Genomic DNA, 57,671 nt, shown 5'->3' on the forward strand with positions numbered 1-57,671 from the left:
AAAAAGAGCGAGCCATCTGTACGATGACCTGCTCTTTTTCTTCATTTTTGGGCCTGTGCCTTATCTTAATGACATTGCCCGGGGGCGGTCTCCTGTGAAGCTTCATTTTCAAGCTTCATTTTTACGAGCGGGAATGGACGATTTCTCCTTGAACCCATACCTCCCGGATGTGCTCGGGACGGCAGAGATACATGATCCGCTGGAACAGATCGCGCTTAGAATCTCTCCCGCCAAGACCCGGAAGCTTCGCGCCCCCCGCAGCCATATCGATGATCTGCACGTCCCAGGCGCAGCCTTCGGCCAACCTGCCGATCGGGAGACTGAGGGCCTCGCCCCCGCCGGCCGTCGCCAGATAGAACGCCTCGTCGATCGTTATGCGCGATTCCGGAACGCCGCGCCGATCGGCGGGGAGCGCCGTGTCTACGCCATCCTCCAGCATTCTGGAGGAAATGACGGCTTGCCTGGCGTTATCATACAGGCTTGGCGTGTATCCAGCCGAGATGTCGGTGCCCAGCCCGATCTCTACGCCCTTGTCCATCCAGCGGGCCAGCGGCAGCACGGCGTTGGCGAAATAGGCGTTGGAGAGCGGACAATGGCCGATGGCCGTCCCCGTTCTGGCAAAGAGGTCCGCGTCTGCGTCATCGAGAAAATTGCAATGCGCCATCACGGACTTTTGGCCCAACAACCCGAAATCATGAAGCGCCGCAGCGTCATGCTTGCCGCAGCGTTTCTGTACATAATCATGAGCCCAGTCGCTCTCGCTGCAATGCGATTGAATGTGGACGTCGTATTTGGCGGCCAGTTCACCCAGCCCTTTCAGGGCTTCGTCCGTACAGCTCGGTATAAACCGCGGAGTGACGACCGGATAGACGCCCTGCTTGACGGATTTCGCAAGTTCCTTGACCTTCCGGATGAATTGTTCCGTCTCGGCGAGCGCCGTCTCCGTATCGGTATCCCGGTAGTAATCAGGATTCTGCTCCGGATCATCCATCACAACCTTGCCGACCAGCCCCCGCTGCCCCTTATTCGCGCAGATTTCGGCCAGAAGCAGACTGGCTTCCTTATGGACCGTGGCGAAATAAAGAGCCGTTGTCGTTCCGTTCGCCAGCAGCGTGCCAACCAGGTCCTGATATACGTCCGCAGCGAACTCCAGGTCGGAGAATTTCGACTCAAGCGGAAAGGTATGCGTATGAAGCCACTCATACAGCGGTACATCCAGCGCAAGACCAGCCTGGGCCCACTGCGGGGCATGAACATGCAGGTCGATAAATCCGGGGAGCAGGTACTGCCCTTCGGCCAGACGCCGTACCTGATGGGTATCCTCAATGGTTCGGTAATCGGGATCGCCGGGAGCAACGACCCTCTCGATCATCCCGTCATCGTTCACGCAGAACAGATGATCCTCAAGCACCTCAACCTCTTTGGAAGACTTGCTTGTATAAGCCGTCCCCTGAAACACGAGCGCATATGTCTTCATAATTGCAGTTCCACCACTCTTTATCAGCATTATCGTCGATGATGGTTCATCTTCTTCCTTCATGTTAAGCTTGCGCCGGATTCATGTCCACATGGGAAAAAGAAAACACCCCTTTCGGGGTGCAGAGATGCAGTGGCGCAGGGGTGCAGCTGCTCAGCTTGCAGTTGTGCCGATTACTCGATTCCTGCGATCCAGCGGTTCACCTTGTCCGGGTTGGCTTCTACCCATGCCTTGGCGGCATCCTCCGGAGACTGGCCGCCCTGGATGGCTACCATCACCTGCGCCATATCGTCAGGCGTCCACTTGAACTGATCCAGCAGCTTGTACACATCCGGCTGATCGTCTTGAAGCCCCTTGCGGACCATCGTATGGATTTGCTCGTCTCCGCCGTACACGCCCTTCGGATCATCCAGATACTTGAGATCCATCTTCGCAAACATCCAATGCGGCGTCCAGCCCGTTACGACGATCGGCTTCTTGCTGTCATAAGCCTTTTGCAGTTCCTGGGCCATGGCGGCCGAGGAGCTCTCGACCAGCGTGTAATTGTCCAGCTTGTACTCCGTCAACGCCTTGCCGGTAGCGGTCATGATGCCCGCACCGGGCTCGATGCCGATAATCTTGTGATCCAATGATCCGGCTACGGTCTTATTGCCCAGATCCTCGATCGAATCGATATCCATATAAGCAGGTACAGTCAGACCGATCTTCGTTCCTTCCAGATTGGCTCCGAGATCCTCCATATCCTTCCCGTATTTCTCCAGGTAGGAAGCATGCGTGCTTGGCAGCCAGGCGGCTACCATGGCGTCCGCGCTTCCGTCAGCGACGCCCGCGAACATCGGACCCGCGTCGACCTGAAGCATTTCCACCTTCTTGTTCAGCTTGGATTCCAGTACCTCTTTCACAACATAGGTGCTTGCAATCTCGGAATCCCAGGCCACATAAGCCAGTTTAACGCTGTTCGAGCCGCCTGAAGCGGAGCTGGAGCAGCCCGCCAGCATAACGGCGGACAGCAGAAGACCGGACATCAGGACAGCGAACAGCTTGCGGCGATTTGGTTGGTTCATGAATGAATCCTCCTATTTCTGTTTCAGTTTAAGCGCATTCTGGGTCAGACGATCCAGCAGAATGGCGAGCACGACAATCGCGATACCGGCCTCGAAGCCGGCCCCGGTATTAGCCTGCGACACGGCGCGGTACACATAGGCGCCAACGCCCTGGGCCCCGATCATCGAGGAAATGACGACCATCGACAGCGACAGCATAATCGTCTGGTTCACGCCGGCCATAATGGTTGGCAGAGCGATCGGCAGCTGCAGCTTGAACAGCTTCTGGCCCGGGGTTGAGCCGAAAGCGTCAGCCGCTTCCACAAGCTCATCCGACACCTGCCGGATGCCCAGATTGGTCAGACGGATTGTCGGCGGAATCGCAAAAATAATAGAAGCGATGACGCCGGGAACGACGCCCAGCGAGAAGAACGATACCGCAGGCAGCAAATAGACGAAGGCCGGCATCGTCTGCATGAAATCCAGCACCGGCGTTACGATATTCCGCACCGCTGTACTCTGCGCGCAGAGAATGCCGATGGGAACGCCGATCAGCACAGCCAGCACGGATGCCGTCAGCACCAGCGCCAGCGACTGCATGGACGGTCCCCACAATCCCAGATTGTCAATCAGCAGCAGGCCGATCAGCGCGAAGAGCGCCAGCCGCCATTTTCCGATCCAGTAAGCGAGCGCCGTAATCAGCAGAATGACCACAATGGCGGGCAGGAAGGTCAGTCCTGTCTCAATACCGCCGACCATCCCGCCGATGATCGAATGGATGAAGTCGAATACGGGACCGAAGTACAGTGTGAGCCAATCTTCAATCTTTTCAATAAAATTGCCGAGCGGCAGCTTGGGTATATTCATCTCGCACCTCCTTCGGGAACGGCATTGCCCGCAAGCGCGGATAGAACCGCTCCTTTGATAACGATCCCTTTCAGGCGCTCCTGCTCATCCGTCACGGCGACGGGCAGATGGGTCTCGCCCATCAGCTCGAACAGATCGTTCAGCAGCGTATCCGGGCCGACATGCGGAACCTCCCGGTGCATGACATCCGGAATCGCCTTGCCTTCCTTCAGAGCGGCCGAGGCGTCATCCGCCGTAATGATTCCCTGCAGCTTCATGTCCTTGTCCGCCACATACAGACTGGACACGCCGCTGTCCCGCATCAGTTGAAGCGCGACGCGCGGTCCGCGCTCGGGGCGGATCATTTCCGGCTGCTTCATGACATGCGCAGCGGTAAGCACCTTGGACAGATCGACGTCTTCGACGAAGCGCTCAACGTATTTGTTGGCAGGCTGAATCAAAATTTCCTCCGGCGTTCCGATTTGAACGATCACGCCGTCCTTCATCAAAGCGATCCGGTCGCCGATCCGCAGCGCCTCGTCCAGATCATGGGTGATAAAGACGATCGTCTTCTTCACCCGGTCCTGCAATTCCAGCAGCTCCTGCTGCATATCCTTGCGAATCAGCGGGTCCAGCGCGCTGAACGCTTCGTCCATCAGCAGAATGTCGGGATCATTGGCCAGACCTCTGGCCAGGCCGACCCTCTGCTGCATGCCGCCGCTGAGCTGGTCGGGACGATGATTCTCCCATCCGCCCAGACCGACAAGCTCCAGTGCCTGCCGGGCGCGCTCGCGGCGCTCTTTTTTATCCACACCTTGAACCTCAAGGCCGTATTCCGCATTGCCAAGCACCGTCCGGTGCGGGAACAGGCCAAACTTTTGAAACACCATACCGATATTCTTGCGCCGGAACTGACGAAGCTCCTCGGCATTCATCTTGACGACATCTTGTCCCCGATACAGAATCTGGCCCGCTGTCGGGTCGATCAGCCGGTTAAGCAGACGGACGAGCGTTGATTTCCCGCTGCCCGAAAGGCCCATAATAACGAAGATTTCGCCTTCCTTAATTTGAAAATCCGCCCGGTTCACGCCGACGGTCAGCTTGGCTTCCCTGGCGATCCGCTCTTTGGACCAGCCCTGGTCCAGCAGCGCGAGACCCTTGCGGACGTCCTGACCGAATATTTTGGTCAGCTGCTTCACTTCAAGTATAGTCATGGAGCGTTTCTCCCCCTTCTCCTGTCTTTGATTCCGGGTCATTCACTTGGATTAGTGTATCGTTTTGGGGGAGTTTTGGGCAAATAGTGTATACCGTTATAATTTAACGTACAGTTTTTACTTTACAAACTTTATGTAACGAATGCTCCGTTTTCCTCCCTTTTTCATCTTTCATGCTTTCTTTACTTCTTTTCCGGGTTGAGATTACAATACACTAGGAGAGATTTTGTGAAATCATAAGCTTCCTTCAGGAGGGACAGCATGTACGATATAGAAGGGCTGACGCCCGAGCAGACTGAACGCATACGCAAGACACGGGAGCGCGTCATCGACTCCATCGGCAAGAACATGGATCTCTATGGCGTTACCCTGTCCATCGGGCATTTATATGGATATATGTATTTCAAACAGGGACCCGTCACGCTGGACGAGCTGAGCCAATCGCTTGGCATGAGCAAGACATCCATGAGCACCGGCGTCCGTACGCTGCTGGATTTGAAGATGATTGAGAAGGTTTGGGGAAAAGGCACGCGCAAGGATCTCTTCGAGCCCTCATCCGACTGGTATCAGACCTTCAGCGACTACTTCTCCATCAAATGGAGAAAAGCGGTCGAGAGCAACATGAATGTCATGAACCGGACGCTTAAAGAAATTCAGGACATGAAGCATGAATACGAAGACAAGGAGCAGGTGACGGCTCTGCTGGCTAATGACGAGCAGAAGATCGTTGACGCCCTGAAATATTACCGCTGGCTGCTGAGACTGATCGAGGCGCTGGAGACGGGGAAAATTTACGAGCTTATTCCGAAAGAAGAATAGGGAAGAATCGCCTTGCATCATTCAAGAGCACGGCATTCATACGGTTGAGGTGAAGACAGTGAACTGGCATCTGAAGACCTTCGAGGAATTGTCCAATCTGGAGCTTTACCGCATTCTGAAAGCGAGAACCGATATTTTTGTCGTGGAGCAGAACTGCCCGTATCCGGAGGTGGACGGCAAAGACCCCTCCTGCCATCATCTGTTCCTGGAGGATCAGGGGGAACTGATCGCCTACCTCCGTATTCTGCCGCCCGGGCTGTCCTATCCGGAAGCCTCGGTCGGCCGCTTTATCGTGGACGCTTCGAGACGCGGAACCGGACTTGGCCGTGAGCTGCTGACGCGCGGGCTGGCTTTTATCCGGGATACTTCGGGAGAGACCGGCGTGAAAATCCAGGCCCAGGCTTATCTGCAGTCATTCTACACCTCCTTCGGGTTCATTCCGGTATCGGAAGTCTATGACGAAGACGGCATTCCGCATCTCGATATGCTGTTAAAGGAGGCATAGCCTATGGGGCGCCTGTTCATTCTCTACGGACCGTCGGCCGCCGGCAAGAGCGAGCTTCAGCGCCGCCTGCTGGAGGAAGGCTATGTCCGGATTATTACGGCGACAACCCGCCCGCCGCGCCCCGAAGAACAAGATGGCGTACACTATCGGTTCCTGGACCGGGACAGCTTCCGGAAGCGTGCCGGAGTGGGCGGGTTCGCCGAGTGGACGGAGTATAACGGCGAGCTATACGGCACGCTGCTGTCCAGCATCGGGGAGGCGCTTGCCGGTTCGCATGATGCAGTCATGATCCTGGACCTGGCGGGTGTGACTGCGCTGAAGGCCGCTTATCCGGGCAAGGTGTCGGCCGTCTACATCGGTGCCGATCCCGATTCGCTGGCCCGGAGGCTCTCGGAGCGGGGCGGTGATCCGGCCGAAAGCGCCGCCCGGCTGAAGAAAGCGCTGGAACAAGAACTGGGCGAAGCTTACCGGGCGGGGGCGGATGCCGTCATCTGGAACAGTGACGGCTCTGGTATCGACATCGCGATGGAGAAGCTGCGCGAAGCGCTGGCGGATCTGCGGGGGCAGGGCAATTGAGTTCAGGGCGTTAACGAACCTGCGTGCGAATTTAGTAAGAATGGCAGCCGCTCCGGCAGAGCGTGTGCCCGCCCGGTGGACAGACGGGTTTCCCGACCTACAGCGGTGCGGTGAGGTCGCTAACCGGGCAGGAGCTGTGGCGAGGTCGCAGATCATGCGGGAGCTGCAACGGATTCGCAGATCAGGTGGCTATCCCCCGTCTTCTCATATGATCATGGCTAACGGCAGGCGTTTGCCGATCCCCGTGTTATTGAATGTACAAATGAAGCCCCTTGCGAATGGTTGGTCGCACTTCCATTTTACCAAGGAATGGCTTCTTTTTTTGCTTTGTATTTGGCGAGATTTCGCCAAGGCCCACGGAGAGACGACCGATTGCGGACAAGCGGTAGCGGTCGTCTTTGTGTTCGGAACACAACAGCGATGGGAGCAACGTTCGTCTCGGAGCCGTTGGAATACAAACTGAACTCTTGAACACAATCAGGGGCCGTCTTTTGGGACGGCCCCCTTTTTTATAGCGCCGTAGAGCGCTTTTCCTGACTCCGGGCCGTTTTGAGCGCTTTGGTGAACATTTTGAGGGCGGACAGAATCAGGATGGCTCCAAGAACGAACTTAAGCAGACGGGAAGACACATAGCTGATGAGCAGTCCGCCGGCAAAGGTCCCGATAATCGAGCCGATACCCATCAGCAGTACCAGCTCCTTCCACTCCTTGCGCTCCGAATAGGCCCCGTGGGAGGCATGCTTCAGCATGCCCATCACCACGGTCGGAAGGCTGATCAGCACACTTGCAGTCCCCGCTGTCTTGATATCGACGCCGTAGACGAGCATCAGGGTCGGGATAATGAGTTCTCCCCCCGCGACCCCCAGCATGCTGCTGATGATTCCGATCAGGATGCCGAATATGACGCCCGCCGCCACGGCGGCCGGAAGCGGCATCGGAATGCCGCCCGGAACGATGGGAACGAAGCCTTCCGTGACAAGCAGCGTGCCGATGGAGACCAGCAGAATCAGGATGACCTTCTCCAGCGTCCGCTCGGACATTTTCTTGGAATAATTCGCTCCCGCATACGCGCCGCCCAATCCGCCCGCAATAAAAGACAGAATGACCGGCAGCGTATCCGCAAGCTCCTTAAAGGATGCATGGGGCAGCCGGAAAGCCAGGGAAGACAGCAGGGTGACAAGGCTGACGGCCAGGTTAAAGGCGACGGCCTGCCTGGTCTTGTAACGGAACATTCCCACCAGCACGGGAAGGCGGAATTCCGCGCCGCCAAGCCCGATCAAGCCTCCAAGGCAGCCGATGGGCGCACCGGTCAGCAGGGCGAGCAGCATTTTTCGGGGTTTGTCATTCACGGGGACACCACTCCTTCGGCGGAGACCTGCAAGGCTCCACTGCATGTTCGAATCCAATTTATCCAAGGATAAACGCCTTACGGCGTCCTTAGACGCTATGCGTTTACCGAGAAATAGAAGGCTGTGATAAGCGTGCTGCTTATACTCTCTTATATTTGAACAAAACATAACGAAACGTTATATTTTGATATAAAACACAACAAAACCGTATTTCAAAAAAAGTGTATCCCAGTTTATAATCAGTTACAAGAGCAAAATGAAGCGCAAATTTACGATATGCTGAAAATAATGCGAGGTGCACCCAATGACCGATCCTTTGTCCTACTCTCCCGAGGAAGTGGCCAAAATTCTGAAAATCTCCAAGGGAACCGTCTACGATCTGCTGAAACGCGGCGAGCTCCCCTCTTACCGGATCGGCAAGAAGCTTCGCGTCGCCCCCGCCGACCTGGAGGCCTATACCCGCCCCGCCTATGGCGCAGGCCAGCGGCCGACTTCGGTTCCCCCGTTGTCTATCGAGAAGCTCATTCTGGACAATCACGGCCTTATCATTTGCGGCCAGGATATTGTGCTGGACGTTCTGTCGCGCCATATCGAATCCGGCTATCCCGGCGTCCGGTCCCTGCGCTCCTATGTCGGAAGTCTGGACGGGCTGCTGGCCCTGTACCGGGGAACGGCCAACGTCGCCGCCGCCCATCTATGGGACGGGGAGACCGATGAATACAACCTCCCCTATGTGCGCAGACTGCTGCCCGGCCAGCGAAGCGTCGTCATCGGTCTCGTGTTCCGCCAGCAGGGCTTCTATGTCGCCCCCGGCAATCCGAAAGGCATTCGCTCCTGGGAGAGCTTGCTGGAACCGGGAATCACGATCGCCAACCGGGAAAAAGGCTCCGGCACCCGGATCATGCTGGACGAATGGCTGCGGGGCAAGCAGCTTGAACCGGAGCGCATCCAGGGGTACGAGCATGAGGAACTGAGCCATATCGCCGTGGCAAGTGCGGTTGCACGGGGAGTTGTGGACACGGGACTTGGCACGGAAAAGGCAGCGGAGCAAGTATCCGGGGTCGATTTTATTCCGCTTAAGAGAGAACGCTATGATCTTGTCTTCGACCGGAAGGAGATGGACAAGCCGGCGTTTCGGGCGCTGCTTGCGGTTCTCCGCTCGCCCGAATTCAAGCGTGAAGTGGCCGGCCTCGGCGGCTACGATGTAACGCCATGCGGGGAAATCGTGGGCGAGGTGTAGGAGCGGAGCATACGAGAGGCGGTACGCTGATCTTGCGGAGGAACGGAGTATGCGGGGCGCGGTACGCTCATCTTGCGGTGGAGCGGAGCATGCGGGGCGCGGTACGCTCATCTTGCGGTGGAGCGGAGCATGCCAGAGGCCGTGCACTCATCTTGCGGTGGAGCGGATCGCGCCTGAATCAGATTATGATTAGGACTCCGATCAAACAAAATGCTCTTGTCCCGCCCGGCTTGGGCGGTCAAGAGCATTTTTTATGAGGAACATTGGGATGAGCATTTGATAGCAATCGGGAGATAATTTCGAAAAAGATAAGCACCCGCACCCAAAAGTATCAGTCCTCAGATTAACTTGACTAAGGGACGGGATTAAATTCCAAAGCTAGCTCCCGGAAAAAGAGTATACCGATCCAAATAGACAGCAGAATTCGGAACGATTTTGACTGAGCTGATTTTACTGCCTTGTTCGAAGGTAAACTTCCATTTTTCAATTTTTACCTTATAGTCGTCTTCGGCCGTTACCCGCTGAACGATTCGTACAGTAAGTGTGTTATCGGTTCGAGCTACAGACTTCATATCAACGATGCTGGCCATATTGTAAGTGCCCGCCGGAAAGCTTTCATTGTAAATGTCCGTTGTAAAATTGGGGGAGACCTGAGCCAGCACTCCTTTATGGTCTCGCTCGTCATACGCCATAATCCACCGAAAGGCTAAATTCCGCTTATTCACATATTCAACGCTGCTATCCTCCATTTTAAAATCCGGATCGGAGTCCACATAAACGGTCTTATTGGCATTATTCCATTGAATGCTGGCACCCAGTCCATCTGAAATCGCCCTTATCGGAACAAAAACAGACCCGTCGATGATCTTGGGCTGCAAGCTTGTCTTCACCTGATTGCCATTCACAACGATTTTCGGCACAATGGCCGCCGCATAAGCTCCGGTACCGAAAGCGGCCGCAAGAACCATTCCGGCTAAGCCAACCTTTGTAAGTCGCTTCACTTACTCCCCTCCCCAATTCTCATTTTTGTATTAGACGAAAAAAGGGGGCAGAAGTTTCTATTATATGGAATATCCTGCATTCGCACTACACCGAGTAATCCTCAAAAGATACCGGCACGCCGTCAACCGAGGCATACGGCCCCTCCGGCCTGGCTGCAAGGAATATCCGCTCGCCCGCCGAGCTGTCCCAGGTGACCGACACGATGGCCGCTCCATCCCATTCAAAGACGGGCCGCCCCGTCTCCATCGCTTCCGCGAAGTTCTCCAGCCCGGCAATTCCCGAGGCTGCGGCTTCAGCCGCTCCCAGCGCCTCGACAACAACTCCGCCCTGCGGCTGACACAAGTTAACCTCCGTATAATCCGAACGTTCGGTCAGTCCGTATTCGCCGGACAAGTACACGGCGAAATAGACGCCGGCCGCCACTCCGTACAGCGCCCGCGGCTTCGCCAGCCATGTGCCGGGCGGCAGTACGCCAACAGGATGGAGGCTTCCATCCGGCCCCGTGAAGAGGGCGGCCGTCATGTTCCGGCGGTACAGCACCTCCATATGGCGGCTCTGGTGACGCGGATCGCCCTCATGATATCCGTCGCCGGGCGGAAAAAAATACAGCCGGTTGACGCGGCGCCCCGGCTTCACAGGAAGCGAATACGCCCAGCGAAGCTGCTCGTTATCGAATTCATCCACTCGCTCCCACAGCCCTCCTGCGGCGTAGTCCTCCGCAATATAGGCATAGGAATGAAGCTCCGGCTGAGCCGGGCCGCCCGGAACGACCTTCCGGGTGGCCTTCTTCACTTCCGCCGGCTGACTCCGGTCCAGCGCCAGCACCCGCGCCGCCTCCGGGGCTTCATAATAGAGAAAGCCGGCATATTCCGTCCTCGGCATCTCCCCCGGCAGCGCGAAATCCCCGAACTGCACATAATCGTGCAGCACATTGGCGTCGCCCGGCACGTCATGCGGCCAGCCTCTGGAATGGGCGCCGACCCAGGCACCTTTTAAATGGAACAGCGCCCGCTGGCCCCATAAGTAATCCAGCATGTCCTTCAGGCTTCTGCGTAGATCATCGTCACTCTCCGGGGCCATCTCCAGGGCGCAGGTATACGCCTGAACCCAATGCCAGAACCATGGCAGACTGCCGTATTCCGGCATGCCGCTCTCCCGGATATAGCGCAGCGTCTCCTTAAGGCAGGCTCTTCCGTCCTCCAACAGTTCCCTGTCGTCGAACAAGCTGCCGAAGATCAGCTTGGCAGCCGTATATTTCGCTTCGTGATGTCCATAGTGTTCAAGCGGTTTGCGAAAAAAAACGCTTGCGTACACATGCCCGATCGCCGAATCCAGCAGCGTCCGGACGCGCTCGCTGAGAGCATCTCCGTATCTTTTGCGGAAATAGGCCATCAGGCTGCCCATGATTTCCACCGGAAGCTCATGCGGCGGAGCCTCCGCCGGAACCGGCGCCAGCCCTAGAGGCCAGTGGCCGAACAGCTTCGTGCCGGGGACCCGGTTCTGCAGCAGCAGCGTCCGCTCCAGCACGCTTTCCGCTTGCACCGCCGCCTCGATTCGGTCGAAGGTTACGTCCAGCGAGTGATCCTTGGCCGCCGCAAACAAGTAGGACGCATAATAGAAATTGTTGCGCACATCATCATGGAACCATAACCCGCCTTCAAGCAGCGGCAGTCCTGCCGCCTCTTCCGCAATTGCAACGATTAGCTGTCTTTGACGTTCACGGGGCGTTCTCGGAACTGCAGCCTCTTTCCCCATCATTATGCCTCCGTTCCATACGGTTCATTTCTTACTCACTCGTTCATTTTACAATAAATTCGTCTTATTATAAACCTAAATATACACAACAATCCGAAAACACACCTTGATAAATGAACGTAAATGGAGTAAATTGTACTAATACGAACCATATTTTTTATAAAAAAGGAGCATGCAAAATCATGGAAAGACGCTTTGCTTCCCACCCGAATGAGGTCAAGCAGTTCGACACCGGACGTCTTCGCCAGGAGTTTCACGTGCCGGTGCTGTTCGCGGCGGATGAACTCAAGCTGGTGCTGACTCACGAGGACCGCATGATTGTCGGCGGAGCCATGCCGGTGAAGGAGCCGGTTGTGCTCGCGACCGATCTGAAGGAGCTTGGGGTCGCTTATTTTCTGGAGCGCCGCGAGCTTGGCATTATCAATGTCGGCGGCAAGGGAACCGTCGTGGCGGACGGAACCGAGTATGAGCTGAACGCCAAGGAATGCCTGTATGTCGGCGCGGGAACGAAGGATGTGCAGTTCAAAAGTGCGGACAGCGCAAGCCCGGCGAAGTTCTATCTGAATTCCGCTCCGGCCCACAAGACGTATCCGACGGTTAAGGCAACGCTGGAATCGTCCGAATTCGCGGATCTCGGCGACATCAAGAACTCCAACGAACGCTCGATTCACCGGCTTATTCATGCGAATGGCATTCAGAGCTGCCAGCTCGTCATGGGCCTGACCCAGCTGAAGCCGGGCAATATGTGGAACACGATGCCGGCCCACACCCATCCGCGCCGGATGGAAGCCTACTTCTATTTCGAGCTTCCGGAGGACGCCGTCGTCGTGCATCTGATGGGCGAGCCGAAGGAGACGCGCCATATCATCATGCGCAATGAGGAAGCCGTCATTTCTCCGAGCTGGTCGATTCACAGCGGCGTAGGCACGAGCAATTATACCTTCATCTGGAGTATGGCCGGGGACAACATCCGGTACGACGATATGGACCCTGTCTCCATGAAAGAGTTACAATAGAACCAAAATCCGCACGGAAAAAGAGAGGCAGACAGGTCATGAACCCGATCAGACGGCACGAACTAATCATGGAAGTAATGCTGAATCAGAAAGACGTTACGGTTAACGAGCTGAGCGAGAAGCTCCAGGTAACCGGGAAGACGATCCGCGAGGACCTCACCAGACTGGAGGAGCAGGGTCTGATCAGACGCGTCCACGGCGGAGCCGTGCTGGCGCAGAGCGACCAGTTCGGCATACTCCCCTCCAGAGAGCCGCTCGGCACATTCTCGGGCGAGAAAGCGGAAATCGCCGAGCGGGCGGTCCGCTACATCGAGCAGGAGGATATTATCGCGCTGGACGGAGGCAGCACTACGCTGGCCATCGCCCGGCGGCTGGACAATCTTCCCCTGACCGTGATTACCAACGACGTCCATATCATCAGCGAGCTTGTTTCCAAGGATCAGATTCGGCTTGTCGTCCCGGGAGGCTACCGTGTCCGGAATACCCTGACAGGTCCCGAGGCTGTCTCCTATGTAAGCAGTCTTAATATAAAAAAAGCATTTCTGTCGGCTACCGCCGTCCATATCGAGCACGGGCTTTCGGTGTATACGGGAGATGCCCTGGAATATAAGCAGGCGCTCGTCCAGACAGCGAACCAGGTGATCGCCGTCGTCGACCACCATAAATTCGGCCGGACCGCGCTCCGCACCTTCGCGACCTTGCAGGAAGTGGATGTGCTGATTACCGACAAGGGCCTCCCGTCCGAGACGGAGACTGTATTCCGGGCCGCCGGTATCGATATCGACTGCGGGTGAACAGAGTATACACTCATATTCAACCCGAAAAGGAGCATATAGCTTATGTCATCTTTATTCAGCCTGAAAGGCAAGACAGCACTCGTAACCGGTGCAGCCCAAGGTCTGGGCCAGGGCATTGCCCTGGCGCTTGCCGAAGCCGGCGCCGATATCGTATCCGTATCGCTGAATACCAGCGAGGAAACCGTGAAGCAGGCCGAAGCATTCGGCGTGAAAGCCCTCAGCGTTGAAGCCGACCTTGGCGATCACAGCGTCCTGCAATCCGCATTCGACCAGGCCCTTACGCTGACCGGCAAGGTCGACATCCTTGTGAACAACGCCGGGATCATCCGCCGTACGCCTGCCAAGGACCACAGTGAGAAGGACTGGTTCGACGTCATCAACCTGAACCTTAACACCGTATTCCTGCTGTCTCAGATCGCGGGCAGACATTATATCGAGAGAGGATCGGGCAAAATCATCAACATCTGCTCCATGCTCTCCTACCAAGGGGGCATCAATGTGCCGGGCTACACCGCCGCCAAGCACGGCGTAGCGGGCCTGACCAAAGCGTTCGCCAATGAATGGGCGCAGTACGGCGTGAACACCAACGCCATCGCTCCGGGCTACATGGCGACCGAGAACACCGCGCCGATCCGCGCCGACGAGAACCGTTCGAACTCCATTCTCGACCGTATTCCGGCGGGCCGCTGGGGTACGCCGGAGGACGTGAAGGGCCCTGCCGTATTCCTGGCTTCCGCCGCTTCCGACTACCTGAACGGCCATATTCTCTGCGTCGACGGCGGCTGGCTGGCCCGCTAAACAACCGTCACTCAGGCAACTACAAGAAACCGGCTCTCCTCTGGGGAAGCCGGTTTCTTGTAGTTGCCTTGGTGTTGCAGCCGCAGCCGCCGCGATCCATGCTTATTTTGCAAAAAGGTATTCAGCAGGGATTGTTATCCAGGCCAAATGCTCCAGGCATCCGTATGCCAAAGCGGCTGCGGACTGATTATCTTGCCATCGGGAGCTTGCAGCCGATGAACTGGCGGACGAATGCCGCTCTCACTTCGCGGACTCTTGCTCAGCGGCTTTCTTCAAGAACTCCAGCGCTTTATCATGATTCTTGGAGTTCGCGAATACCCCGGCGATCAGCTTCGTATCGTTATGGAGAACCGGCAGGGATGCCGCCAGCTCACTGTCCGTAAAATTGATGCCGTAGATCGACTCAATACCGTCGTCCGTATTGACCGCCTTCTCCACGATGCCGTCTCCGCTCTTGCCGCCTAACCATTCCGCAAGCCAGGAATCCTTCAGCTTCTCGATACCGTCTCCCTGTGCCAGCCAGGCAAGTGTATCCTTGTCGAGCACGACGAGATCCGGCGGATCAACCGACATCTCCGCCATCGCCTTCTGCCTGTAAGCGACTTCGGTCGCTCCTCCGTTCGAAGTCAGCGGGATAACCCGCGTCTCTACCCTCTTCCAATCCGGGAAGGACTTCAGGATCGCCGCCTCCAGCGGGGCGCCGTCTCCCTCCGGGTCATCCTCGGCCATGAAGTTGCCGAGGAACATAATATTCAGATCAACCGGAGGCAGACTGGCGAGATAGCGCTGTTTGTCCAGATGATTCTTATAGGCGATTCCGCCTCCAATCAGCACAGCCACAGCGACGATTACCAGTAAGACCTGTGTCCGGTATAATCTGAAGAAATCCTCCAGCCGCCGGGCCGTTCCGGCGAAGCGTCCATACTTCCGCAGCCGGTTATTCTCGGCCTCGAGGGTCTCCTGCTTGGCATGCGTGTCCAGAATCAGGCGGTAGGCCTGCACCTCCTTCTCGAAGGCCAGTGCTTCGGCGGTCCCGGGCGCTCCAATCGAGCGGCGGCGCTTCAGCAGCATGTCAAAACGGCGGTTCACTTCTTCCATCTGGACCTCTTCGGGAAGTCCCAGAAACTCGTAAGCTTCCTTCACCTTGTCGTTCAACAGTTCTCTCTCCTTCTTGGGCGGACAATCGAGTCTATAACTAGATCATATCATAGATTAAATGCGCTTTCCTGCTTCCTCAAGAAGGCGGCGGAAGCAGGCGTGTGTTGCGCCCCGGGCAGCTCTGCCTCCGGGACGCGAAGCAGCCCCGGCGAAGATTCCGGGGCTGCTTCTTTAGCCAACGATTCAATTCCGGGGAATCCGAATTTCCTGCCCGGCCCGGGTAACGACCACGGCAGCCTCGTCTTCCAGAGCTACGTTCAGAATCTGCTCTGGTGAATCCGACAGGAAGCCGCCGTCTCTACCTGCCGGATCGCCGTATACGGCTGAGACCAGCCAATGCACGCCCGGTTCAAGAGAAGCCGTCAGCGTCGGAATGACTGTCCGTGGTCTTAGCAGATTCGTATTGGCGTTCGGCCAGACCAGCAGCGCCTTCTCGTACCCGAGCAGCCCCCGGATTCCGCTCGCTCCACACTCGGTGGCCGCCGCGATGCCGGCGGATACGGACTGCTCTTCAATCCGGCTCTCCTGACCGAGTGCGAATCCGCCTTCCGCAACGTCCAGCGGCCGGCCCGTGTCAATCCGGTGTATCCGGATATGCCACGGAAGCCCCGCCACGACCCAGGTCCGAATCTCAACGTCAGCCCAAGGCTTCCAGACCGAATGCAGCACATTGTCGCAGATCGCCGATTCCAGATTGCGGCGTCTCACCCGGTACAGATTGTCCCCGGCTTCGCTCAGCGCGAGCATGGAGTCGAAAGCGCCCTGTGTCAATCCCCATTCGGAGCGAGGGACGCTGAAGCCAAAGCCGGTCGAATAGACGAACTTCTCGTACTTGGCCGAAGTATGGGTATGTTCATTCGTGTATAGATGGCCGCTGTTGAAGGCCGCCACATGCCCTGAAGCGGGCTCGCGTACAATGGCCAGATGAGCCTGTTTCTGAACCGAAACCTCCGGAATATCCGGCAGCGGAAGCTCCTCGTCCTTCCAGAAGGGATGCTCCTCAGCCAGCGCCAGCGGCAGGAAAGTCTTCAGCGCCCAGTAAGGAGAGCCCGGCGAGTTATAGCCTTCCGCCATAACCAGATTCGGATAGACGTATCCGATTGTCAGCACCCCGCGCGAGTCGAAGATCGGCTGGCTGAACCACCAGCGCAGATTGCGCAGCACCAGGCCTTTGACGGCCCCGGCAGGCAGAACATCCACACCGGCGTAGGCCAGCGCGCTCCAGAACGCGGACTGGGCGAAGCGGTAGGTCAGGCTGCGGCCGTATGGAAGCGCCGAACCGTCCGGGGCGAACCAGGCCACAAATTCCGAGGCGAACAGTCTGGCGCGTTCCTTGAACAACCGGGAACGCTCCGGGTCCTCTTGTTCCATCGATTTGGCATATAACAGGCCGTAGTAATGGATGGCGAAAGGCCCGTAATAATCGCTGTGCCCGTTGATTCCGTCGCTGTACCAGCCTTCCCCCAGGTAGAAATCATCCATCCGCTTCAGGTTGTTCTCTAACTGCCGCGCATCGTAAGGGAGGCCGAGTTTACGGAAACCGACATTGACGAGCACATTGAAGAACAGCCAGTTGCAGTCACAGCAAGAGCGGTTGTTGATCTGATTCAGCCAGCGGTACAGATTCTCCTGCTCGGACGATGACAGCGGCTCCCAAATCTTCTCGGGTATGGCAGTCATCGCGAAGCCGAAGACCGCCATTTCGACAAGACGTTGTTCATAGTCTCTAACCTCGCCCCAATATTCAGGGTGGGCAGGGTCCGTGCCGTGACGGATACCGTTCAGCACCGTCTCCCACAAATCGCTTTCCCCGCCTCCGGCGAGCAGCGGAACCAGGCCCCACAGCACCCGGGAGAAACCTTCCATCTTCGCCACCTCGGCGGGATAAGCGGCTCCCGTCATTCCGATCGTAATTCCGGCTTTACCCTCGCTATACAGCGGCTTAAGCGGCTCCGTCAGCTGCTCAAGCGCAATCACCAAATCCTCGCGCGTCTTGAGCGGATTATCCGCAATCGAGGCATATGGGTGTGTGGTATTCAGCATTTTCATGGATTACATCCTCCTTATTCCCAATAGAATGGGCCGTCTCCTCTAAGCCGGGCCAGCGCCTCGACATAGAAGAAATCGCCGTAAATGAGCGGAACGTCGATATTCCGGTTCTCGGGGTAGTTGCTCGTGCCGTGCAGGAGAAGCCCTTCTTCGTCCGGGTCGTCCCAGGTCCCGTAATGGCGGTACAGCGACTCCAGCATCTTCACGCCGCCGTCCCGGTACACATGGGCTTCCGCTTCATCCGCCAGGGAAGCCAGAAGCAGCAGCCCGCTGGCCGCGCAGGCGCCTGCGGACGTATCGCGGATCTGTCCAATTTCGCCGGGAGCGCGGAAATCCCAGTGGGGAACCTTATCCTCCGGCAGCCGGGTAAGGAAGAAATGGGCGACCCGCTGCGCCGCGTACAGATAGTCGCGCTTGCCCGTATGATGATAAGCGAGCGCCATTCCGTACAGCGCCCAAGCCGTGCCGCGCGACCAGGCGGATTCGGGCGCATAGCCCTGCCCGCCGAGCTTCTCCGCAACTTCCCCCGTATCCGGGTTGAAGTTCACAATATGATAGACCGAGCCGTCCTGACGGATAAAATGCTCCAGTACCGTGTCCATATGCGCTTCCGCGATATGCCGGTATCGGGGATCGCCCGATATCCTGGACACCCAGAACAGCAGATTGACGTTCATGGAACAGTCGATAATCGCGACCCCGCTGTTCTTCTCCCCTTCGATCCACGGGTTCCAGGCCCGGATATACCGTCCCTTCAGGTTGAACCGGGCAGCCAAATAGTTGGCCGCCTTAAGAGCCCGGACGCGTGAAGCCTCGCCGCCTTGAAGCTTGTAATTCGCCACGCTGGTCAGAATCCACATGAAGCCGAGGTCATGATCCAGCTTCACATAGCCGTCCAGCACCTCGTCGAGCCGCTCCTCACAGCGCTCGGCGATTTGCTTGAGGCTCTCATCCCCGCTCCCGGCGTACAGCTGCCAGAGCATGCCGGGCCAGAAGCCCGCCGTCCACCAGTGGGGCGCCTCCAGCACATATTTGCCGCCCTGGCTTGCATGCGGAAACTCGGCTCCTATTCTTCGGCTGTTCCGCCGCGTCTTCTCCAACGCTTTCTCCCAGGCCTCTTCTACCCAGACTGGACCTGCGACTGCATTCATGTACTCACACCACCTTCATCGTACTCAGCCCCATTCCGTGAATGGACGGCCGTTAATGCCAAATCCTGCGTTGATGCTTGAATCCGCCGATCGGTGTAATGCTCCTCTGTATCTTTATATAAATTGGAAAGTGAACGAGAATCTGCCCGTGTCTCCGGGCTGAACTGCATGGAAATCAAGGCTATGCCATACCGTATCGCGGCCGAAATGGTCGCGGTACATATGCGCCGTAACTTCGGGCCCCAACGCCGCCGGGTCATAGCTTACCCTGACACCGCCGCCGTTCTCTCCCTGCAGCAGCACCGAGCCAGGCCGGATCAGCTCCGGCTTGCGCCAGCTGACGAACCGTTCAATCCAGCTCGATGGCTTGCCGTCATATCTGTATTCGTCAGTCAGCGCCAAACAAGGAAACTCTTCCTTGTACCAGACCAGGGAACGGACCAGGCTTGTAAGACCGCCTGCTCCATAGGCCTTTGTCAGGTCAAGGGTCAATTCATCTCTGTCCGCAGCTGCTGCAGCGTGCAGCACTGCCGCCTTATTCTCCGCGCCTTCCTCTTGATGCCGTCCATCGATGACCGGCACCGAATGGCCCTGCGAACCGTTGCAGTCATAATTGTAACGGCCTGCGCCGAAATAGTCGGCCGTATATTCTCCGCAGCCCAGATCGGCGGCGTAGATTTCTCCCCATCCGAGCAGAATGAACTGCCCCAGGTCATTATGATTATGCGGCTCGGCATTATGCCCGCCTTTTGCTGCGAAGCCGAAATGTCCTGCGGCTGAATCATGACGGGAGACGAGCCATGCGGCATCCGGCAGATAATAGCTGGCCGCTTGCCAATTCTCCCCTTTGGCTCTGCCCTTCGTCCAGATCAGATTGCGGAACGCGGGAGCCCACCGGCTGCAATGATCCTCCGTATAGGGGGCAGAGATGGAAGACGGCGGCCGCTGAACATCCGGGAAGACGCCGGACAAATAATGGGACAAGCCTCTATGTACCCAAACCCTCGGTACCGAGTCGGAGAAGTTGGCGACATGGTTGCCGCCCATGAAGCATTTCTGCTGGAACTGCGCGATGCTTCGCACCTTGTCATCTCCGAGCCGGTCAATGCTTCCACCGCTTCTCGCCCGGAGAAGATCGCTGTAATACACGAAATAGCCGAAGCCGTAGTTCCAGTATCCGAGGCCTTCCAGGCATGCGCCGTCGCTGCCGAAGCCCTCCAGGTAACAGTCTGCGCTCCGTTCGGTCTTCAGCAGAATATCGGCCAGCAGGCCTGGATCATCCAGCGCCAGCAGCGCCGCCGCTCCGATGGAACCCGCGCAGACGGCGGACCAATTATGCCGGGCCGTCTCCCAGCTATAAGGACCGCTTTCCAGAAACGGCCGGAACAGACGCCGGTTCACCTCATGGCGAATTCGGGAGCGCAGCAGCGGCGGCAAGCGATCAGCCAGCAGAAGCGAAATCTCACTCAGCGCAAACCCCGTCTCGGAGGAAAAAAGATCAATATAGCGGCTGATATCTGCGGGGCCGTGATCCTGCGGCAGATGGGCCGGAAGGCACCAGGTGTACTCATCGCACACGGCCCACAGCATATCCGCCATTTTTTCCGAATAGGCCGGATTCTCCGGCTCCAGCAGAGACAGCAGAACGTAAGTGTTCAGTCTTCTTCTCCGCTCGAAATAGACCCTTTCATACTCCAGTCTGGAACCGGTCTGCCCAAAGATGGTGAACAGCGAAAAAGTAAGCTCCGGAATCGGCAGGGCATCCAGCCGTTCTCCCTCGGAGCGGATCACCAGAATATCCTCCTTCAGCATTTCCGACGAAGACGCCGCTCTCCAGAAGGCCTCGGAATCCCCGTCCGGATAATACAGAGTCAAGTCCGCCGGCTTCATATTTTGTACGATATCGAGAAGCTCCTGTCGGCTCATGCTTTGCTTGTTCCTCCTCTCCGATCCGCCGGATTGGCGGACCTACACTTCCGCAAAGCTTCGCCTCCGGAAGCGGGCTGCCTTGGAGATACTATCAGCCTGTTCTTATTATAGGATACGCTTACATAAGAATCATGAAAAAATATTAGCTTTATATTCAAATATATTCACCTCCTATTCTCACGCTCCATTTAACAATCCGGATGCCGCCATCTCCAGGCTCTGGCAGGACAGCCATTGGCTAAAGACCAGCGCTTGGCTAATGGAATTTCAGTTGTGATTTTTTACTTCTTGGAAGACACCGGCCGCCCGGGTAAACTATCAGAAAGAGCATGTACGAGAGCGAAAGCCGCCGCATGACGAAGCATCAAGGAGGAGAGGATTGCTCGTGGCATTGCATACGGGAACCTATGGGTTCCGCTTTACGGAGGACCGCGATCTTCATCTGTGCAGCCTGTTCGCGGTGGGGCATGAGATCGTGGATACGACGGCCTATGTATGGGACGGGGAGACCCGTGGCGATGGACCGCTGCTGCTGTTCCAGTATACGGTTGCAGGCGAAGGCCGGTATGAGGCCGACGGCACCGTTCACCATATCGGGCCGGAGCGGGCGTTCCTGACAGAGATTCCCGGCAGGCACCGCTATTATTATCCCGCGGACGCCAGGGAGCCGTGGGAGTTCTATTACCTGCTGATCCGGCCAGACCTCATTGCGCCGCACTGGACCCGGTTCAAGGACCAAGCCGGAACGGCGCCGCTGCTGCTGCCGGACTCCGCTCCGGTCCGGCTGCTGAAGCTCATCTACGCTGAGGCGCATGCCGGCCGGATCACGGACCCGCTGCTGGCCTCTTCCTATGTGTACCAGTTCGCCACCGAGCTGGCGCGAATGAAGGCCGCCGGGCAGCGGGACCGAAGCGAATGGCCTGAACGGATTACAATGGCCGCAGAGTATATCGAGCGGAATTATTCAGGCATGATCAGCATTGATCAGCTGTCCGATTATGTCGGACTGTCCAAGTATCATCTGATCCGCACCTTCTCCGCCTGCACCGGTCTGACGCCGGTGAGCTACCTGAACCGGGTGAGGACCGAGCGGGCGATGGAGCTGCTGCGGGGAACCGGAATGAGCGTCGAGGCCGTCGCCCGCGAGCTCGGTTACTCCAGCGGCAGCTATTTCATCAAGGCGTTCCGCAGCCTTACGGGCCTGACGCCCGGCGAGTTCCGGGGCGGGAACGAGAGCCTCGTGTACCGCAGGCTGTTCTTTGACTGAGCGCAGCGCTCAGTCTATCGGCCGGACCGGCGCTGCCTGCGCCGGTTGTCCTTCCGTCCTTTCGACTTTCCCTCCGTCCTTCCGTCATTCCAGCTGTCCTTCTGACAGCCCGCCGCCTGCCGATCAACCTGCCCTTTCCGCCGCCCGCCGCAATGTCAACCGCAATATTGTACAATTCGCATCTTGAAATCACTATAGATTCGCGTGCATTTCTTCCTTATCATGGGGCTATAAAAGCGCAATAATTCTGAACCCCATTGAAAAGGAGCTTTTACATGACGAATAAAAATGCCGCCGCCCCCTTCCCTCCTCTCGGCTGGAACAGCTGGGACTGCTACGGAGCGGCCGTGACGGAAGCGGAAATCCGGGGCAACGCAGAGTATATGGCAGAGCATCTCAAGGCTTACGGCTGGGAATACATAACCGTTGATATCCAGTGGTATGAGCCTTATGCGAATTCCTCCCAGTACCGCCCCTTTGTGCCGCTGGAGGTGGACGAATATTCCCGCCTGATCCCGGCGGTCAACCGCTTCCCTTCCGCCGCAGACGGGAAGGGCTTCGCAGCGCTGGCCGAATATGTGCACAGCCTGGGGCTGAAATTCGGCATCCACATCATGCGCGGCATTCCGCGCCAGGCGGTCCATGCCGACACTCCTATCAAGGGAAGCGCGGCGACGGCCCGGGTGATCGCCCATCCAAACTCCATATGTCCGTGGAATACGGACATGTACGGCGTGGACGCCTCGCAGGAAGGCGCACAGGCTTACTATGATTCCCTCTTTGAAATGTACGCCGCTTGGGGCGTCGATCTCGTGAAGGTGGATGACATTGCCGCTTCCCGGCTGTATGACACCCATAAGGACGAGATTGAGCTCATCTCGAACGCCATCTCCAAATGCGGCCGTGATATGGTGCTCAGCCTGTCTCCGGGCCCCGCTCCGGTGGAGTACGCGGATTTCTTCGTGGAGCATGCCAACATGTGGCGGGTGACCGACGATTTCTGGGATCTGTGGCCCCTGCTGCTCGACATGTTCGACCGCTGCCGCAAATGGCAGGGCATCCCCGGTCCCGGCTGCTGGCCGGACTGCGATATGCTGCCGCTCGGACATATCGGAATCCGCTCTGTCGACGGCGGCGCGGAGGACCGCATGACCCGGTTCACGCGCGACGAGCAGCTGACCATGATGTCGCTCTGGAGCATCTTCCGCTCGCCGCTCATCTTCGGCGGCGAACTGCGCGACAACGATGACTGGACGCTGTCGCTCCTGACCAACCGCGATGTGCTGCGCATGCATCGCGAGAGCCGCGGCGCCAGAGAAGCGATGCACTACGGCGATCTCATCGTCTGGACCGCGGAGGAAGAGGACGGCGCCCGCTACGCCGCCGTGTTCAACACCGGCGACTCCGGCCTGACGGTGTCTCTGCCTTCGGAGCAGCTCGGATTCACCGATTTGGAATCCGGCACGGAGCTGTGGACCAAGGAAGCCGCCTTGGTACAGAACGGCCGCCTGACAGCACTCGTGCCACCGCATGGCGTGAAGCTGTACCGGTTCGAAGGCTAGTGCTTTGACCGAATACAAGCTATTAACCCCCCCCGCGAAGGTGACCTTGTCATCGAAGCGGATTCCGGACACATCATGAAGGGACAGGGCGTGATTCTATCACAGCCCTGTCCCTTTATTCCATCATACCCCAGCTCCTTGCCTTCACCATACTGCATATAAATACGGCCACAGGCCGGTCCCGCGGCCCAAGTCTCTCTGCCGGCATCCGGTTTTCTCCATTCTTTCCACACAAATTCCCCTTACACTGAGTGTGAAGTTATAGAATTGTACTGGGGGAATTGTCGGGTATGAATATGACGCATTACATGTCCCTTCTGGCGGACAACCAGCCGTGGAATCTGATTATCTTCATGGCGATCCCCGTGATCTTCGCCGAGACGATTACGGTGACGGAATTTTTCATTCTGTTCGGCAAAAACACAGGCGGCGGCCTGCGCTCCTTCAACCGGATTTGCAGCATCCTGGCCGGTCTGTATTTTACAGGCATCTTCCTGTATCTGTTCCCCACCGCATTCGTGCCTCTGACCATGAACGGGGAATGGCATACCTGGGTGGACGTGGTGGCCGTCAGCTTTTACCTGAGCGGCGTATTCTTCCTGCTGCCGTTGGCTCTGCTCGATCTGGGACTTATCGCCCGCCGGAGCCCGGGAGAGCGGAAGATGAAGCTGCACTTCATCTTCGTCAGCGGCTTTCTCGTCGTCGCCCACATCGCCATGATCTTCGGCATGGTTAATCCCGAGATTATCAGCGGCATGGCGGGAATGAGTCACTAATTCCATTTTCCAAATAAAAGATACCGCCCAATTGGACAAGATGGGCGGTATTTCTGTATCTGGACAGCGGAACTTCGGGCCATGCTGGCCCGAAGTTGCAGGGTTTGGGGCGGCTTGCCCCAAATCAATAGAGCAATATCATACAAGAATGCTGATGCCTCTTGGGGTACACTAAGTATCAGATAGTCAGGAAAGGAGGAACATTTTTGAAGCAAGAAATAAGAACAGTAAAATATGATACGGAGCTGAAAGTGGAAGTTTATCATTTTCAAGGAATTATGCAGAAGTTCCCCAATCATTTTCATGAGTATTATGTGATTGGTTTTATTGAGAAAGGTCAGCGCTTATTGTCTTGCAAAAACAAAGAGTACGTCATAGAACCGGGAGATTTATTACTGTTTAATCCGCGCGATAATCATGCTTGCGAGCAAATCGACGGTCAAACACTGGATTATCGCTGCATCAATATCCAACCGGAAATTATGAGCAAGGCAATCTGTGAAATAACAGGAAAAGAATATTTACCCTACTTTACGTCACAGGTAGTTTTTCATAGCGACTTGGTTGTTGTACTTCGGGAATTACATCAAATGCTCATGGAGGAGGAAAGCGATTTTAGAAAAGAGGAAATCTTTTTTTTCCTTCTGGAACAACTGGTAGAAGAATATACGGAGCAGGCCGTACCAGCAGGAAATACAGAGCAAAGCATGGAAGCAAGGGCAATCTGTGAATTTTTAGAAAATCACTACATGGAGAACATTACGCTGAATGACCTGTGCAAGCTGACGGGACTAAGCAAATACTATCTTCTTCGCTCTTTTACCAAGCAGAAGGGAATCTCTCCTTATAGTTATTTGGAAACGATCCGAATTGACAAAGCAAAGAAAATGCTGGAGCAAGGCATTTTACCAATAGATGTGGCATTACAGACAGGGTTTACCGACCAGAGCCATTTTTCCAACTTCTTCAAGAAGTTTATAGGGCTGACGCCAAAACAGTATATGAATATTTTCAAGGATGCTCATAGCTGACTCTTTGTATAGAGAGGATTCTCATGGACAGAAGACAAGAGATTACGGGACATTTATTCGCATTTATTACAATCTTTATTTGGGGAACAACTTTCATATCAACAAAGATACTTTTGAAAGCCAATTCTCCAATTGAAGTACTGTTTTTAAGATTTACAATCGGTTTCATTGTGCTGCTTGTGGTTTACCCTCGCAGGCTAAGAGTCAAGGAAAGAAAACAGGAGTTGTATTTTGCTGCGGCTGGTTTATGTGGTGTCACCCTATACTATTTGCTTGAAAACATTGCCCTGACTTATACTTTCGCATCCAATGTAGGGGTCATTATTTCAATTGCACCATTTTTTACCGCTATCTTGGCGCATCTGTTTTTAGATGGAGAAAAATTGAGATTGCCATTTTTTATAGGTTTTGCGGTTGCTGTTATCGGAATTTTTCTCATTAGCTTTAACGGAAGCAGTCATTTGAAATTGAATCCATTGGGAGATATACTGGCTGTTCTGGCCGCTGTGATATGGGCTGCCTATTCGGTCCTGACCAAGAAAATCAGCGGTTTTCACTATAATACGATCCAGGCAACACGGAGAATTTTCTTCTATGGATTAATATTCATGATACCCGCCTTATTCCTGTTTGAGTTTGAACCAAACCTTGATCATTTGATGCAGCCGGTCAATCTTTTTAACATTCTGTTCTTGGGATTGGGAGCATCCGCCCTGTGTTTTGTAACGTGGAACTCCGCGGTTAAACTATTGGGTGCAGTGAAAACCAGCGTTTATATTTATATGGTTCCAGTCATAACCGTCGTTACCTCTGTTCTTGTACTTCATGAGACGAATACCCGGACTTCTGTGTTCGGGATTGTACTTACATTAGCCGGATTATTTATTTCAGAGATTAAAACCTCTGCAAAAACTAAAGAAGCTTTAGAGAATGAGCGATTCTAACCTGAATCGTTTCTCACGCACTCAACGGGCTTAAGCCTGTAACAAAAAAGGACCCGGCGCGTATGTGCCTGATCCTTTTGTCCATTTTCCCCCGCTTACCCAAACAGGCTCTGCCCATTCGTCCCGATCACGTCTTTGTACCAATGGAACGACTTCTTGCGGTACCGCTCAAGCGTTCCCGATCCGTCGTCATGACGGTCGACATAGATGAAGCCGTAACGCTTCTTCAGCTCCGCAGTCGAAGCGCTGACGAGGTCGATGCAGCCCCAGGTCGTATACCCCATCACATCCACGCCGTCCGCGATTGCCTCGGCAACCTGAACAAGATGCTCCTTCAAATAATTGATCCGGTAGCCGTCCTCCACCGTCTTCTCGCCATTCTCCAGGGTCACCAGCTGATCGGCGGCGCCGAGGCCATTTTCCACAATGAACAGCGGCTTCTGATAACGGTCCCAGAACGCATTCAGAATGTACCGGAGTCCCTGAGGATCGATCTGCCAGCCCCAATCGCTCGATTTCAGGTACGGATTCGGCACGCCGCCCAGAAGATTGCCTTCTCCCTTGATCTGCTTCGCCGGGTCGGCCGTCTCACAGATGCTCATGTAATAGCTGAACGAGACGAAATCCACCGTATGCTTCAGAATCTCCTCATCCCCCGGCTCAAAATGGATCTCGATACCGTTCTCGCGGAAGAACCGCTTCATGTATCCCGGATAATATCCGCGTGCGTGCACGTCTGCGAAAAATGTATTTTTATGATCGCTCTGCATTGCCTGGATCACATCATCCGGGTTCGGCGTCAGCGGATAAATCGGCATGCTCAGCACCATGCACCCGATCTTGAAGTCCGGATTGATTTCATGTCCGATCCTGACAGCCGCCGCGCTCGCCACAAGCTCATGGTGAATGGCCTGGTACAGATCCTGATTGCTCAGCTTCTCCTTGGGCGTACCGATGCCGCCGCTCATGAACGGAAACTCCAGAATGGAGTTGATCTCGTTGAAGGTCAGCCAGTATTTCACTTTATCCTTGTAACGGGTAAAAAGCGTCTCCGCATACCGCTCGTAAAAGCCCACCAGCTTGCGGTTCACCCAGCCGTCATATTCCCGGGCGAGATGCAGCGGCGTTTCATAATGGGAAATGGTGACCAGCGGCTCGATGCCGTATTTACGGCATTCATCGAACAGATCGTCGTAGAACTGCAGTCCCTTCTCGTTCGGCTCCAGCTCGTCCCCCTTCGGAAAAATCCGCGACCAGGCGATGGACGTCCGGAACACCTTGAAGCCCATCTCTGCGAACAGCTTGATATCTTCCTTATACCGGTGATAAAAATCAATGCCGATCAGCTTCATATTGTCATCGGTCGGCACATCCGTCGGCGGCGTCTTGACGCCATGAGGACTCACATCCTGGGTAGACCAGCCTTTGCCGTCCTCCTGATACGCCCCTTCCAGCTGATTCGCGGCTACCGCGCCGCCCCAGAGAAATCCTTCCGGAAACTGAAGATTCATGTTTTTTCCCGCCTTTTTTCGTTATGATAAGGTTATACCGGCATCCTAAACCTTGGAACGCGTTACATGTCAAGCATTAGATCACGGCAAGGAGACAACCCCATGTCCACACTCGATCAAATAGCCAAGCTGTCCGGCTTCTCCAAAGCGACGGTATCCCGGGTGCTCAACGGCTCACGGCATGTAAGTCCGGATACCCGCGAGAAAATACTGGCCATCATGAAGGAACAGGACTATGTACCCAACCGGAACGCCGTCTCCCTGTCCAAAGGCAGGACCCAGCAGATCGGCATGATTACGATAAATCTGAACGAGCTGATTCTGCATTTCATGAACGGCTTCGTGGAGAGCGCCGGACGGCACGGATTCCAGACGATCATCTATACAACCGGCGGAGACAGCCAGAAGGAGCTTCAAGCCCTTGAGGATCTCAAGCGAAAAAGAGTGGACGGCCTGCTCATCCTGACCTCTGTCAGCTCCCCGGGCCTTATTGCCTCTTACCGCAAATACGGGCCTATCGTGTCCTGGCAGCGTATGGACCATCCAGATATCCCGTCGGTCGCCATGAACCAGTTCGAGGGCTATACCCTCGCCCTTGAACATTTGCTCTCGCGAGGATACACCCGCATTGCCAATGCATTCGGCCGCCCCAGCAGCATCAATACGCAGAGCCGGCGGGAAGCGTACGAACAGGCAATGGCTGCACACAATCTCCCTGTAGATGAGCAATGGTACCATTCCTCCGTCTACAGCATCGCGGACGGCGAGCGCGTGCTGCGCTCCCTGATGGAGCAGCAGGACCGTCCCGAGGCGGTTCTATGCGCCAATGATCTCGTTGCAGCCGGTATAGTAAGCGAAGCTCGCAGGCAGGGAGTCGGCGTGCCGGAGGAGCTGGCGATCGTCGGCTATGACGATACAGAGCTGGCGAAGACGATGGGCATCACGACCGTACGGAACCCGGTTGCCGGCCAGGCAGAGAATGCCTTCAGGCTGCTGGCTCCCGCGCTGCTGGGAAAGGCGCTGGCGCTTCAGCCCCTGGCATTCAGCCTTGCCATCCGGGAGACAACCTAGTCTAATGGCCCGCCTGTGGAACGGTTCTTGTAGTTATATAGAACCGTTCTTTATTTTTCGCTAAAAAATGACATTTTTCGTTCCGATAGTAACCATGAACCGCTGCTAACCTTAGGCTGTACCGGCTTTCATCCCAGTAGAGACACACGCATTGATCGCACTTCCCCCTCCTTCGCCCTCAGCCGCAGCGTTGATATAGATGCTGCCCGCCGCTGTTGTTCCATTCCGAAGCAAGTCGTATGTACCCGTCCCACCCGTTTGTGACAAAGGCAAACTTGCCGAAAGGCAAGGACGCAAAGCCATAGGGCCTTCTTCGTCTCCAAAATGAGTCGAAGATGGCAGCCGCGCTGCCGGAAAAAAGAAATGCGAGATCAGCCGCGCCCGATTCGGGGGCGCGGTTATCGGACATTTCGGGGGAAGAGCTTTTTTGAACGAATCCGCTATTTGAATATTGCCACCGTTTGTGAAAGTCATTCCTCCTCCGCCCGTACTGGGCGCTGCCGACGCTTACCCTAGCGAAGCAGCGGCGTACATGGGGTATTAGAACCGGAGGAGAATTAGCATGAGAAATCAAGTTCCGCATCAAGACCAGTCCGTCTCCGCTGCATCCGCAGCAATTGCCACGACCACAGCTTCGCGCCGCCGCCGTATCCTGACCAGAAGGATTGCCTTGCTGACGGTGTTCGCCCTAGTGTTGGGCGTTCCGTCCATTGTCCCGTCCATTCCGCTGCATTCCACCGTATTCGCCGAACACCGGACCGCAGGCTCCGGCAACAGTACCGGCTCCAGTGGTACCAGGGAGAACGCCGTCACCGGAGCATCCGCGGCAGACGGGGAAGCCGCTGTTACCGGGGAGACTGGAGCGGACAGGGAGACCACCGTTACCAGAGAGACTGGAGATAGCGCCGTTACCTCAAGCGTGTACGCCGCTTCGGGCGACAGCCTGGCACTCCTGCCTGATGGACCGCTCTGGACCATCGGCGCCCATGACGGCAGCTTCGCCGAATTTTCCGATTACCGCGCCATGACCGGCAGCTACTCCGCCAATTTGCCTGACGAAAGCGCGTCTAACAACTGGAAGACCTTCCCCAAAGGCATGAAGGCCAGCGTGAACAAGACGCTCACCATCGGCTACTCGCTGGAAGCCCTACCCGCTTACGGAGCGGAATTCGACGTTCATATTCTGAACGCCTATATTTCCGTGCCCCAAATGGCCGTCTACTCGAACGGCCGTCTCGCCGGACTGCTGCAAATTGCCGGAACCTCGGGCAGCGGAGGCGCCTATCCCTTCCGCGAGCTGTACCAGCTCTATATCCCGAAGGAGCTGCTGAAGACCGGTGACAATGAGCTGAAGCTGGAGGTGTACGCCGGCTCCTACGCAACTACGGCAGGCGATGCGAATCTGTGGTATGAGTGGGATGAGCTGTCCTTGAACGCGCTCGCCGCCCCGGCAGCCGAGCCGATCCACGGGCGCTATATCCATCTCGGGACCGCCATCGCGAACGGCTTCGTTATTGATGACAATGTGACCCGGCTGCTGCCGGAGCTGACCCGCTGGCTTGGCATCGCCTACAGCGGCAACATGCTGCGCACCGGCTTCTGGTCGGACACCAAGAGCACCTGGCAGAACGGCATCGTGTCCTATCTGCAAACGATGAAGGATCTGAACCTGCAGCCGATGGTCGGTATTTTCGGCTCCGATTTCATGAACAGTCAGGACATGCTCGCCGGCCATATGACAGACAGCATGAAGACCTATTACCGCCAGTTCATGGCCTCGTACGGCTCGTACTTCTCCTATCTCGAAATGGACAATGAACCGGGCGTATTCAGCCACAATCAGGCTTCGATTGTGGAGCTGGCCCAGTTCCTGCAGTCCGAGAAGGCCAGCACTCCCTGGCTGAAGATCGTCGCCCCGGGCTGGGCTTACTGGCCGACCAAAGGCACGCCCTACGGATGGGAACGCGATCCCGCGCAGCGGAAGCCGATCGAGGCGCTGTCCGATCTGACGAACGGACACAGCTATTCGCTGTCCGGCCTGGCCCAGGCCCGGGGCGGCGCGCTGAATGAGAACCTGCTCAGCTACGATGGGGGCACCGATGACGGCCTGCCCAAGGAAATGGTCATGACCGAGAGCGGAGCGAATGATCTGCACACCGACCAGAGCAAATTCGGGGCATCAGCCTATAAATACGCAGCCATCTTCGACCGGGAGATGCGCGGGGACATCGGCTACGCCGACCATATCATGCAGCATACCGCCTTCGACTCGTCTTATCCGAACTATGCGCTATTCGTCCGTCCGGCGAACTGGAGTACGCATAAAGCCGCCGACACAATGGCCTGGGCGGCCAATTCCGCCGAAGGCGGCGAGACCCGGCTGCGCACATTCCGCCGCCTGGCCGCGGCCTATGCCACGCACGGCTCGCCGCTGCCGTACTACTTCCTGGGCGGCGACGATTCCGCCGGCCGCAAAATCTATGTCCGCGCCGTCGATACGGCCGGACTCGGAACGTCGGCCGTAGGAGCCTCGGCCGACAAGCAGATCGTCAGCGTCGTAAGCTTCGAGCCTGCCGGTACGCCGGCGCGGCATGTGAGCGTGCGCGTGACGCTGCCGGAGAGCGGCACGTACCGGGCTCTGCAGTACCGGGACGGCCAGACGCTGGACGCGGCTTACTCCGTTAGCGACCTGACCGCATCCCCCTATCTCGATCTCGACCTGACCGTGGCGGCAGGCGAAGCCGTTCAGCTGTACCTGACGAAGGAGGAGAAGCAGGCTCCGCAGAAGCCGGTTCTCGTGAAGGCCGAAATGGCGACCTGGAACACCGCCGTTATCGGCTGGAACGAATCGTCAGACAACGCGAAGACGACCTCGTTCCGGGTATATCGGGACGGCGAGGAAATCGCCGTACTGCCTTCTTCGCTGACCAGCTACACCGATACGACGATCAGCTATGACCGGACTTATTCGTATACCGTCAAGGCAGGCGACGATTCCGGCAACCTCTCGGCTGCGAGCGATCCGCTGCAGCTCACCGTGCCGGACATGCCGGTTACGCCGGGCGGACCGCTCTACGAGACGGAGAAAGCTCAGCTTGGCGGCATCGCCAAGACAACGCCGGACTCCTACGCCTCAGGCGGCGCCTATGTCCGGGACATGCATGCCAGCGGCTCCAGCGTCAGCGTCATCAACATTATGCCGGGCGCCGGGAGCTACACCCTGCGCGTCGGCTATGCCACCTCGGCGGATGCCACGCTGAATCTGTATGTGAACGGCCAAATGATCCGGAAGCTGACGTTCGTCTCGACCGGCAAAGCCTCAGGCTCCGGCGCCTACAAGAGCATCTCGACCGACATTGCGCTTGCAGACGGCCCGAACACCGTCATGCTGCGGCATGACGGCGGCAATACCGGCGGTGTCAATCTCGATTACATGGAGATCATTCCTACAGCTGCCTCACAGACGGACCCCGGCTGGAGCGATTATGCCTTCAACGACGACGGAATCTACTATACACCCGGCATTACCACCAATGACAACGGCAGCTGGAATGAGACGGAATCGCCAGCCGAGACTGCATCCTTCAGCTTCACAGGAACCGGCGTCCGATGGCTGGCCAATGTCCAGAGCAATATGGGCTTGGCGAGCGTATACATCGACGACATCCTTCAGGAGACGATCGATCTTACAGCTGCCAATCTTGAAGGCTACAACAAGGTCGTATTTGAGAAAAAGGACCTGCCGGACGGCAGTCACACGCTCAAAATCGTCACAGCAGGCGGCAAAGTTACCTTCAATAAATACAGTGTCAACGGCCCGCAGCAGAGTCTGCAACAGGCGGAATAGCACAGCGCCGCAATCCTCTTCTCATCATTTGGGTCTATGAACAGCAGCAGCCCCGGAGCCGGTACTTACCGGAGCCGGGGCTGCGCTTGTATCGGGTCGCGCGGGCGACTGCTGCATATGGATTCGCAAAGGGAAGTTGCCGCCAAGTACCGGGCCGCGCAGCGCATAACGAGAAAGGCCAGCCAAGAACTCTCTTGACCAGCCTCTTCATCCATGTGTCTATCCTGCGCTTTCGTCCTTTGTTCCTTCCCCATGCCACAGCTTCCGGAAGCTCTCGCTGCTCTCCAGCAGCTCCGCCGCCGTTCCCTGCGCTTCGATCTCTCCATTCGCCAGCACGATCACATGATCCGCGCGGGTGAACGCCGCCTTCCGGTGGGAGACGACGAGACAGGCCGTATGGCCCCGGATGAGGGACAATCTCTCCCACAGCCGCCGCTCGGTCTCGACATCCAGCGCACTGGACAGATCGTCGAACACGTACAGCTGCGCCTCGCGCACCAGCATCCGGGCGGCGGCCGTCCGCTGGGCCTGGCCGCCGGACAGCTTCACGCCGCGCGGTCCGACCATGGTATCAAGGCCGTTCTGCAGATGCGGAACGTCCTCCTCCATCACGGCGGCGTGAATCGCCTGCGTGAGGCGTCCCGGCTGCTCGGGAATCCCGAGCAGGATGTTGCTCCGCAGCGTGTCGCTGTAGAGGCGCGGAATCTGCGCGGTGTAGGCGCTCTGCGGCGGAACGAAGAAATCGGCGGGACGGCCGACCCGCCGGCCATTCCAGCGGATGTCGCCTGCATCCGCCGGGAGAAGACCGAGCAGCGTCCGCACGAGCGTCGTCTTGCCGCTGCCGATCATCCCGGTGATGACCGTGAAGGAGCCGCGGCGAAGGTCCAGGTCGATGTCCTGGATGCCACGGCCGGTTTCGGGATAGCGGTACGTCAGTCCGCGGACGGACAGCTCCGCAAGCGGCGGAGCCTGCGCAGGAAGCGCCTCAGCCGGACTGGCGGCGGGATGCTCACCGCCGACAGGTCCTCCGGCGACGGTTCTCTGCGGCGGGAATTCAGGTGAGACGCTGCGAGAAACCCCGCTAGCCAAGTCCTTGACGGGGTCGCCGTCCCCCGGCGATTCCCCCAACAGTTCTTCCGTCGGCTTCCCATGCGACTCTTCAGGCGTCTCACCAACAAGCGCACGCTCACTTGCCCGCGCACATTCTCCGGCAGGCGCGGACTCGCCGTCTCCATCCGGGCCGCTTACGTAGGCGGGCCCGCGCTCGCCGCCCCCGGACTGGCCACTCACATAGACAGTCTCGACCGAACCGCCGCTGCCTCTCTGGCCGCTTACATAGGCGTTCTCGACCGGACCGCCGCCTGCTGGCCGGCCCCCTCCGCCCTCGCTTTCGCGGCTGCGGGTTCTGCGCTTCCGTTCGATGCCGATTTCATTCGGCTCTGTCAGCAGCGTCGCCGGCGCGCCCTGAAGCATATTCTTGATCCGTTCGAAGCTGACGCCGAGCTGTTTATAGTAGGTCATGAAATTGCCTACATTGGAAATCAGCGTCGTTACGAAGGTCAGATAGTAGACGAACAGCGACAGATCGCCGACCGTGAAGCCGCCGCTGCGCATTTTGTACCCGGCCAGCACGAGAATAAGGCCGGTTCCCAGGTTGACGGAGTTCGTGAAAATCGACGACAGCGTCTCCGTCAGCAGCTTGTCCCTGACCATCGATTGGCGGCGCCGCTCGCTGAGGGAGACGAAGCGCTCCACGATCCGCTTCTCGGCGCCCGCCACCTGAATGGCCTGCACATTGGCGAACATCTCGCTGATCGCTCCCGTTACCTTGGCCGTCGATTCACGGCTGGCCGCCCGGTATTTCTGGATACGGGCGGTAGCGATCTGGGCGGCGGTAACAACCAGGATCAGCGGAACGAATACGAGCACGGTCATCTGCAGATCGATCGAAACGAGAATCCAGCTCGCGGCGATGACGAAGCCGACAAGACCGAGTGTGTCGACGGACCAGCTGGTCGCTTCCTCCGCCTGCTCCACATCGTCCCGGAAATTGCTGATCGCCTCGCCCGGCGAACACGGAATGGCCCGGGCGCCCGGCTCCTTCAGCACATGGCCCAGCATGTTCCGTCGTACCAATGTCGTGACCCGGTAGCGGAAATTCACGTCGGTCATGAATCCGGCGTAGATCAGCGCGATCCGTCCGAGCGCGGCAGCGACAAGCAGCGCGGCGATGCCCCATACCCCGTAAGGGAAGGAGTACGTCCCTTCCAGGTGGTCGAAGAACGCCTTCGTCAGCAATCCGGGCACGAGCGGAGCCATATGAATAAGCGACCAGGCGAGCAGATTCAGTAAATATAGGCCTGGTCTATACATGATTATCCGCCAGAAGAAATGTCTTGTCTTCATGCCAGCGCCTCCTCCATTCCGGCAGCCAGCATACGGCTGAACCGGGAATCCGGGTCCTTCGCCAGCGCCTCGCGGGGACCGTTCTCGATCATGCGGCCGTTCTCCAGGATGAGAATTTGATCGGCCCGCTGCACGGTGGCCAGCCTGTGTGCAATAATGATGCAAGTCTTCTCGGTCAGCAGGCGGCTGATCGCCGCTTCGATCCGGTGCTCCGTAAGCGGGTCAAGACGAGACGAGGCCTCGTCCAGAATGACCAGCCCCGGCTCCGTCAGGAAGACGCGGGCGAAGGCCAGCAGTTGGGCTTCGCCTGCCGATAGACCGCCGCCTCCCGAGGCCAGCTCTGTATCCAGCCCTTCGGGCAGCGAAGCCAGCCAGCTTCCGAGTCCCAGCTCCTCCAGTACAGCCGATATTCTTCCGTCTTCAATCCGGTCATCGAACAAGGTCAGATTGTCGCGGACGGAGCCTTCCAGAATTTCGATGTTCTGCGTGACGAGCGCCACCTTGCGCCGCAGCTCATGCAGCTTGCAGCTCCTAATATCGGTGCCGCCGAGCATGATGCTGCCCTCCTGCGGATCGTAGAAGCGGAGCAGCAGGCGCGCAAGCGTCGTCTTGCCGCTGCCTGTGCGGCCCAGAAGACCGAGCGTCTGCCCCGGCGCAAGCCGGAGGCGCAGGTCGCACAGCGTCGCCGCCTCTCCGTCTTCATAGGCAAAGGTCAAATCGCGGAATTCCACCGCAAGCGGACCAGCCAGAAGCTTCGCACCGGGGCCGTCCGTAATCTTCGGCTGCGTGGACAGCAGCTCGTGCACGCGCATCAGGCTGGCGTCGGCTTTCTGCAGATCCTCAAGCTGGGTGCGGATCTTCTCAATCGGCTTCGCCAACAGCTCCGTATAATAGAAGACCATATAAATGGAACCGATGGTCAGCGTGCCATGCCCGTTCTTCCACAGCGCGGCGCATACGAGAAAAGCCGCAGCATTGCCCAGCGTAAAGACGAGAATCGTCGTGCTCCACATCAGAAAAAAGCCTACAAAAGAGCGCACCCGGACCGGCAGCATCCGGCGGGCCAGCTCATAGAACCGGTTCAGCACATAACCGGCCGCTCCGTTCGCCCGCGTATCCTCCGTTCCTTCCAGATGCTCGCCGATGAAGCCGTAGAATTCGGCGTTCAGCACCCGCCACTGCTTCCACGCCGGAACGGCGAATTTGCGGATGTACTGGATCAGGAAGACAGCTCCGATGACGAACAGGGTCATGGTCAGGCCGATCCAGATATTTTCCCGGAACAGAAGCGCCAGAATGCCAATCATGAGAAGCAGATTGCCGAACAGATGAATGATGAAGCTGGAGAAAAAGTTCGCAAGCGCGTTCACATCCCCGTCCACCCGCTCAATCAGCGAGCCGGAGGTCTGTGTCTTGTGAAAGCTCATGTCCAGGGACAGGCAATGCTCCGCCAATTCGGCCCGCAGCTTGTTCGTCGTCGACCAGCCTAAGTTTTCACTGAAATAGGCGGCCGCTACCGACACGCCCTGTTGAAGAAGCGAGAAGACAATGAACAGACCGGCCGCGTAATAGAGCAGCTTAAGCTCTCCCTGCCCTTGAGCCGTATCGATGAAATAACGGATGATCTGCGGATTCACGAGCGCAAGCCCGATCGACGCTAGCAGCAGCGCTGTCATCCCTGCAAGCAGCCGGCGCTGCGGCAGCACATAGCGGACCAGCATGTCGCGGTACAATCCGGGGCCGCGCCGCGCACCGCTCCCGCCGGGCTTATGCTTTCTTCGCATGAAGTTCTTCCTTTCCTGGATAAGGGATTGCCACTCGCCGGTTTATCCGGCATGCTCTCCTATTTTAAGGGTATAGGCGCCTGACCGCAAAGGCGAAAATTCTAAAGATTTAGAACCGGTTATCCGGCCAGCTGCAAAAGCCCGACCCGGTCTCTGACGAAACCGGATCGGGCTGCAATGCTATATGCTTAAGACTATTCCAGATCAGAGGCATACACTTCCACCCGATCCCTGCCATTGTTTTTGGCCTGATACAGCGCGTGGTCCGCCTTCTTGATCATCTCTTCGGGAGTTGACTCTGCACCTTCTTCACTTGTGTAGATGCCGGCCGACACGGTGATCCGGATCTGCTCGCTGCCCGTGGAGAAGAGATGATCCCTGACCTGCTCCCGAATCCGTTCGCACAATAGGCGGGCTTGCCCCGTATTCGCCTCGGGAAGAACGAGCCCGAATTCCTCTCCGCCGTAACGGCCGATCGTATCGGTGCTTCGGACCGATGACAGCACAATCCGGGCGAATTCCTTCAGAATCCGGTCTCCCGCCTGATGGCCGTATGTATCGTTGACCAGCTTGAAGCGGTCGATATCCATCATAACAAAGGACAAGGCTCCGCCGCCCCTGGACTGCTTGCGGCACTCCTTATCGAACAGCTCGATCAGCAGCGCATGATTATAGACGCCGGTTAACCCGTCTTTGGACGCGAGCTCCCTCAGCCGGTCTTCCCGCTCCTTGAACCGCAGGGCGGATTGAACGCGGGCAATGACCTCCACCTCATCGATCGGCTTCTTGATGAAATCGAAGGCCCCGAGCTCCAGCGCTTTTTTCAAATCGCTGCCTTCCGTCTTGGCGGTGACCATCAGGACGGGGATGTCCTGCGTCAAATACTCCTGCTTCAGCATCCGGCACACTTCGAAACCGTCGATTCCGGGCATCATGATGTCCAGAAGGATGGCATCCGGCTGCTGATCGCGTGCCAGCTCAAGCACCTGATCGCCCCGGCTGGCCGTGCAGACCGTGAACGCTTCATCCTCCAGGATATCCTGAAGCAGTCTTACATTGTTGGGATTGTCGTCTACAACAAGCAGAGTATGGTTCATTGCGGCTCCCCTCCCATCCATCTGCTTAGTTTGTGAAAGAACGCCTCATCATCGATGGGCTTCGAAATATAGTCGTCAAAAATGGAGCGGAACAGCTCCTCATCGCTTCTCATAGCATGCGCCGTTACTACGATGTACGGGATGTCCGCCGCATGCGGATACGCCTTCAGGGCGCGTGTAACGTCGATCCCGTCCATATCCGGCAGCGAGATATCCATAAGCACCAGATCGAAGGAATGATCCCTAGCCAGGTTCAGTGCCGCTTCTCCGGACTCTGCCTTGAGAAGATCGGCCGATTCATCCCATTCCTCAACCAATTGTTCGACAAGCCTTATGTTATGGGGATTATCCTCAACCAGCAAAATTCTTCGGTTCATTTGACTTCTCCTTGATTTTTTCAATTAATGCCTGCATGACCTGATCGATCATCGTCCCCGACTTTTGGATAATGAGGCTGGAAAGGTCAAGCAGCTGCTGCCGCTCTCCTTTTGTCAGGTCTTTGGCTGTGACGACAACGACCGGAATGTCGCTTAACGATTCCGTACTCCGAATGGTCTCCAGAACGGCGAACCCGTCCATTTTGGGCATCATCAGATCGAGAATCACCATATCCGGTTTCTTCAGATTCATCTGCCGTACCGCTTCAATACCGTCACCCGCCAGCCGGCAGGATATATGCTCTTCCTTGAGGAATTGCCCGATCAAATTGAGAAAATGATCATCATCGTCGGCAACAAGGACATCGATCCCTTCGACTTTGGACAGGGTTCGGGTAATTGTGCCAAGAAGCTCCTCCTGTGTCACAGGCTTGATCAGGTATTCATCCGCCCGCATCCGGTAGGCCAGGTTCCGTTCGCTTAATACAGACGCCATAATGATCGGAATGTTTCTCGCCGACTGGTGGTCTTTGATATCGGTCAAAATCTCCCAGCCGTCTCTCTGGGGAAGCATAATATCCAGAATCACCACATCCGGCGCCAGCTCCACAATCTGCTGAACGACATCCCCCTGACCGTCGAGAGAAATGGTCTCAAAGCCGTGCTCATCCAAATACTGCTTGAATAGCTTATGTACATTGGGATCGTCATCCACGCACACGACCCGTCTGTGATACCGGACATCCGGTCTTTCCGGCTCCGCAGCCTTCTCTTCTGTCCAGTGGGCCGGAATACGGACGGTGAAGCAGCTGCCGATCTCCGGCTGGCTGACGACTTCAATCGTTCCGCCGAGCATCTCCACGAATTTCTTCGTGATGGATAAACCGAGTCCGGTTCCGCCTACTTTGCGGGTGTAGGAGCCGTCAATCTGGCGGAATTCATCAAAGATGCTGACCAGATGGTCCGGAGCGATCCCGATACCCTCATCGCGGACATCGATGCGGTAGCCGGCTCCTTCTTGTCCGACGGACACCGTTACGGTTCCTTCTTCGGAGTACTTGAACGCATTGCTCAGCAGGTTAATGAGGATTTGCTTCACCTTCATCCGGTCCGACGTAACCAGAATGGAGGCTTCGTCTCCTGTCTCCATCAAATACTGGATCGGCTTATCGTCCCGCAAATTCTGAGTCATGATATAGACTTCCTGAATGACCTTCAGGAGGTCGAACGGTTCAGGATGAATTTCCATGCGGCCCGCTTCGATCTTGGAGTAATCCAGCAGACTGTTGATCAGCTCCAGCAAATGAACGGCCTCATCCCGGACAATGACGAGATTATCCCGCTGGACAACCGGAAGATCGGCGCCGCTCTTCTTAATGACCCGGTTCGTGAATCCGATAATCGAATTCAGCGGCGTTCTCAGCTCATGGGACATGTTCGCGAGAAACTGGCTTTTCAGCTTGTTCGCTTCATTGACCTCGATCATTTGTTCCTTCAAAGCTTCGTTCTTTCGCTTAAGCTCAACTTCCCTGCTCTGAATGGCAGCCTGCATCCGGTTGAAATGACTGATGACGACGCCAAGCTCCTTATCCGTCTTCAGCTTGATCGGTTCCCGATAATTCGACTGGGTGATGCGCTCAATGGCTTGAATCAGCTGCTTCAAGGGATTTGAGACCGAATAGGAGGTGAAGAAGGAGATTCCTACGGCCAAGAGGGCGACGATCACACCGCCAAAGGTCATGACCATGGCTGTATTCCGTTCGGTCGCATCAAGCCGGTCGCCCCTGACCTCCAGCACCTGCTGCTCGTAACTGGTAATCTTGGCAAGGATGGCGCGAAGCCCGTCCATTTCATTCTTGCCTCTGTCCGTCTGGACGATCGCGATGACCTCCGCCATCGACATTCTTCCGGCATTCACATCGCGCCGGCTCTTGATCACCTGATTGGTCTCCCAGTCGAACCAGTTCAGAAATTTGGTGTGCATCTGGTTCAGCAGCTCCTGCTGGGACCTGGTGTCCGAGGTAAGCTCCAGAATGCGCTGGTAATGCTCGTTGTAATCGGTAATTCCCTGAACATATGGATCGAGAAATTCCTCTTTACCCGTAATGGCATAGCCGCGGGCCCCCGTCTCCATATTCAGCAGGCTCTCCAGAATCAGGTCCGATTCCCGAATCACCTCCTGAGTGTGAAGATTGTCCGCCACCGCCTGCACCTGTTTGTCATAATTGATGTACGTATATCCAAATACGCTGACCATCAGCAGGATAATAATGCCGAAGCCCGCATACAGCTTCTGGTTTAGCCTTAGAAAGTTGAAAAACATGAAGTCCCTCCCGTCAACGCTGTAACTCTTTTAAGAACCGAAATCTATCGAAGATGTCAAATCATGTCGAAGCACTCATCATCCTTATATCGGCGGCCATAAGATCAAATATAAGATAACCGGAGTGATCAGGCAAAGGATTTTCGAAGAATTCATCAGCTGAACTGGACTTAAGACCAGTTGAAAATACAGTCTTAGGTAGGTGTCAGCCGGAGGAAAGGGAATGGTACGATCTTTTTGCAACAAATTCCAATTTCGAACGACGGAGGCTGATCTAATGAAAAGGAAAAGAGCCGCGGCGGGCTTGCTGGTTCTGGCGATGGCACTCTCGGCCGCAGTGCCGGTAAGCGCACAGGCTGGCGTCCAAGCTGCTGCAGCCACAGTGAGTGCGCCCGCTCTGGATGCGGGAACAGCAGCAGCATTTCTGGACCGTTTTTTTAAAGAGGAACAACAAGGAGCAGCGGCGAGTGCGGCAACGGTAACCGTAGTCAAGAACGGCGGCGTTATAGCAGAGGCCGGTTACGGGCAGAGTGACAGATTATCCGGCACCAAGGTCGATCCTGCGAGTACGCCGTTCAGAGTCGGCTCTGTGTCCAAGGTGTTTACGGTCATCGCACTGATGCAGCTGGTCGACCAGGGGAAAATCGGGCTTCAGGACAACATAGAAAAATATCTCGGCGGCTACAAGATCAAGAATCCGTTCGGCAAGCCGGTTACAGTGGAAATGCTGCTGACCCATACAACGGGCTTTGAAGTGAGAGATCCCACAGCAGCCAGCATTCTGTACGACCCTTCCGCCAAACCGCTTACGCTTAAAGAATCCGTGTTCGCCAATTTCCCGCCGGTCGTGCGCGAGCCGGGAACCTCTTACATGTATGACAACTTCGCTTCCGAGGTGGTGGGCTACCTCGTTCAGGAGGTCAGCGGCGAAGCTTTCAACGACTATATGAACAAGCATGTATTCGGGCCGCTGGGTATGACATCCAGCACCTTTGATCCGGCAGGCAGCCTGGCCTCACAGCTTCCCGACGTGTATGACGCCAGCGGTAAGAAAACGCCGTTCTACCGCCTGTCGCCGGAAGTGCTGCCCGAAGGCAGCATGATCACCACGGCGAAGGACATGTCGCGGTTTATGATCGCTTGGCTGAACGGCGGCAAGACGGCGGACGGACATGCGCTCCTGTCTCCTGCCTCCGTAGAGGCCATGTCAACCTATCATGTGTCAATCAACCCCGATGTCCCGGATATGACTTACGGATTCGAAGCGCCCGCACCGCTGGCAGATGCCAATGGCCGCCGCATCATTGCGAAGGGCGGCAGCATACCGGGATTCCAATCCTATCTATTCCTGCTGCCTGACGAGAAGACCGGCGTCTTCGTCTCGGCTGTGACAGAGTCGGATGTAACGCAGCAATTATACGCAGCCTTCATGGATGCCTTCTATCCCGGAACGGAAAAATTTGGCGACCCGGGATATAAGCCACAGCCGCAGTCAGAACTCAAACGGTTCGAAGGCATTTACAGCGACCTGCGATTAGGCATCTTGCTGAACAAGATAACGGCCAGCGGAGACGGGACGCTGACCAGCAGCAATCAGGCGGGCCTGCATACGACGCTCAAGCAGGTGGGAAGACTGCTGTTTGTCGATGAGAATGGCATGCCGATGGCGTTCAAGGAAGACAGCCAGGGCAATATCGCCTATCTGAAGTACAGCAATCCCGGCAGCTATGCAGGACGGCTGGCCGAAGGGACCGGCTTCCCGGATGTACCTAAGGATCATCCGTACGCCACGTACATTTACAGCCTTCAGTCACTCGGCGTATTAACAGGTGATCCGGCGAAGCCATTCGGTCCGAATGAGCCGGTAACCCGGGAGGCCTTTATCCACGGCATCATTAGCCAGTTCAGGCTCCCCCCGTCCAAGAACAAGCCGGTCTTTAAGGATGTAGCGAAATCGCCATATGCTGCGGAGATCCAGGCGGCGGCCGAGCTCGGATTGCTGTCCGGTACTGGCAACGGCCTATTCGAGCCGCAGCGCGTCATCAAGCGGGAGGAAGCGGCCATGATAACGCTGAAGCTGCTGCAGATTTCCGGATATCAGCCACAGAAGAGCAGCACCAAGCTGGCAAGCGGAACCTCGCCGTGGGCGGAGCAGGCCGTGAAGACGCTCATCGATCTTCAAATGCACGGACCCGAGGTTGCGGAGCAGAACGGACGGTATGACTACGGCTCGCAGAAGGGTTTGACGAAAGCGGAATTCACCGCGATCCAGTATTACCTGGTGCTGCCGGAAAAATCGCTGATTCCCTGATTTTCGATAGAACGCACAGATGCTTAATCGCATAAATAGGCCCCCTCAGCAGTTGAGGGGGCCTTGTGCATATAGAATTTTGAAATACAACATTTTGAATTACAACATCTTGAATTACATTTTACAATTTGTCAGCCCATTACTCGCTGCGCAGTGCTGCAACCGGATCTTTCTTCGCGGCCATCTTGGCCGGAATGAAGCCGCCGATCATCGTAAGTCCTACGCTGATTACGCCGAGAATGAGCGCATGCAGCGGATTTAACTGCGCTACATTCGATAGATCCGTCAAATTTTTCAGGATCGCATTGACCGGGATCGTCAGCAGATACGTAATGCCAATCCCCAGAATACCTGAGCAGGCCCCGATAATGAACGTCTCGGCATTGAATACTCGCGTAATATCCTTCTTGCGGGCACCCAGCGCGCGCAGCACTCCGATCTCTTTCGTCCGTTCCATGACGGAAATATACGTGATAATTGCGATCATGATCAAGGACACGACCAGAGAAATTGCCGCAAAAGCAATCAGCACCAGCGTAATCCCATCCATAATACTGCCGGAGATACTGGTAACAATAGCCGCCAGGTCGGTATAGATCACCTGATCTTTGGTGTCACGCCCTTCATTCCACTTGTCCAGATAAGAGATAACCGATTCCTTGGCACTGAAGTCAATCGGGTACAGCGAGACGGAAGTAGGGATATCTGTTGCTCCCAATGACGCAAGCGCCTCCTCTTTGGTCAAGGAAGCAGCGCTCCCTGCTGCGCCGGCGCCAGCACCCATTCTCTCTAGCGGACTTCCGCCCGCTACGGCTGAACCACTGCCTGACGCCTCATCAGACAATGCCTGACCGGTCAATACGTTGAAGTCTGCTTTCTGCTGAGCCAATACAATTTCCGACTTCTGGGCATCCGCTATAAAGGCAGCGGCAAGCTCATCCGAATAAGCAATGCCCGGATTCAGCGAAGATACGCTGCTTCCTTCCTTGGCGCGAAGCACCCCGACGATGTTCAACGTCTCTGCTTTAGGACTGTTGTACAGCTCCATTAAATTCGCCGCTGTTCCGTTTACGACAAATTGTTCGCCATTTTTTCGGTAATAGTCATTGTTCATGACGAGCTTCAGCTTCGTTCCGACGAGATCGCCCAGATCGATGCTGTCCACTTTATAATCCAGTCCCAGAGCAGATACCGCTGCATCGGTCAGGCGGTTATATTCATCCACGATAAGCACGACATCATTCTTGCCCGCAGGGAACTTACCGTCCAGCACATCATAATATTGCTCCAGATAGCTTCCCGTTTCACTTCCCTGTTTGCTGGGATACGCGGTCAGGCTGATTCTGCTCTTATCCAGAGCCGTCGCCTTTTCTCCATCCGACACCAGTACATTCATATTCACGCTGCGGGTATAAGAGATTCCATCAATGAGCGCCGGATCGATCTTATTCAAATAGTCGATATATTCCTTGGTCAGCACATTGGTGTGCTGCCTGGAATTCTCGCTGGGGTCATAGGGATACAATTTTTTCTCTGTGGGATAGGAGGGAAGCTTCGATTCTCCCTCGTCCGGCGGCCCGATCTGCACACTCGTTGCCGTCTGATTAATCGAGATCGGGAAGTTGGAGAGCGCCCCGGTTTCGTACGAGCTGATCTGCTTATCGAATCCATTCGACAGGGACAGAATCAAGGCAATGCCGATGATTCCGATACTTGAAGCAAAAGCGGTCAAGCCCGTCCGCCATTTCTTGGTCGCGATATTTTTACCCGATAATTTCAAGGCCGTGAAGAAGCTCATGCTGGTTTCCTTCAGCTTATAGGAGCTTGTGGTCTTTTGATTCGCCAGCGGATTGCTGTCCGATACGGCATGACCGTCCGAGAAGCGGATGATGCGGTCCGCATAGCTCTCGGCCAACTCCGGATTATGCGTAACCATGATGACCAGCTTGTCTTCCGCAATGGTCTTGATCAGTTCCATGATTTGCTCACTGGTTTCCGTATCCAGCGCACCCGTAGGCTCATCCGCGAGAATAATATCCGGGTTGTTGGCCAGAGCACGGGCTATGGCTACCCGCTGCATCTGTCCCCCTGAGAGCTGGTTCGGTTTCTTATGGATATGATCCTTCAATCCGACCTTCTCCAGGGCTTCAAGAGCCTTACGGTGTTTCTCGGCCGAAGCCACCCCACTGAGCGTCATTCCCATTTCCACATTATCCAAAAGACTTAAATGCGAAATCAGGTTGTAACTTTGAAAAATAAAGCCCACACTATTGTTACGGTATGCGTCCCATTCACCGTCTTTGAAGTGCTCCGTCGATTGTCCGTTAATGATCAGCTCTCCGCTGTCATATTGATCAAGTCCGCCGATGATATTCAGCAGTGTTGTTTTGCCTGATCCACTCTGGCCCAGGATCGCGACGAATTCACTTTTTCTGAAATTCAAATTGACCTTATCCAGCGCAACCTGCGTGAATTCACCGGTCCTGTAGCTTTTCGTGATATTTTTCAATTGCAGCATTTTAACCAATCTCCCTTTCCATCCGCGTAATCTTCTATCTCTGATCTCTTCTTGCTGCCCCCATTGTAAACGTCTAATATAAACTAAACCTCAACAATGCAGTTGAGATTCAGTTGATCTTGATGAGATACACTTTAACAATCTATACTCTGCATACAACGACCCGCTTAGGAGGAGAGCTTATGTTTAATGTGCTTGTGGTTGAAGATGATAGTAAATTGCGCCAGCTCTTCTGTACCGTTCTGACCCGAAATGGATACCATGCCCTACCGGCGGTGAACGGCGAGGATGCCCTGGCGGTACTTGATAAAGAATATATCGATGTAATTATCTGCGATATTATGATGCCTCATATGGATGGGTTCGAGCTGACACGGACGCTTAGGGACAACAACCAGCAGATCCCCATTCTTATGGTGACTGCACGGGAGAACTTCGCGGACAAGCAGCAGGGATTTCTCGTCGGAATCGACGATTATATGGTCAAGCCGATCAATGTGAATGAAATGGTTCTTCGTGTGGGGGCGCTGCTCCGCCGGGCCAGAATTATCAACGAACGCAGGATTGTATGGGGGGAAACCATCTTGGATTATGATGCGCTTACTGTTTATCAGGGAGAGGAGAGCTTCCTGCTTCCGCAGAAGGAATTTTACCTTCTCTATAAAATGATTTCCTATCCGAATAAAATCTTTACCAAACAACAGCTGATGGATGAAATATGGGGGATGGATTCCGAGTCCGACGAGCATACGGTGGTTGTCCATATCAACCGCTTGCGTGAGCGCTTCAGGGAGAGTACCGACTTTGAAATCGTTACGGTCAGAGGGCTGGGTTATAAGGCTGTGAAGCTGGGATGAGACGTCAAAAAAATAGAGGCTTGTGGTGGTATTTTGTATCGTTGGTGTTTGTTATTATTCTGTTTTTTATCTTGATCATGGCGATTCTGGCTTATCTATACTTCCAGATCGGCAATAATACTACAGTGCATAAAAATCCCTTTCCCCCCATTCTGCTTATTGTCTTGTTCAGTCTGGTCATCGGGACAACCATTACCATCGAGGTCGGCCGGAGAATATTATCCCCGATTAAGGATTTCAGCAATGCAGCCAAGGAGATCGCCAACGGCAACTTCGACATTTATTTGAATGAATCGCACCGGGTCAACGAGATCAGCGACGTAGCCCATCACTTCAATATAATGGTTCAGGAACTGCGCAGCATAGAGACGCTCCGCAATGATTTTGTGGTCAATGTATCGCATGAATTCAAGACGCCCATTGCGGCAATCGAAGGTTACGCAACCCTCTTGCAGGAAGACAATCTTAGCAGAGAAGAGCATGACGAATATACCGGGATGATTATAGAGAGCGCCCGGCAATTATCCACCCTCTCCGGCAATATTCTCCGGATATCCAAGCTGGAGAACCAGGAGATGCTCACAGAACTGACGGAATATCGGCTGGATGAACAGCTTCGGCAAGCCTTGCTGCTGCTCGAATCGATGTGGACCCCCAAGCAGCTAAATCTCAATATTGATTTGGACGAGTTGCGCTATTATGGAGATGAAGAGCTCATGATGCAGGTGTGGCTCAACATACTCGGCAATGCGATCAAATTCACTCCGGAATACGGAGAAATCTCGGTTTCTCTCCATCTCGACGGCCCCTGGATTTCGGTAGTCATATCCGATACGGGCATCGGAATGCCGCCCGGAGTCCGCAAGCATATTTTTGAAAAGTTCTATCAGGGCGATCCTGCCCGATCAGCCGCAGGCAACGGCCTCGGCCTGCCTTTGGTTGCCCGCATTATCAGCCTGAGCAGAGGAACGATTGAGGTAAGCAGTGAACCCGGGCAGGGCTCGACCTTTATGGTCAGGCTGCCGGCGGTAGCTGGGGGTTGATTGAAGTGTTGGTCGGGCGGCGGCATGCGGGTGTGAACATGCCGCCGTCGGGCCAGCCTTACTGTAATTGATAAGCGGGAGTTCCGGGGCTCTGCTTGAAGCAAGGCGCTTGCCTAAAGCAAGGCCCCTGCCAGGAGCAGGGCTGGAACAACCGCTGCTATTGCTAATGAAATGACTCTCCGTACTATATTTCGCCTTTAAATGAGTATTATTTGCTTGAAGAAGTAGATTTCCACTCTTCATTCAAGATGGCATACTGATACGCATCGTGCCATAAAGGCTGCCCGTCATCTGTTCTTCTAAAAAAAGCTTCTTTCTTGAAATGGCCCTCACGGCGCATATTCAATCGCTCCAGCAATCTCCAGGAAGGTGCGTTCTCAGGACTGCACAAAGCCATCACCCGATGAATACCTAAATCTTCGAACCCATATTTTAGAATTCCTTGGCAAGCCTCAGTTGCATAGCCTTTTCCATAAAAAGCAGGGTTAAAGATGTAACCTATCATCCATGTATTAAATTCAGCAGGTTCTTTTTGCCCAAAATAAACATGACCGATCATTTTATTGGTATCCTTCAAGCTAACTGCCCAGAAACAATCTCCCTCCGCACGTTCCCTAGCTATATACTTGCAATCCTCTTCACTGCTTACACCGTCTGGCTCATATTTAAGCACCTGCTCCTGAGATAAATATTCGTGCAAATCGCTCCAATCGTTCTCCGAAAATTTACGAACAATGAGTCTTTCCGTTTCCATTACCATCTGTTATCAACCTTCCTTTTCAATTGATATTTTTTAGAAATTAAAATCTATTGAGAGTTCAGGATTACTCCAGTTTGGGGTATCCAATTCTCCAGTTGCTTCTCCGGCTACAATGTTCCTCAATTTGTTGATGCGTTCATTGCTGGTATTTCGATTAGGGCCCAGATTCATTTTTTCTTTAATACAATCATTGAATGCTACAATATAGTCCTTCACCCGATCCAGCGTCCACCCTCTATGCAGCAATGCGTAAATACTCATATAATCAAAGTCCTGCTGTGGAAGCCAGATCGAGTTTTTAACCTTCATAAAGATCTCATCGATTAGGTCGCTGGCTTCACTAGCCTTCATTCCCGCATGCGACCATTCAAATTGTGAATTTTTAATTTCATATTTATCTTTTTGGGCCCAGATAGGAGTAAAGGGATCACAGTACCAAAGCTGTGTTCTAAAAAAATCCGGTTGGGTCGTTTCAACAAATGAAACCGTATCTTGCACCGTTTGATAGGTTTCACCGGGAAAACCGATAATAAAAGAAGCGTAGGTGAAAATTCCAGCTTTTTTCAACAATTCAATTCCTCTTGTATACTTGTGCAGCGAGGCTTTTTTATTCATATTGTTTAGAACCATTTGATTTCCTGATTCAATACCAAGAAAAACTCCTTCGCATCCGCTTTCCTTCATCAATTCAATCGTTTCTTCATCAGCGAATTGGCAGCGGAAGTGGCTGTTCCATTTGAAACTGTATTGTTTACGGATCATGAGCCTTAAAATATCTTTGAACCGTTCTATCGGAACATTGAAAGTATCGTCGATAAAGTTGACAGAGGTAACTGTTTTCAGACTTTCGATTTGATCGAGTTCTTTTTCGATCTCCGCTATCCCCGCAGTCTGATATTGTCCTGCATGCTGGGGGAACCCACAAAATGCACAGGAAAAGGCACAGGAAATGGAGGTTCTCACCGATAAAAAGTTTCCAATGTCATGCTTAAACAATTCCCAATTGACTCTATTTTCCTCTATTCGGTTATCCTCTTTCCTAATTTCATTCTTTCGGTATTCGCCGTCCATGAAATAAGATAAGTTATAGATAGGATCCAGGCTGCCTCCCGCTTTTATTGCCTGTATTAATTCTACTAAAGCAGCTTCACCCTGAGAGCTGTTTATATAGTAATCCCCGCCAATAGATTCACATAAATATTGTATAGTCGCTTCATCCTGTACTTTCATTTGTGTTGCTACAAACGGACCACCCAATACAACCTTGGCAGTTGTATTATATTTTTTTATAAATGACATGATTTCCATTATAGGCGTGGCCGAAATATAATAGGTTGTCGGTATAATAATGGATACGTAATCGTTCTCAAGGAGCTTGTCCTTGAGTTTCTGTTGTTCTTCCTGGAATAAATTCACATAGTCAAAGTTTAACCCGCGATTGTGTAGAAATGTGCCCAAATAAGCTATGGTTGGACTAAACACAGGATAGGCAGAAAGCTCGTCCTTATGGTCTATTTCCGACTGCAGAACATTATAGAGTCCTGAAGCCGTATATAGACGGTCGTTGTATTGAAGAAAACTGAGGTTTAAATCTTTGTAAGCCCCCGATTTTGTCCCCATAGCATGAAGCTGACGCTCATATTCACTAAACTTTGTTTGGTTATGCCCAATGAAAAGGCAATCATATTGATCCCGCATAAAACACCTCTTGTGTATCAAGATCTTGTAATTTTCAGCGCATTCTGTTGGAACAGATTGTTCACGGCCTGGATCACATTATTTCGGCATCTTTCTCGATCTCCATAGCTCATTGTTAGCTTGTCAATGATTTGAGCGACGCTTTCCTTTCCGCTGCACGCTTCTATAAAATCGTTCAAAAATTCATCAAAGTTAAGCAATCGAGTCTGTAGCTTCCATTCGTCCCTTAAATAAACCAGCGGTTCATCTTGCTTGTTTTTCTTCCAGATTTTAAGGACCTTTTTATTGATTACAGGAATGCAGTTCATTAATGCTTCCTCATCATCAATAGGGAAGAAGTTGTAGTTCTCATCCTCTTTCAACCCTTTTATAATTCGATATCCGAAACAACCGCCATGGCAGATTCCGCTGATTTTATATTGGCAGTCTTTACATTTATCGAACAGGTCAATGTCCAATAACAGTTCCGAGCGTTTATTGAAATATTCCGCCATTTCATTGATATTTTGAAAGTTCTCCATGTTCGATCTTAATACGGAGTATAAACTATAACATCTCCAGGACTCTCCATCCTTGCCAATATCCGTTACCGCGCTGCATTTAAACTTAACGCCTGGTTGTACAAGCAGCAAGTCCGCCAATTCTTCCTTGGTATAGGCACAGGGCGGCAGATAACCGCAATCCGGATTGACCTCAAAGCCCTGTTTAGAGGCATCCATAACAAAGTTATAGACTACCTTCGCACATTCACGAAAATCCTTATCGGGGTCAATATTCCAGGAGCTTTGATCTGTAACATTCGGAGCAGCTACACTGTAGCGTATATGATTGATTCCGAATTTTTTGGCGATGTCGAATATATAAGAGTAATCAAACGGATATTTATAGATTGTGAATCCGACAAAAGCCGTTTCCGGGTTAACCGACCCCAGCGCCGCATGTAATTTTTCCACCTGGGCTTCCGTATATTCTTCCGGCTGCAGAATATTAAATAAATAGATGATCCGCTTCGATTTCTCGAACGGTAGGCTAGAGAAATAGTTGCATACTTTCTCCGGCCATAGCCCGTTTGTCAACACATTGATATATTTCCCTCTGACCGCAAGCATTGAATCCATAAAATCACAAAATTCAGGATGAATGGTAGGCTCTCCGCCGCAAATCGTAGTGACGATATTGCTGTCGAATTTCAGAATTTTGTGGAACTCATCCTTTGACATATTGTTGATGCTATGCCCCTCCGCGTTCCGGCTTTCTGTTGCGAAGCAAAACGGGCACTGGAGATTACACGCGCTGTTGATGATTACACTTGCCATAATTACGATTCCACTCCCATTTTCTCCAAAATGCATTGCGATAGTTTATTTACATTTTCAAACAGACTGTAATCCAATTCTTCCTCATCAAATGCAATATTAAATTCCTTCTCACATTGGACAACAATCTTGACAAAGGAAATAGAATTGACGCCTAAGAGAAGTAAATTATCTTCCTCAGAAATTTCCTCGAACGACTCTTCATCGCCTTGCAATGTTTCAGCCAGTATCTTTTGCAGTCTATTTATAACATCTGTCTTCATATTCATCCGCATATCCTCCACAATTTCAAATCTTATTTATTTGACCTGGTCAAGCACATCTTTCAATGTCCCTGTTTCACTGGCAGGGATTACAAGTAACAATGCCTTAAGCTTCTCTAGCATATCTACAATGATTTCGTGACTGTAGTGCCCTTGATTATAACTGATAAGTACCGACATCCTTTCTCCCGGAGTTACATAGATTCTGAGTTGCACATTCATTTGGGACACACGGTCCTGGACACTCAATCGAAAATCGCCTTCATTATCCTGTATATCCAAATCCATTGGGAAGTTTTGATAAACCAATGTCCTGTCATGAATTGCCTGTCGAATCAAATCCAGGGGAACTTTCCCCCACTTAGCAATATCCTGTACGGTCACATATTCATAGCGGCGCATATTTAATTGCTTCTCTTGCAGATCCTTCATCCATGCAATGAGAGATGCTCCCGGGCGAATGATAGTCCGCATAGGCAGCACAGTAATAAAAATGCCCACCATAGATTCTATTCCTTTGATCCCTTGTGAACGTCCCGATGTTTCAACCCCTAATATGAGATCGTCCTCACCTGTTATCTGTTTCATGAGAAGCGCCCAAGCCGTTTGCACAATGGTGTTGACTGTCAATCCTTTCAGTCTGGCAAAGGAACCGATCCGTTCTGTATCTTCTCTATCGATCCATATTTCTGCAGTTCCCATGACATATTGACGGCTGCCGGACTGATGATCCCGTTCCGTTTTACTCTGGACCTGATAGCCCTCAAATTCTTGATGCCAGAATTTTTCAGCGTTATCCGCATTCTGTTTTTGAAGCCACTTAATATAATCAATGTACCCCCTGGATTCTGACACATAGGGCTGTCCCGCTCTAATTGTCCGATAAGCGGACAACAACTCGTTGATTACAATATTCATGCTCCAACCGTCTAACAATGAGTGTTGGAAATTCCATATGAACCGATAATCATTATCCTTAACTTTTGCCAAACAGCTGCGCATTAACGGTGCATGATCTACTTTAAATCCCATTCGTTTTTCCTCATTAATATAATTTTTCTGCGCCGCTTCCACTTCATCCGACTTAAAATTGGTCCAGTCCAATATTTGCAGGGGCATGTTTACTCCCCTATGAACCATTTGCAAGGGGGACGTTAACCTCTTCCACACAAATGCTGTTCTTAGTATGGAATGCCGTTCGATAACGATGCTCCAGGCAGTAATAAATGACGGGATATCCACGTATCCCTCCAGTTTAAAAATGAGCGAGAAGACGTCGTGACCCTTTTTGTAGGCTACGATATTTTGCGACAATATCATGTTCTGCATAGGCGAAAGCGGATATATCGCTTCAATATTGGGATTATTCTGTACAAGTGCTTTAACCTGTTCACTGTCTTTCTCGTCATAAATATATGTCTGTGTGCCAACCTCAGCCATTTCATCATCATGGGCAGGCTGCATCTTCATCTCGGAAGAAACGGCAACAAGTTGGGCGATGGATGGAAAGCGGAGTATCTGATCCATATCGACCTTAATTCCCGATTTATTCAACCGAGCCGCAATCTGTATTGCTTTGATGGAGTCAATTCCTAATTCGAAGAAGTTATCGTCTACTCCTACCTGTTCTACCCCGAATAATCCCTCCAGAATTGACGCATATAACTGCTCCGTCTCATTTCTTGGAGGAATAAATTCAGCAGTTAAATTCGACCTTTGATACTGCGATGCCAAGAACTTCTCCGCTCCATTATTGATTGTTTCCATTGAATGCTTCTTTGCCGGACTGTCGCTAGAATGAACAATGGACATTTGCGTAAGACGGTTCTCCACTGCTGCACTGACAACCTCCAACAATCCGTCTGCCCGCAATTGGCTTTCTTGCTTATCTTGAGCAGAATAACGGATAAATGTACCGTATTCACCCCGGCGTATCACTCTATGCAGTATATAGGCCTGGTACAATTCGCTTACGGCATTGATGCACAGCAGATTCTCCTGCGGCATCGTCTCCGGAATTGCAGAAAAGATAATCAATGATTCCGCTCGTACCTCTTCCAACGCCTGGTCAATAGTTTCAAGCTCATGTACTTCCGCTTCAAGGCTTCGCTGGGATGGGAAATACAAGATGCCTTTGACCGCTTCGCATTCTTCACTTACTTGCTGCAAGACAGAGCGAAGCTCATCCGTTTTTCCGTCGTTTTTTAACCAATGCATGCTTTTGGCTGTTGCCCTTTCAGCTGCTCTTTCGGCTGCGCTCTCGGAATTTTGGGCAATAATAAGCCCTATATCCGACAGTGCTTTCTGCTCAGCAGTTGAAGGGTAGGTATAAACACTTGTTAATTGTAATTTACGGAATACCTCCTCCCACTGGCTAAGCCTCAATAAAGGCGAGGTTGGTCTTAGCGAAGTGTCATCAAAATACCACCATCCCTCTGCCAGGCCATCAATGAGGTCAAACCATCGTTCCGAATGAACCGATTCTATTAAAGCAACAACGCCATAGGGAGAAAGTAATCTCAGCAGATTCGACAGGCTCTCTTCAATATTTCTTGTTGCGTGCACTACATTCAACCCAACAATGCAATCAAAACTGGATGGAGCGAACCCTTGGCCTAGCGGGTCTCTTGAAATGTCTAGGGTAGCAAAATTTATGAACTTCCAATTTTTGAACGTTGGATTATTTTTCGCTTGCGATATAAAATAACTTCCGATGTCCGTAAAGAAATACTCGACATTATAGTCTTCAAGCGCTGGAGCCACAACCTGGGTCAATATGCCATTCCCGCCTCCAACCTCGAGTATTCTGAATGTCTTGGATTTCGGAGCCTGTTCCACCAGTTTCAGAATAATATCCTTTAGCAGCGTACAATACAGTCTGGAATAGCTATGCTCAATTGCTACCTTATATTTCTCCTCCGAAATGACCGGCTTCCCTTCAGGGTACAATACTTGGATTGCTCCCATCTTCCCGGTAAGTGCGTCGGGATAATGCCCAATGCAATAGTCCAGCAGCTTAAAGAAACCGCTAAAGTCAGGATACATGGTTAGAGCCTTTTCCTTGAGAGAAGCGGCATCCTCCACTTCTTCAGCATTTTTCAGAAAAGTAACAAGATTCCCGTCCAGTTCCGCAATTCCATCATCAACGAGCATATTCAGCATCGCATCATACAGTTTCCGGAAATCAGGAATAATTCCGTTGATTCTAAATAAGTCATCCTTGTCGAATTGGCTTCCTTTTGCCAAATGTAATGCATTACGTTTTATGAAGGAGTAGACATAACTTGAACAGAGCTTGTTCGACAATTCTTCCAGTCCATGATGCTGTTTAATCCCCTTGATTTGGAAGGAATTGATTAAAGCGTACTCTTCTTCAGCAATAAAGACTTGCAGAGAGTCAAGCTTTGCAGATGAAAGGGTATGATCATTTTCTGTTATGTCTTGATGCCGGGATATCCAAACAACATCTGACCCTCCGATTTTCGACTGAATCTCTTTAGCGAGAGCTTCCGAAAATTCGTTGATTTCCCCCATAAATACATATGTTCCTGCCTCCAAGGCAAGCTTGGCGGAGGGCTGCCGAACTACGGCTTGGGTTGTACACACATACCTTGCCTGTCCTCGTAAAGCAATGCTCTGTGCATCCGAGTCATTCCATAACTCCCTGAAGATCGGAGTAGTAACCTCTCTCGGTTGTTGCCTGTCTTGTTCATCGTATGAAATATCTATACTGCACAGACGCAAGTGCGGCATTCTTCGGGAAAGATACTTGAGAGCACCCCACGCAGTCGCTTTAAGCGGAACCGATAGACCATCTCCCGGCAGCTGCTGCATCCGGTTTGTAACAAATTTAACAGTGAACTCCTTGTCGGGATATTGTCTTGTCAGTATCTCGGCAAGATTGATCAAACTATAGTATCCGTTATTCATAAGATTTCCAGAATCGAATACATTCCAAAGATGAAAAAAGCAAGTTCCCATATTGCCTGTTCGCTGAAGTTCATCTATCAGCAATTCATAATCCTCTGCCTGTTCCGGCCGAATTGCGTATAGACGATCATTCCTTTTTTCAAACCGCTTGCCCGCCTGAACCTGACAGAAAGTTATCCCAGAGTCAGAAAGTTCCTCCAAAATTCGGTCTACTAGCACACCAGGATCTCCAAAAAGGACACAAGTCGCATTAGGATGGGGCACATATCTAGAAATCGCCGGTTCCAACCTCCAGTATTCTGTAAACCAACTTTCCGTATTATAGAGAGCTTCCCCTGCTGTTTGCTTATTCTGTAATGTCCTGATCTGCCCCACCGGCACACGATAGGGTTGGGAGTCAAAGGGATATGTAGGTAAGGGCAAACGATTTCTTTCTTCATTTGCATACAATACCGGCCAATTAATATCCACCCCTTGCAGCCACAGCACTCCTATCTGCTCAACAAAAAAGTCGTAGGCCGTTCCCTCGTAATCGGGGGACTGGGACAGAATCAAAGAACATCCCCGGCTTGCATCCGGAGCTGCTTCTCTTGGCCAAAGACCGACAACAACTGAATTCGGATCAATAATATGCTCCGATGACGTTTGATCAAGGGTTTGAGGAAATATGCATTTTAACCAGTACTCTGAATCCGTCGCTTCCCGTGGTGTTATCATTCTTCCAGTGACTCTCGAGAGGAACGGTATTTTAGGTATTCCAAATTGAATCTGTTTCAGCTTGCGCATAATTTGTTGTTTCAGAAAGTCAGTATCGTGGCCTTGCAAGCGCTGCACCAATACCAGCAGATCAATTGCATCTTCGAGAGGGATAACCTCAGCTATACAGGCAGCCAGTAGATCTTCTCCGGAATCTTGAACAATTGTGGCAGGCGTAATTCCCAGCCGAATCAAGGTTCTTGTAAATGCCATCTCATATAAAAATGCAGCAATATACGTCAATTTCGTCTTTTCGAAATCAACGAAGTTCGTAATTTCTGCCGGAAGATCAACATTTCTCCTTACCAATGCCAGACAGTGGTCCATTTCATCCCGAAAGCAAGGCAGTTCTTGATAGAGCGCCCATCCTCTTTCAATTACAAAATCGATCCCGCTCTGAATAACATAAGTAATAGACCGTTCCTCATTTACAATAGAAGTCAACACATCGCCTTCAGGGCCGGCCATGTGCTCCAAGACTTCTTGCACAGTGCTGCCTATCAGCAGCTTTCTGTGTTTAAAGTGCTTCCTGCCAACCTGCAGCGTAAAGGCTACATCAGGAAGGCTGCTTTCCGGCGAGTTATTCAAATGCTCGATCAATCGGGTTGTGGCCTTATTCAAGGACTCCCTTTTTTGAGCCGAGAGCACAAACGCCATCTTTTTTTGCCGCCCCATGTCCTGACCCTCTTGAAACTCGACAGCTGGCGCTTCTTCTAAGATTACATGCGCATTGGTTCCGCCGATTCCGAATGCACTTACCCCGGCCCGCAATGGATAAGGTCCATTCTCCATTTTGGCGGGTTCAGTATTCACATAAAATGGACTATTAATCAACGGAATTCTCAGATTTGGGGCTTCAAAATGAATGAGTGGCGGTATCGTTTGATGTTTCAAAGAAAGCGCCGTTTTGATAAACCCCGCTATGCCAGCGGCCGCATCAAGATGGCCAATATTAGCTTTAACTGCTCCCAAGGCGCAGAATCCCCGCTTTTGGGTGTCGAACGCCTTGGATAAGGCTTCAATCTCCGTAGGATCTCCCAAATTGGTCGCTGTCCCGTGGGTTTCCACGTAGCAGATCGTATCTGCTTCCACTTTCGCCAGTTGCAAGGCCTTCCTGATGACCGTTGACTGGCCTTCAATGCTTGGAGCGGTGTAACCAACTTTTCGATCCCCATCATTATTAACAGCTGTTCCTTTTATGACAGCATAAATATGATCATGATCTGAAAGTGCATCTTTCAGGCGCTTAAGTACCACAATACCTGCTCCGCTGCCCCCAACGGTTCCTTTGGCACTCATATCAAACGGTCGGCAATGTCCATCGGGTGACAGAATCATGTCTTCTTCATATAAGTAGCCTTCTTTTTCAGGAGTTATCACCGAGACTCCTCCTGCCAGCATCATTTTCGCCTCACCTGTCAATAACGCTCTGCATGCTTGATGAACCGCTACCAGCGATGTGGAACAGGCCGTGCTAAGGACGTAGCTTGGCCCTTTCA

The 57,671-nt window shown here is 53.7% G+C and carries 41 protein-coding genes and 1 riboswitch (1 of these 42 running past the window's edge); of the genes, 17 read left to right on the top strand and 24 right to left on the bottom strand.

Going from position 1 to position 57,671, the window contains the following annotated elements:
• Positions 1–121: 121 nt before the first annotated feature.
• The 4 genes from guaD to KIH86_RS25165 form a co-directional block, all read right to left on the bottom strand.
• Positions 122–1,477, bottom strand: coding sequence for a guanine deaminase (gene guaD, locus KIH86_RS25150; protein WP_223081063.1), 1,356 nt, complete (start codon positions 1,475–1,477; stop codon positions 122–124).
• 173 nt (positions 1,478–1,650) lie between these two features.
• Positions 1,651–2,541 carry a glycine betaine ABC transporter substrate-binding protein gene (locus KIH86_RS25155; protein WP_223081062.1) on the bottom strand — a complete coding sequence of 297 codons (891 nt, stop codon included), beginning with the start codon at positions 2,539–2,541 and terminating at the stop codon, positions 1,651–1,653.
• A gap of 12 nt (positions 2,542–2,553) precedes the next feature.
• Complete coding sequence (locus tag KIH86_RS25160; RefSeq protein ID WP_223081061.1) at positions 2,554–3,387, bottom strand: ABC transporter permease; 834 nt, start codon at positions 3,385–3,387, stop codon at positions 2,554–2,556.
• Positions 3,384–4,580: a quaternary amine ABC transporter ATP-binding protein gene (locus KIH86_RS25165; protein WP_223081060.1), complete on the bottom strand. Its 1,197-nt coding sequence runs from the start codon at positions 4,578–4,580 to the stop codon at positions 3,384–3,386. The genes KIH86_RS25160 and KIH86_RS25165 overlap by 4 nt, the downstream gene beginning before the upstream one ends.
• A gap of 261 nt (positions 4,581–4,841) precedes the next feature.
• Here KIH86_RS25165 and KIH86_RS25170 point away from each other — a divergent pair, with 261 nt between their 5' ends.
• From KIH86_RS25170 to KIH86_RS25180, 3 genes are read left to right on the top strand one after another with little or no spacing between them, the layout of a single operon-like run.
• Entirely contained in the window at positions 4,842–5,399 is a 558-nt protein-coding gene (locus tag KIH86_RS25170; RefSeq protein WP_223081059.1) for a GbsR/MarR family transcriptional regulator, read from the top strand.
• Between the two features lie 58 nt (positions 5,400–5,457).
• Entirely contained in the window at positions 5,458–5,904 is a 447-nt protein-coding gene (locus KIH86_RS25175) for a GNAT family N-acetyltransferase (protein WP_223081058.1), read from the top strand.
• Positions 5,905–5,907: 3 nt separating this feature from the next.
• Complete coding sequence (locus KIH86_RS25180) at positions 5,908–6,480, top strand: guanylate kinase (protein ID WP_223081057.1); 573 nt, start codon at positions 5,908–5,910, stop codon at positions 6,478–6,480.
• A 509-nt stretch (positions 6,481–6,989) separates the two neighbouring features.
• Here KIH86_RS25180 and KIH86_RS25185 read toward each other — a convergent pair.
• A complete protein-coding gene (locus tag KIH86_RS25185) occupies positions 6,990–7,829 on the bottom strand; it encodes a sulfite exporter TauE/SafE family protein (protein ID WP_223081056.1) in 840 nt (279 codons plus the stop codon).
• A gap of 304 nt (positions 7,830–8,133) precedes the next feature.
• On the opposite strand from KIH86_RS25185, the gene KIH86_RS25190 reads away from it, so the two are divergent.
• Positions 8,134–9,069, top strand: a complete 936-nt coding sequence (locus tag KIH86_RS25190) for a helix-turn-helix transcriptional regulator (protein ID WP_223081055.1) — start codon at positions 8,134–8,136, stop codon at positions 9,067–9,069.
• Positions 9,070–9,434: 365 nt separating this feature from the next.
• On the opposite strand, the gene KIH86_RS25195 is transcribed toward KIH86_RS25190, so the two are convergent.
• Positions 9,435–10,070, bottom strand: a complete 636-nt coding sequence (locus tag KIH86_RS25195; protein WP_235775595.1) for a copper amine oxidase N-terminal domain-containing protein — start codon at positions 10,068–10,070, stop codon at positions 9,435–9,437.
• Between the two features lie 85 nt (positions 10,071–10,155).
• Positions 10,156–11,826, bottom strand: coding sequence for a hypothetical protein (locus KIH86_RS25200; RefSeq protein ID WP_223081054.1), 1,671 nt, complete (start codon positions 11,824–11,826; stop codon positions 10,156–10,158).
• 182 nt (positions 11,827–12,008) lie between these two features.
• Between KIH86_RS25200 and kduI the strand changes: the two genes are divergently transcribed.
• The 3 genes from kduI to kduD are packed head-to-tail and all read left to right on the top strand — an operon-like array spanning position 12,009 to position 14,437.
• Positions 12,009–12,842 carry a 5-dehydro-4-deoxy-D-glucuronate isomerase gene (kduI, locus tag KIH86_RS25205; protein ID WP_223081053.1) on the top strand — a complete coding sequence of 278 codons (834 nt, stop codon included), beginning with the start codon at positions 12,009–12,011 and terminating at the stop codon, positions 12,840–12,842.
• A gap of 38 nt (positions 12,843–12,880) precedes the next feature.
• Positions 12,881–13,636: a DeoR/GlpR family DNA-binding transcription regulator gene (locus tag KIH86_RS25210; protein WP_223081052.1), complete on the top strand. Its 756-nt coding sequence runs from the start codon at positions 12,881–12,883 to the stop codon at positions 13,634–13,636.
• 45 nt (positions 13,637–13,681) lie between these two features.
• Positions 13,682–14,437 carry a 2-dehydro-3-deoxy-D-gluconate 5-dehydrogenase KduD gene (gene kduD / locus KIH86_RS25215; protein WP_223081051.1) on the top strand — a complete coding sequence of 252 codons (756 nt, stop codon included), beginning with the start codon at positions 13,682–13,684 and terminating at the stop codon, positions 14,435–14,437.
• A gap of 240 nt (positions 14,438–14,677) precedes the next feature.
• Here kduD and KIH86_RS25220 read toward each other — a convergent pair whose 3' ends face one another.
• The 4 genes from KIH86_RS25220 to KIH86_RS25235 form a co-directional block, all read right to left on the bottom strand.
• On the bottom strand, positions 14,678–15,592 hold the full coding sequence (locus KIH86_RS25220; RefSeq protein ID WP_223081050.1) for a hypothetical protein: 915 nt from the start codon (positions 15,590–15,592) through the stop codon (positions 14,678–14,680).
• Positions 15,593–15,778: 186 nt separating this feature from the next.
• Positions 15,779–17,644, bottom strand: a complete 1,866-nt coding sequence (locus tag KIH86_RS25225) for a DUF2264 domain-containing protein (RefSeq protein WP_235775596.1) — start codon at positions 17,642–17,644, stop codon at positions 15,779–15,781.
• A 14-nt stretch (positions 17,645–17,658) separates the two neighbouring features.
• Entirely contained in the window at positions 17,659–18,795 is a 1,137-nt protein-coding gene (locus KIH86_RS25230) for a glycoside hydrolase family 88 protein (RefSeq protein WP_223081049.1), read from the bottom strand.
• A gap of 114 nt (positions 18,796–18,909) precedes the next feature.
• Positions 18,910–20,721 carry a hypothetical protein gene (locus KIH86_RS25235; protein ID WP_223081048.1) on the bottom strand — a complete coding sequence of 604 codons (1,812 nt, stop codon included), beginning with the start codon at positions 20,719–20,721 and terminating at the stop codon, positions 18,910–18,912.
• Between the two features lie 388 nt (positions 20,722–21,109).
• On the opposite strand from KIH86_RS25235, the gene KIH86_RS25240 reads away from it, so the two are divergent.
• The 5 genes from KIH86_RS25240 to KIH86_RS25260 all read left to right on the top strand — a co-directional run bounded on the left by KIH86_RS25240 (position 21,110) and on the right by KIH86_RS25260 (position 26,304).
• A complete protein-coding gene (locus KIH86_RS25240; protein WP_223081047.1) occupies positions 21,110–21,991 on the top strand; it encodes a helix-turn-helix transcriptional regulator in 882 nt (293 codons plus the stop codon).
• Positions 21,992–22,266: 275 nt separating this feature from the next.
• Complete coding sequence (locus KIH86_RS25245; RefSeq protein WP_223081046.1) at positions 22,267–23,553, top strand: glycoside hydrolase family 27 protein; 1,287 nt, start codon at positions 22,267–22,269, stop codon at positions 23,551–23,553.
• 290 nt (positions 23,554–23,843) lie between these two features.
• Positions 23,844–24,329: a DUF6803 family protein gene (locus KIH86_RS25250; RefSeq protein ID WP_223081045.1), complete on the top strand. Its 486-nt coding sequence runs from the start codon at positions 23,844–23,846 to the stop codon at positions 24,327–24,329.
• A 206-nt stretch (positions 24,330–24,535) separates the two neighbouring features.
• The gene (locus KIH86_RS25255) at positions 24,536–25,360 is read left to right on the top strand and encodes an AraC family ligand binding domain-containing protein (protein ID WP_223081044.1); all 825 of its coding nucleotides are present in this window, start codon (positions 24,536–24,538) and stop codon (positions 25,358–25,360) included.
• Between the two features lie 23 nt (positions 25,361–25,383).
• Complete coding sequence (locus KIH86_RS25260; protein WP_223081043.1) at positions 25,384–26,304, top strand: DMT family transporter; 921 nt, start codon at positions 25,384–25,386, stop codon at positions 26,302–26,304.
• Between the two features lie 95 nt (positions 26,305–26,399).
• Here the strand turns inward: KIH86_RS25260 and KIH86_RS25265 are convergent, their stop codons facing one another.
• Entirely contained in the window at positions 26,400–27,815 is a 1,416-nt protein-coding gene (locus tag KIH86_RS25265; RefSeq protein WP_223081042.1) for a glycoside hydrolase family 1 protein, read from the bottom strand.
• A gap of 102 nt (positions 27,816–27,917) precedes the next feature.
• Between KIH86_RS25265 and KIH86_RS25270 the strand changes: the two genes are divergently transcribed.
• Entirely contained in the window at positions 27,918–28,886 is a 969-nt protein-coding gene (locus KIH86_RS25270) for a LacI family DNA-binding transcriptional regulator (RefSeq protein WP_223081041.1), read from the top strand.
• A 111-nt stretch (positions 28,887–28,997) separates the two neighbouring features.
• On the opposite strand, the gene KIH86_RS25275 is transcribed toward KIH86_RS25270, so the two are convergent.
• A complete protein-coding gene (locus tag KIH86_RS25275; RefSeq protein WP_223110732.1) occupies positions 28,998–29,153 on the bottom strand; it encodes a hypothetical protein in 156 nt (51 codons plus the stop codon).
• Positions 29,145–29,241: riboswitch (cyclic di-GMP riboswitch) on the top strand. Its footprint overlaps the gene before it by 9 nt.
• A 207-nt stretch (positions 29,242–29,448) precedes the next feature.
• Here KIH86_RS25275 and KIH86_RS25280 point away from each other — a divergent pair.
• Positions 29,449–32,733 carry a polysaccharide lyase family protein gene (locus KIH86_RS25280; protein ID WP_223081040.1) on the top strand — a complete coding sequence of 1,095 codons (3,285 nt, stop codon included), beginning with the start codon at positions 29,449–29,451 and terminating at the stop codon, positions 32,731–32,733.
• Positions 32,734–32,952: 219 nt separating this feature from the next.
• Here KIH86_RS25280 and KIH86_RS29670 read toward each other — a convergent pair whose 3' ends face one another.
• From KIH86_RS29670 to KIH86_RS25310, 5 genes are all read right to left on the bottom strand, one after another.
• Positions 32,953–35,139 carry an ATP-binding cassette domain-containing protein gene (locus tag KIH86_RS29670; RefSeq protein ID WP_235775597.1) on the bottom strand — a complete coding sequence of 729 codons (2,187 nt, stop codon included), beginning with the start codon at positions 35,137–35,139 and terminating at the stop codon, positions 32,953–32,955.
• The gene (locus tag KIH86_RS25295) at positions 35,136–36,860 is read right to left on the bottom strand and encodes an ABC transporter ATP-binding protein (RefSeq protein ID WP_223081069.1); all 1,725 of its coding nucleotides are present in this window, start codon (positions 36,858–36,860) and stop codon (positions 35,136–35,138) included. Before KIH86_RS25295 ends, KIH86_RS29670 begins: the two co-directional genes overlap by 4 nt.
• A gap of 257 nt (positions 36,861–37,117) precedes the next feature.
• A complete protein-coding gene (locus tag KIH86_RS25300; protein WP_223081039.1) occupies positions 37,118–38,020 on the bottom strand; it encodes a diguanylate cyclase in 903 nt (300 codons plus the stop codon).
• Complete coding sequence (locus tag KIH86_RS25305) at positions 38,017–38,397, bottom strand: response regulator (RefSeq protein WP_223081038.1); 381 nt, start codon at positions 38,395–38,397, stop codon at positions 38,017–38,019. Before KIH86_RS25305 ends, KIH86_RS25300 begins: the two co-directional genes overlap by 4 nt.
• On the bottom strand, positions 38,372–40,720 hold the full coding sequence (locus KIH86_RS25310; RefSeq protein ID WP_223081037.1) for a response regulator: 2,349 nt from the start codon (positions 40,718–40,720) through the stop codon (positions 38,372–38,374). Before KIH86_RS25310 ends, KIH86_RS25305 begins: the two co-directional genes overlap by 26 nt.
• A 277-nt stretch (positions 40,721–40,997) precedes the next feature.
• Between KIH86_RS25310 and KIH86_RS25315 the strand changes: the two genes are divergently transcribed.
• A complete protein-coding gene (locus KIH86_RS25315; RefSeq protein WP_223081036.1) occupies positions 40,998–43,031 on the top strand; it encodes a serine hydrolase in 2,034 nt (677 codons plus the stop codon).
• A 139-nt stretch (positions 43,032–43,170) separates the two neighbouring features.
• Here KIH86_RS25315 and KIH86_RS25320 read toward each other — a convergent pair whose 3' ends face one another.
• On the bottom strand, positions 43,171–45,549 hold the full coding sequence (locus KIH86_RS25320) for an ABC transporter ATP-binding protein/permease (protein WP_223081035.1): 2,379 nt from the start codon (positions 45,547–45,549) through the stop codon (positions 43,171–43,173).
• Positions 45,550–45,731: 182 nt separating this feature from the next.
• On the opposite strand from KIH86_RS25320, the gene KIH86_RS25325 reads away from it, so the two are divergent.
• Positions 45,732–46,406 (top strand): response regulator transcription factor, encoded by a 675-nt coding sequence (locus KIH86_RS25325; RefSeq protein WP_223081034.1) that lies wholly within the window; start codon positions 45,732–45,734, stop codon positions 46,404–46,406.
• Between the two features lie 77 nt (positions 46,407–46,483).
• Entirely contained in the window at positions 46,484–47,449 is a 966-nt protein-coding gene (locus KIH86_RS25330; protein ID WP_223110733.1) for a HAMP domain-containing sensor histidine kinase, read from the top strand.
• 208 nt (positions 47,450–47,657) lie between these two features.
• On the opposite strand, the gene KIH86_RS25335 is transcribed toward KIH86_RS25330, so the two are convergent.
• The 5 genes in view from KIH86_RS25335 to KIH86_RS25355 are tightly spaced (at most 33 nt apart) and all read right to left on the bottom strand, a layout consistent with a single transcriptional unit that may run on beyond the window.
• The gene (locus KIH86_RS25335; protein WP_235775598.1) at positions 47,658–48,209 is read right to left on the bottom strand and encodes a GNAT family N-acetyltransferase; all 552 of its coding nucleotides are present in this window, start codon (positions 48,207–48,209) and stop codon (positions 47,658–47,660) included.
• A 33-nt stretch (positions 48,210–48,242) separates the two neighbouring features.
• A complete protein-coding gene (locus KIH86_RS25340; protein WP_223081032.1) occupies positions 48,243–49,907 on the bottom strand; it encodes a PhpK family radical SAM P-methyltransferase in 1,665 nt (554 codons plus the stop codon).
• 17 nt (positions 49,908–49,924) lie between these two features.
• Positions 49,925–51,223, bottom strand: a complete 1,299-nt coding sequence (locus KIH86_RS25345) for a radical SAM protein (protein WP_223081031.1) — start codon at positions 51,221–51,223, stop codon at positions 49,925–49,927.
• 2 nt (positions 51,224–51,225) lie between these two features.
• On the bottom strand, positions 51,226–51,492 hold the full coding sequence (locus tag KIH86_RS25350) for an acyl carrier protein (protein WP_223081030.1): 267 nt from the start codon (positions 51,490–51,492) through the stop codon (positions 51,226–51,228).
• A 30-nt stretch (positions 51,493–51,522) separates the two neighbouring features.
• A protein-coding gene (locus KIH86_RS25355) for a condensation domain-containing protein (RefSeq protein ID WP_223081029.1) crosses the window boundary here: on the bottom strand, positions 51,523–57,671 show its 3' portion. 505 nt of this gene lie beyond the right edge of the window; the window shows 6,149 of its 6,654 coding nt (coding positions 506–6,654); its start codon lies off the right edge, out of view — the gene reads right to left on this strand; its stop codon occupies positions 51,523–51,525.

It is taken from the genome of Paenibacillus sinensis (assembly GCF_019904155.1).
Taxonomy (GTDB): Bacteria; Bacillota; Bacilli; order Paenibacillales; family Paenibacillaceae; genus Paenibacillus_AQ; species Paenibacillus_AQ sinensis.

Coding starts and splice junctions, on each gene's coding strand:
- guaD (WP_223081063.1), bottom strand. CDS start 1,477: ATGAAGACATATGCGCTCGTGTTTCAGGGGACGGCTTATACAAGCAAG.
- KIH86_RS25155 (WP_223081062.1), bottom strand. CDS start 2,541: ATGAACCAACCAAATCGCCGCAAGCTGTTCGCTGTCCTGATGTCCGGT.
- KIH86_RS25160 (WP_223081061.1), bottom strand. CDS start 3,387: ATGAATATACCCAAGCTGCCGCTCGGCAATTTTATTGAAAAGATTGAA.
- KIH86_RS25165 (WP_223081060.1), bottom strand. CDS start 4,580: ATGACTATACTTGAAGTGAAGCAGCTGACCAAAATATTCGGTCAGGAC.
- KIH86_RS25170 (WP_223081059.1), top strand. CDS start 4,842: ATGTACGATATAGAAGGGCTGACGCCCGAGCAGACTGAACGCATACGC.
- KIH86_RS25180 (WP_223081057.1), top strand. CDS start 5,908: ATGGGGCGCCTGTTCATTCTCTACGGACCGTCGGCCGCCGGCAAGAGC.
- KIH86_RS25190 (WP_223081055.1), top strand. CDS start 8,134: ATGACCGATCCTTTGTCCTACTCTCCCGAGGAAGTGGCCAAAATTCTG.
- KIH86_RS25200 (WP_223081054.1), bottom strand. CDS start 11,826: ATGGGGAAAGAGGCTGCAGTTCCGAGAACGCCCCGTGAACGTCAAAGA.
- kduI (WP_223081053.1), top strand. CDS start 12,009: ATGGAAAGACGCTTTGCTTCCCACCCGAATGAGGTCAAGCAGTTCGAC.
- KIH86_RS25210 (WP_223081052.1), top strand. CDS start 12,881: ATGAACCCGATCAGACGGCACGAACTAATCATGGAAGTAATGCTGAAT.
- kduD (WP_223081051.1), top strand. CDS start 13,682: ATGTCATCTTTATTCAGCCTGAAAGGCAAGACAGCACTCGTAACCGGT.
- KIH86_RS25225 (WP_235775596.1), bottom strand. CDS start 17,644: ATGAAAATGCTGAATACCACACACCCATATGCCTCGATTGCGGATAAT.
- KIH86_RS25230 (WP_223081049.1), bottom strand. CDS start 18,795: ATGAATGCAGTCGCAGGTCCAGTCTGGGTAGAAGAGGCCTGGGAGAAA.
- KIH86_RS25235 (WP_223081048.1), bottom strand. CDS start 20,721: ATGAGCCGACAGGAGCTTCTCGATATCGTACAAAATATGAAGCCGGCG.
- KIH86_RS25245 (WP_223081046.1), top strand. CDS start 22,267: ATGACGAATAAAAATGCCGCCGCCCCCTTCCCTCCTCTCGGCTGGAAC.
- KIH86_RS25250 (WP_223081045.1), top strand. CDS start 23,844: ATGAATATGACGCATTACATGTCCCTTCTGGCGGACAACCAGCCGTGG.
- KIH86_RS25260 (WP_223081043.1), top strand. CDS start 25,384: ATGGACAGAAGACAAGAGATTACGGGACATTTATTCGCATTTATTACA.
- KIH86_RS25265 (WP_223081042.1), bottom strand. CDS start 27,815: ATGAATCTTCAGTTTCCGGAAGGATTTCTCTGGGGCGGCGCGGTAGCC.
- KIH86_RS25270 (WP_223081041.1), top strand. CDS start 27,918: ATGTCCACACTCGATCAAATAGCCAAGCTGTCCGGCTTCTCCAAAGCG.
- KIH86_RS25280 (WP_223081040.1), top strand. CDS start 29,449: ATGAGAAATCAAGTTCCGCATCAAGACCAGTCCGTCTCCGCTGCATCC.
- KIH86_RS29670 (WP_235775597.1), bottom strand. CDS start 35,139: ATGAAGACAAGACATTTCTTCTGGCGGATAATCATGTATAGACCAGGC.
- KIH86_RS25295 (WP_223081069.1), bottom strand. CDS start 36,860: ATGCTGGTCCGCTATGTGCTGCCGCAGCGCCGGCTGCTTGCAGGGATG.
- KIH86_RS25300 (WP_223081039.1), bottom strand. CDS start 38,020: ATGAACCATACTCTGCTTGTTGTAGACGACAATCCCAACAATGTAAGA.
- KIH86_RS25305 (WP_223081038.1), bottom strand. CDS start 38,397: ATGAACCGAAGAATTTTGCTGGTTGAGGATAATCCCCATAACATAAGG.
- KIH86_RS25310 (WP_223081037.1), bottom strand. CDS start 40,720: ATGTTTTTCAACTTTCTAAGGCTAAACCAGAAGCTGTATGCGGGCTTC.
- KIH86_RS25315 (WP_223081036.1), top strand. CDS start 40,998: ATGAAAAGGAAAAGAGCCGCGGCGGGCTTGCTGGTTCTGGCGATGGCA.
- KIH86_RS25320 (WP_223081035.1), bottom strand. CDS start 45,549: ATGCTGCAATTGAAAAATATCACGAAAAGCTACAGGACCGGTGAATTC.
- KIH86_RS25325 (WP_223081034.1), top strand. CDS start 45,732: ATGTTTAATGTGCTTGTGGTTGAAGATGATAGTAAATTGCGCCAGCTC.
- KIH86_RS25330 (WP_223110733.1), top strand. CDS start 46,484: ATGGCGATTCTGGCTTATCTATACTTCCAGATCGGCAATAATACTACA.
- KIH86_RS25335 (WP_235775598.1), bottom strand. CDS start 48,209: ATGGTAATGGAAACGGAAAGACTCATTGTTCGTAAATTTTCGGAGAAC.
- KIH86_RS25340 (WP_223081032.1), bottom strand. CDS start 49,907: ATGCGGGATCAATATGATTGCCTTTTCATTGGGCATAACCAAACAAAG.
- KIH86_RS25345 (WP_223081031.1), bottom strand. CDS start 51,223: ATGGCAAGTGTAATCATCAACAGCGCGTGTAATCTCCAGTGCCCGTTT.
- KIH86_RS25350 (WP_223081030.1), bottom strand. CDS start 51,492: ATGAATATGAAGACAGATGTTATAAATAGACTGCAAAAGATACTGGCT.